Annotated in this window: 42 protein-coding genes (1 of these 42 only partly in view); 25 read left to right on the top strand and 17 right to left on the bottom strand. The window is 71.9% G+C overall.

All coding sequences use genetic code 11. The annotated features are described in order from the left end of the window. Window positions 1-411: 411 nt before the first annotated feature. From HNR40_RS57235 to HNR40_RS18970, 4 genes are read left to right on the top strand one after another with little or no spacing between them, the layout of a single operon-like run. Window positions 412-1,080, top strand: coding sequence for an amidohydrolase family protein (locus tag HNR40_RS57235; RefSeq protein WP_184962922.1), 669 nt, complete (start codon window positions 412-414; stop codon window positions 1,078-1,080). Continuing rightward, entirely contained in the window at window positions 1,077-1,796 is a 720-nt protein-coding gene (locus HNR40_RS18980) for an amidohydrolase family protein (protein ID WP_184962921.1), read from the top strand. The genes HNR40_RS57235 and HNR40_RS18980 overlap by 4 nt, the downstream gene beginning before the upstream one ends. Continuing rightward, complete coding sequence (locus HNR40_RS18975) at window positions 1,793-2,983, top strand: DegT/DnrJ/EryC1/StrS family aminotransferase (RefSeq protein ID WP_184962919.1); 1,191 nt, start codon at window positions 1,793-1,795, stop codon at window positions 2,981-2,983. Before HNR40_RS18980 ends, HNR40_RS18975 begins: the two co-directional genes overlap by 4 nt. Beyond that, a complete protein-coding gene (locus HNR40_RS18970) occupies window positions 2,980-4,962 on the top strand; it encodes a PQQ-binding-like beta-propeller repeat protein (RefSeq protein ID WP_184962918.1) in 1,983 nt (660 codons plus the stop codon). The genes HNR40_RS18975 and HNR40_RS18970 overlap by 4 nt, the downstream gene beginning before the upstream one ends. 181 nt (window positions 4,963-5,143) lie before the next feature. On the opposite strand, the gene HNR40_RS18965 is transcribed toward HNR40_RS18970, so the two are convergent. Continuing rightward, the gene (locus tag HNR40_RS18965; protein WP_184962916.1) at window positions 5,144-7,084 is read right to left on the bottom strand and encodes a PQQ-binding-like beta-propeller repeat protein; all 1,941 of its coding nucleotides are present in this window, start codon (window positions 7,082-7,084) and stop codon (window positions 5,144-5,146) included. Between the two features lie 73 nt (window positions 7,085-7,157). On the opposite strand from HNR40_RS18965, the gene HNR40_RS18960 reads away from it, so the two are divergent. The 3 genes from HNR40_RS18960 (at window position 7,158) to HNR40_RS18950 (ending at window position 9,720) form a co-directional block, all read left to right on the top strand. Then, on the top strand, window positions 7,158-7,838 hold the full coding sequence (locus HNR40_RS18960) for a histidine phosphatase family protein (RefSeq protein WP_184962914.1): 681 nt from the start codon (window positions 7,158-7,160) through the stop codon (window positions 7,836-7,838). A 62-nt stretch (window positions 7,839-7,900) separates the two neighbouring features. Further along, the gene (locus HNR40_RS18955) at window positions 7,901-9,094 is read left to right on the top strand and encodes a DUF4407 domain-containing protein (RefSeq protein WP_184962913.1); all 1,194 of its coding nucleotides are present in this window, start codon (window positions 7,901-7,903) and stop codon (window positions 9,092-9,094) included. A 29-nt stretch (window positions 9,095-9,123) separates the two neighbouring features. Further along, window positions 9,124-9,720, top strand: coding sequence for a TetR/AcrR family transcriptional regulator (locus HNR40_RS18950; RefSeq protein ID WP_184962911.1), 597 nt, complete (start codon window positions 9,124-9,126; stop codon window positions 9,718-9,720). On the opposite strand, the gene HNR40_RS18945 is transcribed toward HNR40_RS18950, so the two are convergent. Continuing rightward, window positions 9,698-10,159 (bottom strand): hypothetical protein, encoded by a 462-nt coding sequence (locus HNR40_RS18945; RefSeq protein WP_184962910.1) that lies wholly within the window; start codon window positions 10,157-10,159, stop codon window positions 9,698-9,700. The two genes, HNR40_RS18950 and HNR40_RS18945, sit on opposite strands and share 23 nt — an antisense overlap. Before the next feature lie 205 nt (window positions 10,160-10,364). Here HNR40_RS18945 and HNR40_RS18940 point away from each other — a divergent pair, with 205 nt between their 5' ends. Together HNR40_RS18940 and HNR40_RS18935 are read left to right on the top strand one after the other, a co-directional pair. Further along, window positions 10,365-10,913, top strand: a complete 549-nt coding sequence (locus HNR40_RS18940) for an RNA polymerase sigma factor (protein WP_184962908.1) — start codon at window positions 10,365-10,367, stop codon at window positions 10,911-10,913. Next, the gene (locus HNR40_RS18935) at window positions 10,906-11,175 is read left to right on the top strand and encodes a hypothetical protein (RefSeq protein WP_184962907.1); all 270 of its coding nucleotides are present in this window, start codon (window positions 10,906-10,908) and stop codon (window positions 11,173-11,175) included. The genes HNR40_RS18940 and HNR40_RS18935 overlap by 8 nt, the downstream gene beginning before the upstream one ends. On the opposite strand, the gene HNR40_RS18930 is transcribed toward HNR40_RS18935, so the two are convergent. From HNR40_RS18930 to HNR40_RS18915, 4 genes are all read right to left on the bottom strand, one after another. Further along, window positions 11,153-12,100 carry a serine hydrolase domain-containing protein gene (locus tag HNR40_RS18930; protein WP_184962906.1) on the bottom strand — a complete coding sequence of 316 codons (948 nt, stop codon included), beginning with the start codon at window positions 12,098-12,100 and terminating at the stop codon, window positions 11,153-11,155. The genes HNR40_RS18935 and HNR40_RS18930 overlap by 23 nt on opposite strands. A 124-nt stretch (window positions 12,101-12,224) precedes the next feature. Beyond that, window positions 12,225-12,707: a pyridoxamine 5'-phosphate oxidase family protein gene (locus HNR40_RS18925; protein WP_221340516.1), complete on the bottom strand. Its 483-nt coding sequence runs from the start codon at window positions 12,705-12,707 to the stop codon at window positions 12,225-12,227. A gap of 123 nt (window positions 12,708-12,830) precedes the next feature. Beyond that, window positions 12,831-13,397: a superoxide dismutase family protein gene (locus tag HNR40_RS18920; protein WP_184962904.1), complete on the bottom strand. Its 567-nt coding sequence runs from the start codon at window positions 13,395-13,397 to the stop codon at window positions 12,831-12,833. Window positions 13,398-13,588: 191 nt separating this feature from the next. Beyond that, window positions 13,589-14,119: a uridine kinase family protein gene (locus HNR40_RS18915; RefSeq protein ID WP_184962903.1), complete on the bottom strand. Its 531-nt coding sequence runs from the start codon at window positions 14,117-14,119 to the stop codon at window positions 13,589-13,591. 76 nt (window positions 14,120-14,195) lie between these two features. Here HNR40_RS18915 and HNR40_RS18910 point away from each other — a divergent pair, with 76 nt between their 5' ends. From HNR40_RS18910 to HNR40_RS18890, 5 genes are read left to right on the top strand one after another with little or no spacing between them, the layout of a single operon-like run. Continuing rightward, on the top strand, window positions 14,196-15,353 hold the full coding sequence (locus HNR40_RS18910; protein ID WP_184962901.1) for a CaiB/BaiF CoA transferase family protein: 1,158 nt from the start codon (window positions 14,196-14,198) through the stop codon (window positions 15,351-15,353). Then, window positions 15,350-16,837 (top strand): carboxyl transferase domain-containing protein, encoded by a 1,488-nt coding sequence (locus HNR40_RS18905; protein ID WP_184962900.1) that lies wholly within the window; start codon window positions 15,350-15,352, stop codon window positions 16,835-16,837. Before HNR40_RS18910 ends, HNR40_RS18905 begins: the two co-directional genes overlap by 4 nt. A gap of 60 nt (window positions 16,838-16,897) precedes the next feature. Beyond that, on the top strand, window positions 16,898-17,524 hold the full coding sequence (locus HNR40_RS18900; RefSeq protein ID WP_184962898.1) for a TetR/AcrR family transcriptional regulator: 627 nt from the start codon (window positions 16,898-16,900) through the stop codon (window positions 17,522-17,524). Then, window positions 17,521-18,411: an ABC transporter ATP-binding protein gene (locus HNR40_RS18895; protein ID WP_184962896.1), complete on the top strand. Its 891-nt coding sequence runs from the start codon at window positions 17,521-17,523 to the stop codon at window positions 18,409-18,411. The genes HNR40_RS18900 and HNR40_RS18895 overlap by 4 nt, the downstream gene beginning before the upstream one ends. Then, window positions 18,408-19,976, top strand: coding sequence for an ABC transporter permease (locus HNR40_RS18890; protein WP_184962894.1), 1,569 nt, complete (start codon window positions 18,408-18,410; stop codon window positions 19,974-19,976). Before HNR40_RS18895 ends, HNR40_RS18890 begins: the two co-directional genes overlap by 4 nt. Here HNR40_RS18890 and HNR40_RS18885 read toward each other — a convergent pair. Together HNR40_RS18885 and HNR40_RS18880 are read right to left on the bottom strand one after the other, a co-directional pair. After that, window positions 19,969-21,945, bottom strand: a complete 1,977-nt coding sequence (locus HNR40_RS18885; protein ID WP_184962892.1) for a hypothetical protein — start codon at window positions 21,943-21,945, stop codon at window positions 19,969-19,971. The genes HNR40_RS18890 and HNR40_RS18885 overlap by 8 nt on opposite strands. Continuing rightward, entirely contained in the window at window positions 21,942-22,454 is a 513-nt protein-coding gene (locus HNR40_RS18880; protein ID WP_312896418.1) for a sigma-70 family RNA polymerase sigma factor, read from the bottom strand. Before HNR40_RS18880 ends, HNR40_RS18885 begins: the two co-directional genes overlap by 4 nt. A gap of 152 nt (window positions 22,455-22,606) precedes the next feature. On the opposite strand from HNR40_RS18880, the gene HNR40_RS18875 reads away from it, so the two are divergent. After that, window positions 22,607-22,984, top strand: coding sequence for a winged helix-turn-helix transcriptional regulator (locus tag HNR40_RS18875; protein ID WP_312896417.1), 378 nt, complete (start codon window positions 22,607-22,609; stop codon window positions 22,982-22,984). Window positions 22,985-22,987: 3 nt separating this feature from the next. Here HNR40_RS18875 and HNR40_RS18870 read toward each other — a convergent pair whose 3' ends face one another. The 5 genes from HNR40_RS18870 to HNR40_RS18850 form a co-directional block, all read right to left on the bottom strand. Continuing rightward, window positions 22,988-23,374 carry a UCP033725 family protein gene (locus tag HNR40_RS18870; RefSeq protein ID WP_184962888.1) on the bottom strand — a complete coding sequence of 129 codons (387 nt, stop codon included), beginning with the start codon at window positions 23,372-23,374 and terminating at the stop codon, window positions 22,988-22,990. A gap of 67 nt (window positions 23,375-23,441) precedes the next feature. After that, entirely contained in the window at window positions 23,442-23,888 is a 447-nt protein-coding gene (locus HNR40_RS18865; RefSeq protein WP_312896416.1) for a hypothetical protein, read from the bottom strand. Between the two features lie 9 nt (window positions 23,889-23,897). Continuing rightward, the gene (locus HNR40_RS18860; RefSeq protein WP_184962886.1) at window positions 23,898-24,689 is read right to left on the bottom strand and encodes a carbon-nitrogen hydrolase family protein; all 792 of its coding nucleotides are present in this window, start codon (window positions 24,687-24,689) and stop codon (window positions 23,898-23,900) included. Further along, a complete protein-coding gene (locus HNR40_RS18855; RefSeq protein ID WP_184962884.1) occupies window positions 24,649-25,581 on the bottom strand; it encodes a DUF418 domain-containing protein in 933 nt (310 codons plus the stop codon). Before HNR40_RS18855 ends, HNR40_RS18860 begins: the two co-directional genes overlap by 41 nt. Further along, complete coding sequence (locus tag HNR40_RS18850) at window positions 25,557-27,542, bottom strand: alpha/beta fold hydrolase (RefSeq protein WP_184962883.1); 1,986 nt, start codon at window positions 27,540-27,542, stop codon at window positions 25,557-25,559. The genes HNR40_RS18855 and HNR40_RS18850 overlap by 25 nt, the downstream gene beginning before the upstream one ends. 25 nt (window positions 27,543-27,567) lie before the next feature. On the opposite strand from HNR40_RS18850, the gene HNR40_RS18845 reads away from it, so the two are divergent. Beyond that, window positions 27,568-28,731, top strand: coding sequence for a pyridoxal phosphate-dependent aminotransferase (locus HNR40_RS18845; protein ID WP_184962882.1), 1,164 nt, complete (start codon window positions 27,568-27,570; stop codon window positions 28,729-28,731). 9 nt (window positions 28,732-28,740) lie between these two features. Here HNR40_RS18845 and HNR40_RS18840 read toward each other — a convergent pair whose 3' ends face one another. Then, window positions 28,741-29,664 carry a LysR substrate-binding domain-containing protein gene (locus HNR40_RS18840; protein ID WP_312896415.1) on the bottom strand — a complete coding sequence of 308 codons (924 nt, stop codon included), beginning with the start codon at window positions 29,662-29,664 and terminating at the stop codon, window positions 28,741-28,743. A 117-nt stretch (window positions 29,665-29,781) separates the two neighbouring features. On the opposite strand from HNR40_RS18840, the gene HNR40_RS18835 reads away from it, so the two are divergent. The 4 genes from HNR40_RS18835 to HNR40_RS18820 all read left to right on the top strand — a co-directional run bounded on the left by HNR40_RS18835 (window position 29,782) and on the right by HNR40_RS18820 (window position 36,261). Continuing rightward, window positions 29,782-30,333, top strand: a complete 552-nt coding sequence (locus HNR40_RS18835) for a peroxiredoxin (protein ID WP_246509178.1) — start codon at window positions 29,782-29,784, stop codon at window positions 30,331-30,333. A gap of 62 nt (window positions 30,334-30,395) precedes the next feature. Further along, window positions 30,396-30,932: an alkylhydroperoxidase, AhpD family gene (gene ahpD / locus HNR40_RS18830; RefSeq protein WP_184962879.1), complete on the top strand. Its 537-nt coding sequence runs from the start codon at window positions 30,396-30,398 to the stop codon at window positions 30,930-30,932. Window positions 30,933-31,207: 275 nt separating this feature from the next. Next, a complete protein-coding gene (locus HNR40_RS18825; RefSeq protein WP_221340515.1) occupies window positions 31,208-35,017 on the top strand; it encodes an outer membrane protein assembly factor BamB family protein in 3,810 nt (1,269 codons plus the stop codon). After that, window positions 35,014-36,261 (top strand): hypothetical protein, encoded by a 1,248-nt coding sequence (locus HNR40_RS18820; RefSeq protein ID WP_184962878.1) that lies wholly within the window; start codon window positions 35,014-35,016, stop codon window positions 36,259-36,261. The genes HNR40_RS18825 and HNR40_RS18820 overlap by 4 nt, the downstream gene beginning before the upstream one ends. Here the strand turns inward: HNR40_RS18820 and HNR40_RS18815 are convergent. Genes HNR40_RS18815 through HNR40_RS18805 form a run of 3 tightly spaced genes read right to left on the bottom strand, consistent with a single transcriptional unit; the run spans window position 36,248 to window position 39,003 of the window. Next, entirely contained in the window at window positions 36,248-37,330 is a 1,083-nt protein-coding gene (locus HNR40_RS18815) for an FUSC family protein (protein ID WP_312896414.1), read from the bottom strand. The two genes, HNR40_RS18820 and HNR40_RS18815, sit on opposite strands and share 14 nt — an antisense overlap. Window positions 37,331-37,375: 45 nt before the next feature. Beyond that, on the bottom strand, window positions 37,376-38,326 hold the full coding sequence (locus HNR40_RS18810; protein ID WP_184962876.1) for a hydroxyacid dehydrogenase: 951 nt from the start codon (window positions 38,324-38,326) through the stop codon (window positions 37,376-37,378). 17 nt (window positions 38,327-38,343) lie between these two features. Beyond that, a complete protein-coding gene (locus tag HNR40_RS18805; protein WP_221340514.1) occupies window positions 38,344-39,003 on the bottom strand; it encodes an alpha/beta fold hydrolase in 660 nt (219 codons plus the stop codon). 232 nt (window positions 39,004-39,235) lie between these two features. On the opposite strand from HNR40_RS18805, the gene HNR40_RS18800 reads away from it, so the two are divergent. The 5 genes from HNR40_RS18800 to HNR40_RS18780 all read left to right on the top strand — a co-directional run. After that, entirely contained in the window at window positions 39,236-40,150 is a 915-nt protein-coding gene (locus HNR40_RS18800) for a carbamate kinase (protein ID WP_312896413.1), read from the top strand. Beyond that, window positions 40,151-41,242 carry a barbiturase gene (bar, locus tag HNR40_RS18795; RefSeq protein WP_184962875.1) on the top strand — a complete coding sequence of 364 codons (1,092 nt, stop codon included), beginning with the start codon at window positions 40,151-40,153 and terminating at the stop codon, window positions 41,240-41,242. Window positions 41,243-41,356: 114 nt separating this feature from the next. Beyond that, on the top strand, window positions 41,357-43,168 hold the full coding sequence (locus HNR40_RS18790; RefSeq protein ID WP_184962874.1) for an ABC transporter substrate-binding protein: 1,812 nt from the start codon (window positions 41,357-41,359) through the stop codon (window positions 43,166-43,168). Further along, on the top strand, window positions 43,161-44,117 hold the full coding sequence (locus tag HNR40_RS18785; RefSeq protein WP_184962873.1) for an ABC transporter permease: 957 nt from the start codon (window positions 43,161-43,163) through the stop codon (window positions 44,115-44,117). Before HNR40_RS18790 ends, HNR40_RS18785 begins: the two co-directional genes overlap by 8 nt. Then, window positions 44,114-44,702 carry the 5' portion of an ABC transporter permease gene (locus HNR40_RS18780; protein ID WP_184962872.1) on the top strand. Its footprint extends 233 nt past the window's final position, so only the first 589 of its 822 coding nucleotides appear in the window; it begins with the start codon at window positions 44,114-44,116; the stop codon falls past the right edge of the window. The genes HNR40_RS18785 and HNR40_RS18780 overlap by 4 nt, the downstream gene beginning before the upstream one ends.

The raw sequence follows: 44,702 nt of genomic DNA, 5'->3' as shown, positions 1-44,702 counted from the left end.
GTGTGTGACGGATGGTTTGGGAAGATCACCCGTTCTACCGGATCTCCGTTCTCATGTCCTGATCTTCTGACGGTCTTGAAATACCAGCCCCAACCCTAACTAACCGGCATTGCCCCTAACCCACCCTCCAGCCCGCCCTTGGGGCTCTCCCCGAGGGCTCCACTCCGCGTCCCCTCTCGCGCCAAGCCCTCGCGGGGGCTCACCCCGGAGCGCCAACCCCTCTCCGGGTGTTCCGTCCGCCCTGCCGTTCCTCCGACACCCGAGGACACGGCAGGCACCCGAGCACGCGGCAGGGCGTTTCCTCGGGGCCCCGGACAAGGGACCTCGGGCGCCCAAGGGTGGTGGTGCACAGGACACGGGGCCGAGGGGGTGGTCTTGACCTGGGTTGTGGGGCGCGGCTAGTTTCGGTCTGTGCCGAAATCCGTCACGGACGCCCACCGCCTGATCGGCCCCGTGCCGTTCGACGACCTGCCGGAGGACCCGCGCCCCGACATGTCCCGGCTGGGCATCCAGCGCGCCCACGTGACCCACACCCTCAGCCTGTACTCCGACGCCAGAGCGGGCAACGAAGCTCTCATGGAACTGAAGGATCCGGCCCTGCAGCCGGTCCCGGTCCTGGTGCCCGAGTCGTTCGAGCCGATTCCGGACTGGAGCGTGCCGATGGTCCGCCTGTGCCCGTCCAGGCACCGCTTCGAGCTCACCGGACCCACCACGCTCCGGTGGCTGCGCGCGATGGATGTCACGGTGGCCGTCGAGTTCGAGGAGACCTCGCCAGGCCAACTGCTAGCCCTGGCCGGGCACCTGCCACACCAGCGGATCCTGCTGCTCACCCCCGGCTACCGCCACCTGCGCACCATCGGCGAGCTCATGGCCGAGATCCCCAACCTGTGGCTGGAGATCGGCACCGTCAACACCCAGCGCGGCGTCGAGTGGCTGGCCGGACTGTACGGCCCCGAGCGCCTGGTCTTCGGCACCGGCGCCCCCGTACTCGACGACTGCGGCCCGCGCTTCCTGCTCGACCACCTCGACCTGCCCGAAAAGGACGTCGAGCTGATCGCGACGGGAGGCGGCCTGCTGTGATCCTCGACGCGCACGGCCACCTCGGCCCCTGGCCCGACTTCCTCATCCCGGACAAGACCGCCGAAGGCATGGTCGAGCTGATGGACCGCATCGGCATCGACGCGATCGGCATCAGCCACCTGCTCGGCGTCGGGCTGTCGGCCGAGGAGGGCAACCGGCTGGCGTTCGAGGCGGCCGCGCGGCATCCGGGCCGCATCGGCGTCTGGCAGGTCTACAACCCGCACCAGCGCAACCGCCTCACCACCGAAGGCGTCTGGGGCGTCAAGGTCCATCCGGACGTGCACCAGTGCCGCCTCGACGACCGCCGCTACGACCCCGTCTGGGAGCTCGGCCTGCCCGTGCTCGCCCACGGCCAGACCGACTCGCCGTGGAGCGACCCGGAGCAGTTCACGACCGTCGCGCGGCGCCATCCGCACGTCCCGCTGCTGCTCGGTCACGCGGGCCTCTGGCCGTACGGCTTCGCCCGCGCCGCCGAGCTCATCCACGGCCACCCGAACCTCTACCTGGAGATCTGCGGCTCCAAGATGACCGGCCGCTGGATCGCCAAGCTGGCCGGACTGGCCGGAGCCGACCGTGTCGTCTACGGCTCCGACTCCTGCTTCCTCGACCTGCGTGTCGGCTTCGGCCGCGTCGCCCTGGCCCCGCTCAGCGACGCCGACCGTGCCCTCATCCAGGGCGGCAACCTCGCGCGCGTGCTGAAAGGACGCCTCGCATGACCCTCGCCATCCACGGCGGCACCCCCGTCCGCACCACCCCGTGGCCCGCCTGGCCGCCACCGCTCGACGACGCGCAGCGCAAGCTCGTCACCGACGTGCTCGACAGCGGCCTGTGGGGAGCCACCCAGGGCGGCTCCGCCTGCGCGGACCTGACCGCCGCGTTCGCCCGCCTTTCCGGCGTCCGGTACGGCGTCGCCGTAGGCAACGCCACCCTGGGCCTGTTCGCCGCGCTGCGCGGCCTGGGCGTCGGGCCGGGCGACGAGGTGATCGTGCCCGCGTACACGTTCGTCGCCTCGGCCACCTCGGTGCTGCTGGCGGGAGCCGTACCGGTGATCGTGGACGTGGACCCGGTCGACCTGCACCTGACGGGCGCCGTGGTCGAGGCCGCCGTCACCGGGCGCACGGCCGCGGTCATGCCGGTGCACCTGGCAGGCAGTCCGGCGGACATGGACGACATCAACGCGGTAGCCGTACGACATGGGCTGAAGGTCGTCGAGGACGCGGCGCAGGCGCACGGCGCGAGCTACAAGGGCCGCCCGGTCGGCGGGCTCGGCGACGCCGGCGTCTACAGCTTCCAGGCCAGCAAGGCGATGACGGCGGGGGAGGGCGGGCTGATCGTCTGCCGCGACGAGGCCGATCACGAGGCGATCTGGTCGGTCTGCAACCTCGGGCGCAAGCTCGGCGGCCAGTGGTACGGCCATCCGAACGTCGGCTGGAACCTGCGCCTGACCGAGATCCAGGCGGCGCTGCTGCTGCCCTGGCTGGACCGGCTGGACTCGGAGATCGCCCGGCGCAACGCGTTCGTCGCCGAGGTGGAGCGGGGGCTGGCCGCGATCGGGCTGCCCGAAGGGTACGAGGGCGGCGCGCGGCAGCCGGTGAGCGTGGTGCCGCAGCCGCCGGGCACCACGCTCGACTCGCGCCACCTGCTGATGCTGCGCGTGCATGTGCCGTACGACCGGGCCTTCTTCCTGGAGGCCATGGCCGCGGAAGGGGTGCCGCTCGACGGCGGCTACCCGCCGCTCGGCACGATGGCCGCGCTCACCGAGGCCGGCGCGCGGCCGGAGCCGTGCCCCGCCACCGAGGCCGCCAGCCGCGAGGTGGTCTGGATGCGCCAGTCGATGCTCATGGACGATCCCGCCCACGCCTCGCACCTCGTCGAGGCCCTCACGAAGGTGCTGCACGCATGATCTTATGGAAGGGAGCGCTCGCGGCCGTCCTGGTCGCGGTCACCGCGCTCACCCCGGCCCCCGCCCCCGCTCCGGAAAACCTGGGCGTCCCGCTCCAGGACGTGCTGCTGCTCGGCGGCGCCGTCGCCCCAGGCCCGGAGGGCAAGACGGTGATCTGGAGCGCCTCCTCCGGCGTCCCCGCCCACCTCAACGCCGTGGACCCGGCGACCGGGGCGCAGACGGCCAGGTTCGACCTGCCCGGCTCCGGCGGCGCGTGGGCGGTGGCCGCCACACCCGACGGCAGCGTGTACGCCGGCACGTACGGCGACAGCAAGCTCTTCCGCTGGACGGACCAGAGCGGCGTCCAGGACCTCGGCAACCCGCTGCCGGGCGAGACGTTCGTCTGGACGCTGGCCGAGGGCGAGGGCGCGACCGTCTACGGCGGCACCTCGCCGGGCGGCAAGCTCTTCTCCTATAACCCCGCCACAGGCGTACGCGACTACGGCCGCCTGTCCGCCACCCACGCCTACATCCGCAGCGTCTCCTACGCCGGCGGCAAGATCTACGCCGGCACCGAGGCGCCCGCCAAGATCTTCGAGGTGGACGCGGCCAGCGGTGCGATCAAGGAACTGCCCGCCCCCGAGGACACCACCGGCAAGTGGGCCTACGACGTCAACACCGCCGCCGGCTACCTCTACGTACGGCTCGGCAGCGCCAGCCCGGGCCCGCTGCACGTGTGGGACATAGCCGCAGGAAAGTGGACCGACCGGCTGGACGCCGCCCACGGCCTGGACGTCTCGCCGCCGGACGACGAAGGCCAGGTCTACTTTGTAAAGGGCGGCGAGCTGGTCCGCTACGACCCCAAGACCACGACCACGACCCCAACCGGCCTGCCCGTCACCGGCCGCGTGGCCAACACCCGTGGCATCGGCTGGGCCGAACTCGGCCTGCCCGACTACCCGGGCAAAAGCCTCGTCGGCCTGCTCTGGCGTGGCCTGATGTTCCGCTACAACCCGCAGACCGGCGCCAAGGCGTTCGTCCAGAGCGGCATCAAGGGCGAGCCGATCGACGTCACGGCGCTGTCCGAGGGCCCCGACGGCCGCATGTACGCCGGTGGCTTCCTCAACGGCGGCTTCGCCGGCATCGACCCCAAGACCGGCAAGGCCGAGGAGTTCCACACGTTCTCGCAGAGCGAGGACATGACCACACACCAGGGCAAGCTGTACATCGGCGCCTACCCCGAGGCCCGCGTCTACTCCTACGACCCGCGCCTGCCGTGGAACAGCACCGAGTACTCGCCCAGCCCGGAACCCGGCCCGGCCCCGAACCCCGCCCGCCTGTTCGACGCCGCCGCCGACAAGCAGATCCGCCCGCGCGCCATGGTCTCGGCCGGCCGCTACCTCGCCGTCGGCACCATGCCCGACCTCGGCCACCTGGGCGGCGTCCTGTCCATCTGGGACCCGGAGACCGGGAGCCTGAAGTCGTCGCAGCGCAACGTCGTCAAGGACCAGTCGATCGTCGCGCTCGCCTACCGCGACGGCATCGTCTACGGCGGCACCTCCATCTACAGCGGCCAGTCAGCCACTCCGCCCACACAGCCGGAAGCCAAACTGTTCGCCTGGTCGGTGCGCGAGAACCGGCTCCTGTGGGAGATCGTCCCCGCCCCCGGCAAGCCCGCCATCCCGGCCCTGACCTTCGACGCCGTGGGCCGGTTGTGGGGGATCGCCGGTGGAGAGGTGTTCGCGGTCAACACCTGGGCCCGCAAGGTCGTCAAGCGCGTGGTGCTGTCTTCGAGCAAGAGCGCGAGCGGTCAGCTGGCCTTCAACCGCCGCGACCTTCAGTTGTACGGCGCGCATGCCGGTCAGTCGGTGTTCCGCCTGAACCCGTTGACCGGCCGCCACACCGTGCTGCGCTCCGGCCCGGTCCACCAGCTGGCTGTCCACCGCTCAGGCGACATCTACTTCGCCGAAGGCCCCACCCTCTACCGCCTCCACCCCTAACCCCACCCCTCACCCCGGCCCACCGACTCGGTTGACCCCGGCCCCGGCACCCGAGAGGGCACCGGGGCCGGGGTCACGGCGTTTCGGCACCCCTTGGGCGGGATCGGGCCTGCACCCGCCGGGGTGTGCCCGATCCCGCACCTGGAGGGGTGTGCGGGACCGGGTCGTGAGGGTGGGTGGGTCAGCAGATGCGGTAGGTGTGGAAGTTCTCGAAGCGCGACAGGTACAGGTGCCCGTCGGCCCCCTTGAGCAGGTTCGAGATCGGCCGGGCGATCAGGGTGACCGCCATCGTGGCCCGGTCGATCCGGTAGGCCTTGCCCTGCACCTTCCCCCACAACATCCCATTGTGGAACTCGAGGTTGGTGTCCAGCCACACCTGCGTGGCAGTGGCCCACGGATAGGTCTGGTGCTTGGCGGTACGGAGCGTCTGCCCGGTCACCGGGTCCATCTCGAACACCGCGTCCGGCGTGAGCCCCCACAACCGCCCCGCGTCGTCGAAGGTGATCGACCCGAGCGCGAGGTCACCTGCAACAGGCGCCGTCACCCAGCGAAGCGTGTCGGCCGCGATGTCGTAGGCGAACACCTTGGCCGCGGTGTCCTGCGGGGTGCTGATGCCGCCGAAGGCCGAGGTGGCGCCGTAGACGACGCCGTCGCGGTAGGCGAGGCCGATGACGGAGTGGCCGGGAACGAGGTTGCGCTTGATGATCTTCTGGCCGGTGTCGGGGTTGAGCAGGCCGAGGGCTCCGCCGACGGTGCCGGACTTGGGGACGGTGCCGAACGCCAGCCACTCGCCCGCGGAGATCATCGCGAACGGCCGGTCCTGCTCCTGGTCGGAGAGGCTGAGCAGCTGTGTGGGGGTGTCGCCGTCGAAGGAGTAGATGCGGGCGCCGGGGTAGACGCCGAGGTAGAGCTTGCCCTTGTGGGTGACGATGCCTTCGCTCTGGCCGACGTTCGGCCAGAACTGTGACTGGCCGGTCTTCGGGTCGTAGGCGGCCAGGCCGCCGGTGAAGAAGCCGCCCGCGTAGACGCGGCCGTCGGGGCCGTTGCCCAGGGAGCGGATGCTGACGTGCTGCCCCGTGACGGTGGACTCGAACATGCGGCCCTTGCCGGTACGCCGGTCGTAGTGCCACATGCGGCCGGTGGAGCTGGTGCCGACCAGGACGTCGCCGCGCCAGCCGAGGGGCCGGGCGGCGCCGCCGCCGAAGTCGGTGAAGCCGGTAGGCCGGACTTTTCCGGATCGGAGGTCGAGGGTGCCGAGCTGGTCGTTCTGGACCAGATACACCTGGTTCCCGTGGCGTCCGCCGCCGACGGTGAGGCTGTCGACGTCGTCCACGACACGTTCCCAGCGTCGTTCGCGCAGGTCGTAGACGCCCATCGGGTTGACGCCCGTGGAGGTGGCGAACCTGACCAGCAGCCGGTGTCCGATCACGTCGAGGTCGTAGGCGTAGCCGTTGCCCTGGATGGGCGGGTCGATCACCCGGATCGGGGTGCCGTCGGGCCGCAGGATCGCGACCTTCATCGACTGGGCGCCCGTTCCGGCGTAGACGGTGCCGTCGCGGGCGATCGCCAGGTCTCTGATGAACTGCTCGCCGGGCACCGGACTGCCGAGGTCGCTGAGCCGGCCGGTGCGCGTGTCGTACCTGATGAGCTTGCCGTTGGGCGAGGTGCCGGCGTAGACGGCGCTTCCGTCGGGGGCGGCGGCGACGGTCCAGACGAACGTCTCGCCGGGCGCCGCGATGCCGAGTTCGGTGATCTTGCCGGTGGCGGGTTCGAAGCGGAAGAGCCGGCCCATGGCGCCGGCGGTGGCGTTGTAGCTGCCGACGTAGACGGAGTGGTCGGGGGCGACGGTGACCGCCCAGGAGCCGAGGGCGAGGGGGAGCGGGTGTTCGGAGACGAGCCTCGCGTCGGCGGCGTTCCTGACCGCGAGCACGGCGGGGCCGGAGGCACTTGAGGTGACGGTGTAGACGCGGCCGCGGTCCATGGCCGCGCCGGCGGTGGTGGCGCCGGTGAGGGGCAGGGTGCCGAGGGTCTGGAACCCGCAGCCGGTGGGTGGTGCTGATTCGGCCCCGACCGGAGTGGCGAAGGCGAGGAGGAGTAAGAGGGCTGCGATGAGTGCTCGCATGGGAGGCCTCCATGGCATTGGTTAACGGTCTTGACCGTAATTAGAAGAAGGGTCTTCTGGCAACATGGCGGGCATGAGCGGACCGGTGCGGATCATCGCGGTGCGGCACGGCCAGAGCGAGGCCAACCTCGCCTACGAACGGGCGCGCGAGCGTCCCCTCGTCTACGAGCGCGGCGACCAGGAGGTCACCCTGACCGATCTCGGCAGGCGGCAGGCGGCCGCGGTGGGGCAGGTGCTGGCGGCGTTGCCCGAGGCGGAGGCGCCGGAGGTGGTGTGGTGCTCGCCGTACCTGCGGGCGCGCGACACCTGGGCGCACGCGCAACGGGCGTGGGGCGTCACGACCACGCTGCCCCTCACCGTGGACAAGCGCCTGCGCGACCGCGAGATGGGCGCCCTGGCTCCGTTCAACAGCGCGGCCGTGGCCGAGCGCTTCCCCGAGGAGGCCGCCCGCTTCGTGTCCGAGGGCGAGTACTCCTTCCGTCCGCCGGGCGGCGAGTCCTTCGGCGACGTCGTGGTACGGCTGCGCGCCTTCGTCGGCGACCTGCGCGCGACCGCCTCCGGCCGGCGGGTCCTGATCGTGGCCCACGACGCGGTCGTGCTGCTGCTGCGCCACGTCCTGGCCGGCAAGCCCGACGCCGAACTGCCCTCGGTGCACCGCTACGCACCGATCCGCAACGCGTCGGTCTCCACCTGGCACGTAGTGGACGGGCGGATGGAGGTGTTGTCGTTCAATGACGTGACGCACCTGGCCTGACACCCCGCAAGGCGGGCATTGGTTACTAAAAGGTGACACCTGTTCTGGCATTGGTGGGGTGCATGGAACAGTTGACACGGTCATACCCTCAGGCGCCGGGCACGGACTGGCCGGATTTCCCGGGACGGCGCCCGGACGTGGCGCGGCGGGTGCGCGTCCTGGCCGGGGTGGACGAGGACCTGCTCGACCGGGTGCCCGAGGAACGCCCCCGCTACACCAGCCTGGGCGGCGTGGTGCTGGGCACGGCGGCGGTGGCGTTCGTGTCGATGCTGGCCGCGCTGGTGATGGTGTTCGGCGGCGGCTGGACCCTGCTCGTCGCGGTGCCGATCGCGCTGCTCTGGTCGGCGCTGGTCGGCAACTTCGACCGATGGCTCCTGGCCAGCGGCCACGGCGTGATGACCTGGGGCAAGAAGCTCGCCGTCATGCTCCCGAGGCTGGTCGTGGCGACCCTCCTCGGAGTGATCATCGCCGAGCCGGTGGTCCTGGCCGTCTTCGACTCGGCGGTCCAGGAGCAGGTGAAGCGGAGCCGTTCCACCGCGAACCTCGCCTACGAGGACGCGCTCAAGCGCTGCAACCCGGCCCCGGACGCAGCGGGCGTCATCCCCGCGGCCCCCGCGGGCTGCCGCTCCAGGGCGTTGTCGCTGGCCGGAGCCCCCACCGAACGCCTGGCCGAACGCGCCCGCCTCCAGCGCCAGCACGACGACCTCGCCAAGAAGGTCGCGACCGACAGGAAGGAACTGGTCCGCCGCCAGGACCTGGCCCGCCGTGAGTGCAACGGCACCGGCGGCGCCGGGCTGACCGGCCGGGCGGGCGAAGGCCCGAACTGCGCCCGCAACCGCGCGGAGGCCGACGCGTTCGAGCGGGACGGCAGGCTGGCCGCGAACACCGCCACCGTCGCCGCGCTCAACGACCGGCTCACCCGGCTCAACGCCGACCTCGGCGCCGCCTCGACCACCTACGCCGGGGCGCTGTCGGCCAGAATCCAGCAGAAGGTCGCCGAACGCCGGGCGCAGCAGGGCCACATCGGCCTGCTGGAGCGGCTGGAGGCGCTGGGCGTGCTCAAGGAGCGCAGCGGGATGCTGTTCGCGTCGATCTGGCTGGTCACGATCTTCTTCATCGTCATCGACGTGATGCCGGCGCTGGTCAAGTTCCTGTCCCCGACCACCACCTACGACGTGCTGGTCACCGGGCGGCTGGAACGGCGGCGCCGTACCCAGGAGCGGGCGGAGGAGGCGGCGCTGCGGCACGGCCTGTGACCACCTCCGGCATCGCTACCGTTGGGTTCATGCCCAAGACACCCGACAGCTCCCGCCGCAGCGAGCACTCGCGCCAGGCGATCCTCGCGGCCACCCGCGCCCTGATCTCCGAGGTGGGCTACGAGAAGGTCGCCATCGAGGCCATCGCCGCGCGGGCGGGCGTCGGCAAGCAGACGATCTACCGGTGGTGGCCGTCGAAGGGCGCCGTGATCTTCGATTCGATCCTGGCGCTCAGCGAGGACGCCGACGGCCGGGACCTGGCCCTGCCCGACACCGGGGACCTGGAGGCGGACCTGAAGCGGGTCATGCGCGCGACCGTCGCCGAGTTCGCCGACCCGGACTTCGAGAAGCCGATCCGGGCGCTGACCGCCGAGGTGATCAACGACGCCGGGCTGGCCGCGCAGTACCGGGACAAGCTCGCCCGGCCCGTGGACGAGGCCAAGAAGGCCCGGCTGCGCGGCGGGCAGCGGGCCGGGCAACTCGCCGCCGACGCCGACCTCGACCTGGTGCTCGAAGTGCTCTACGCGCCGCTTTTCCAGCGGTGGCTGCAGCGCTCGGGCCCGCTCACGCCCGAGTACGCCGACGCGCTGGTCGAGGCCGCGCTCAGGGCGTTTCGGCCCGGGTGAACTCGGCGATCCAGTTGGTCTCCCAGGTCTGCTCGCCGTCCACCGAGAAGGCCTGCTCCCAGCGGCAGTGGTCGGCGTCGATCCTGATCCAGAGGAAGCGGCAGCGCACCGGCGTGCCCTCGTGCTCGTCGTCGCAGAAGAACGCGCCCCGGTCGCCGTCGAAGCGGCCCACCACGGGCGGCAGCCCGAGCACGGGGTCGGCGGCGCTGACCCAGTAGATCGACCAGAGGTCGGTGGCGGGGTCGTGCAGGCGCAGGGTCAGCCCCGAGGTCCCCTTGGTGGGGAAGGTGACCTCGTCGCAGCTGGCCGCGCCGGACAGGTGCCGCGTGGCGCGCGTGAATCCGGGGAACTCCTCCCAGTCGTCGCTGCCCGCCAGCCGCTTGGTCAGCTTGCGCTGGTGCGAGGTCCAGGTGCCCTCGAAGAAGTCGAAGTTGTTCATGGGCAGAAGCTAGGAGCGCGTCACTGACATCTCCTGTCAGTGCCTGAATCCTTTTATGGTGTTCCTGCCTCTTATGTGTGTCCCGGCGACCCCGCCGGGACCCAGACCCGGAGGTTTCCCACCATGACCATCGCCATCATCGCCGTCGCCGCCGTACTCGTCTGCACGTGTACGGTCGTCGTGCTGCGCCGCAGGAGCCGCAGCCGTGGCTGACACGACCTGGCCCGACGAGCGGCTCATCGCGGCCGCGCAGAGGGGCGACGTCGACTCCATCGCCGCGCTGGTGTCACGCTCGCAGTCGCACGTACGCCGCTTCGCCCACGCGTTGTGCACCACCCCCGAGGACGCCGAGGACGCCGCGCAGGAAGCGCTGATCATCCTGTATCGCAAGATCGGGGTGTTGCGGGCCTCGGCGGCGCTGGCGTCGTGGATGTTCCGCATCGTCCGCAACGAGTGCCTGCGCCGGGCGCGGTCGCTGACCGGGCACCACGTCCCGTTCCTGGAGACCGCCGAGCGGTCGGCCGAGGAGGAGGTGCTGCTGCGCCTGGAGGCCGGGATCGTGGCGGAGGCGATCGCCGAACTGCCCGCCGACCAGCGCAGCGTGCTGATCATGCGGGACGTCCAGGGCCACAGCGGGCGCGCGGTGGCCGCCGCGCTGGGCCTCAGCACCCCGGCCATGAAGTCGCGGCTGCACCGGGCCCGCACCACGGTCCGCGCCTCGCTGCTGAGCTCGGTGGGGGGCGACCATGGCTGACGGACGCGATTTCGCCAGCGGGTCGCTGCCCCGGCACCTGGCGCGCGGCGTGATCGGCTTCGGCGCGCTGGTCGCCGCGCTCGCGCTGCTCCCGGTGGCCGGGCCGGTCAGCCTGCTCCTGGCGCCGGTCGGCCTGCTGGCGCTGCGCGGGTGCCCGACGTGCTGGGCGATCGGGCTGATGCAGACGATCTCCAGGGGACGGCTGCAGCGTAAGTGCGTGGACGGGCGGTGCGAGCTGACTAGCTCCAGAACCCCGTCGTGAACGCCGCCCGGAGTGCCGCGTGGGCGGCGTCGTCGTACGCCGTCATGCTGAGGCTGAGCTGGCGGTCGGCGTCGGCGCTGTGGAAGGACAGGGTGCTGTAGCCGAGGATGGCGCCCCGGTGACCGTAGGCGGTGCCGCAGGGCGTGTCGGCGATCTCCAGGCCGAGGCCGTACGCGCCGCCGACGCCCGGGGTCTTCATCAGCGTCAGCTCGGCCGGTGGCAACAGGCCGCCGGTGAGGAGGGCGTGGAAGAAGGTGTTGAGGTCGGCGGCCGTGGACATCACGCCGCCCGCGGCGCCGGCGGCCGTGGGGTCGAGGCGGGTCACGTCGCGGGGCCTGCCGCCGGTCATGAGGTAGCCGTGGGCGTGCGGGCCGTTGATCGCGGTCGAGGAGGTGGGGGTGCGGGTGGCCGTCAGTTTCAGCGGCTTGATGATCCGGTCGGTGATCTCCCTGGTGTACGGCCGGCCCGTCACCTCCTCGATCACCATGCCGAGCAGGCGGTAGCCGGTGCCGGATGGGGCGTACCGGGTGCCGGGGGCGAACATGACGGTCAGGTCGGCGAGGTCGCGCGCCCGCCGGCGGGGTGCGGGGCCGGGGTGCTCGGGCAGGCCGCTGGTGTGGCCGAGCAGGTGCCGGACGGTGATGTCCGCCGCCGGGTTCGGCAGATGGGCGCCCAGCGGGTCGTCCAGCCCGAGCCTGCCCTCGGCCACGAGTTGCAGCACGACCGTGGCGGTGAAGGACTCGGTGACGCCGCCGATGCGGAAGCGGCCGTTGACGGGGGCGCGGCGCGGGCGGCCGAGCTCGATCACGCCCGAGGCCAGCCTGGTGGTGTGGCCGTCCCATCGGACCTCAGCGATCACCGCGCCCGCTCCGGCCGCCACGATCCTGTCCAGTTCCGGCTGCAGCGGGGCGGTGGTCACGCGCACGATGGGCCCTTCCGAGGGGGGACGACCCTTCGACACTCGCAGCCGGACGATCCCCCCGCCTCCCGCCTGATGCCGAGACCGTGCCTCCACCGCTGGTCGGAGCGGCACCGACCAAAGTCGGTGTTCAGGGGGTCACGGCTATCCGGTGGTCATGGGAGAGACCGTGGGGTGAGCAGGGGACGCCTGTCGCGCGGGGGCACAGGACGTGGTGGTCGTCGGCGCTCGCCACGTAGAGGCGGTAGGGGTTGGGCGCGCTCAGGTACTCAGGGCTCATCGGGCGGCCGCCGCGCGACGGGTCGCCCGGGTAGACGGCCAGGGCGGGCTCCAGGTCGGTGACCTGCCTGGCCGTGGCCGACATGTAGACCGCCTGGCCGCTGCCCGGGGTGACCCGGGAGTCGAAGACGACCATGCCCAGCCGCGGGCGGACCGCCAGGTTCCTGGAGTGGACGGTTTCTGGGGAGGAGACCCAGTAGAAGTCGCGGTAGCCGTCGTGGGCGAAGAACACCGGGTTGGCCCACGGGGTGCCGTCCTGGTCCGCGGTCGCGAGCGTCACGTACACGTTGGCGTCGATGATGGACCGGGCCATCGCTGCCAGGTCGTCGTTCATCAGAATCGTCCGCCTCTCTGCTGGATCGCGCAGGGTGTGCGCTCGCGGTCGAGGCGGCAAACCCTAGTCCCTGACCCGCCGCACGGGCCAGTGCGGCGGGCCGGGGGAGGCGGTGGCGGGCGGTTACTTGATCGGGCCGCAGGCGATCCGGCCGCCCGCGTCGCCCGTGCGCTGGGTGGCCTCGTCCGGGCCGGTGGCGCTGTAGCGCTCGGGGATGTTGGCCAGGTTGTCGGGCAGGGCGTGCACGATGACGGCGCTGCCGTCGGCGTCGGTGAGCTGGCGGACGCGGAAGCGGTCGGTGACCACCGAGGCGGTGCCGGAGCCGTCCGCGCCGACCAGCAGCGGCGGCAGGTCGCCCGAGTGGTGGGAGTGGGTGGAGCCGCCCAGGTCGAAGTGCGCGCCGGCGGTGTAGAACGGGGACACCTTGCCGGTCGCCGGGTCGATGGCGGCAGGGTCGCAGACGCCGGTCGTGTGCACGTGGAAGCCGTGGTAGCCCGGGGGCAGGCCCTTGACCGTGACCGACAGGCGCGACTTGGTGTATCCCTCCGGCCGCAGCAGAAGGGTGCCGACCGGCTTGCCCGCCACGTCGCGGATCGTGACCGGGTGCGTCTCCTGCGAGGTGGCGGTGGCCTGGGCCACGGCGCTGACGCCGATGGCCGCGACCGCGGTGAGGAGCGTGGCGCAGATCATCAGGTGAAGCTTCCGTGGCTGCGGTAACGGCGCCATCGCGAACGGCCTTTCGATGCGGGGGAGTGGACTGCCGTCGCCACCCGGGGCGCCGGCACGCGCTGCGTCGAGGGTAAAGGCGATCCGCCGCGATGTTGTATAGGATTTGGTATAGCAATGTGAGGGGTGGCCGGGGTTATGGCCACCCTTTACAGTCAGGTGGAAATGACGAGGTCGGCTCGGGATCGGGTGGCGTCGTCGGCGAACCAGCGGTCCTCCGCGGCGAACCACGCCTGCCACTCCGCCTCCAGGCCGGCGCCGTCCCTGGCCCGCACGCGGTCCCAGCGGGTCGTGTGCCCGGCCTCCAGCCAGACCCGGAAGGCCAGGAGGTGGTCGGCGTCGCGGCGGGCCGTACCCACGCCCTCGATCACCAGGACCGGAGCGGGCGGGACGTCGAGCCACGTCGTGTACTGGGCGCGGTGCCAGTCGTAGCGGCGGAAACGTCCGGTACGGCCGGCCGACAGCGGGTCCAGGACCTGCTCGCGCAGCGCCGCGAACCAGGCGCCTGGGCCCTCCGACCACGGCACGGGGAAGTCGTCGCTGTGGATCACCTGGCAGCCGAGCGCCTCGCCCAGGCGTCCGGCGAACGTGGTCTTGCCCGCTCCGGCGGGCCCGTCGACGGCCACGAGGCGGACCGGGCCGCACGACGGCGGCAGGTCGCGGACGCGCTGGGCGAGGGTTTGCACGCTGTCGAGGGTAGGGGGCGACGGAAAGGACCTGGCAAGCTGAGAATATTGACTTTCCCCGGGATGGAGGTTGATCTTGCTCGGACCCCTAGGCGACATCGTCGTGCTCGATCTGTCCAGGGCCCTCGCGGGTCCGCACGCCGCCCAGATGCTCGGTGACCTGGGCGCCAAGGTGATCAAGGTGGAGCACCCTGACGGGGGTGACGAGTCGCGGGGCTGGGGACCGCCGTTCGTCGGGCCGGAGCATGACATCTCCACGTACTTCCTGGCGGCCAACCGCAACAAGCTGTCGGTCGCCGTCGACCTCAAGAGCGCCGAGGGCAAGGCGCTGGTCGAGCGCCTGGTCCGGCAGAGCGACGTGCTCGTCGAGAACTTCCGCACCGGGGTGCTCGACCGGCTCGGGCTCGCCGTGGAACGGCTGCGCGAGCTCAACCCCCGGCTGGTGGTCCTGTCCATCACGGGGTTCGGGCACGACGGCCCGGAGGGCGGGCGGCCGGGTTACGACCAGATCGCGCAGGGCGAGGCGGGGCTGATGTCGCTGACGGGTCCCAGCGCCGAGGAGCCCTACCGCGTGGGCGCCTCGATCGCCGACCTGCTCGCGGGCATCCACGGCGCGTACGGCGTGGCCGCCGCCCTGTACGAGCGCGAGCGCACCGGCGAGGGCCGGATCGTGCGCACCTCCCTGCTGGCCGCGGTGACCGGCGTGCACTCCTACCACGGCACCACCTGGACGGTCGGCGGCCAGGTCCCGCGGGCCAACGGCAACCACCACGTCTCCATCGCCCCGTACGGCGCCTTCCACTGCGCCGGCGGCATGCTCCAGATCGCCGTCGCCAACGAGGTCCAATGGCGAAAAGTCGCCACCCTCCTCGGCATAGACCCAGATATCGCGAAATATCGCACCAATCGCGACCGCTTCCAGCACCGCGAGGACCTCATCCAGGACATGGAGAAAGCCCTGGCCGCCCACGACCGCGCCCACTGGCTGGCCGCGCTCGGCGACCTGGGCGTCCCGGCCGGCGCCATCCGCTCACTCGACGAGGTCTACGCCTGGGACCAGACCCGCTCCCAGGGCCTGCTCGTCACCGTGGAGCACCCGGTCCTGGGCCGCATCGAGCTGCCCGGCCCGCCGCTGCGTTTCGACGGCCTGCCGCCGGCCGAGCACACCGCCCCGCCCGAACTGGGCCAGGACGGCGACGCGGTCCTGGCCTGGCTGGAAGAGCGGGAGCGATGATCGACAGCCGCCCCGACGCGCACGCCCTGATCCGCGCGGTCCTGGACGAGGGCTCCTGGCGTTCCTGGGACGCGCCGCCGGTCGACCCGGTGCGCCCCGACTCCTCCTACGCCGACGAACTGGCCGCCGCCCGCGTCAAGTCCGGTTACGACGAGTCGGTCGTGACCGGCGAAGGGCTGCTCGAGGGCCGGCGGGTGGCGGTGGTGGCCAGCGAGTTCTCCTTCCTGGCCGGATCGATCGGGGTGGCCGCGGCCGAGCGGATCGCGGTGGCGGTGGAGCGGGCGACCGCCGAAGGGCTGCCGCTGCTGGCCGCGCCCGCCTCAGGCGGCACCAGGATGCAGGAGGGCGCGCTGGCGTTCGTGCAGATGGTGAAGGTCACCGCCGCGGTGCAGGCGCATCGGGCGGCGGGCCTGCCGTACCTGGTCTATCTGCGGCATCCCACGACGGGCGGGGTGTTCGCGTCGTGGGGCTCGCTCGGCCACGTGACCGCGGCCGAGCCGGGGGCGCTGATCGGCTTTCTCGGGCCGAGGGTGTTCGAGTCGCTGCACGGCTACCCGTTCCCCGAGGGCGTGCAGGTGTCGGAGAACCTCTACCGCCACGGCCTGGTCGACGCGGTCGTCTCGGCCGAGGCGGCGCGGGCGATCGCGGTGCGCGCGCTGAGCGTGCTGTGCGCGCGGGTGGAGGACCTCGACCCGGGTCAGCCGCCCGAGGAGGACCTGCGGCCGGTGGAGGCGTGGGAGGCCATCACCCGCTCCCGGCGCGACGACCGGCCGGGCGTGCGCACGCTGCTCAAGCTGGCCGCCACCGACGTCACCCCGCTCAACGGCAGCGGCGAGGGCGAGAACGAGCCCGGCCTGATCCTGGCGCTGGCCAGGTTCGGGGCGGCGCCGGCGGTCGTGCTCGGCCAGGACCGGCGCCGCCAGCGGGTCGGCGCGCCGCTGGGCCCGGCGGGGCTGCGGGTGGCCAGGCGCGGCATGCGGCTGGCCGCTGAGCTGGGGCTGCCGCTGGTCACGGTGATCGACACGGCGGGCGCGGCGCTGTCGAAGGCGGCCGAGGAGGGCGGCCTGGCCGCGGAGATCGCCCGCTGCCTGGCCGACATGGTCTCGCTGGAGGCGCCGACGGTCTGCCTGCTGATGGGGGAGGGCGCGGGCGGCGCGGCGCTGGCGCTGCTGCCGGCCGACCGCGTGCTGGCCGCCCAGCACGCCTGGCTGTCGCCGCTGCCGCCGGAGGGCTCGTCGGCGATCCTCTACCGCAGCGTCGACTTCGCCCCGGAGATCGCCCAGGCCCAGGGTGTACGCGCGACGGACCTGCGAAGGAACGGCATCGTCGACCGGGTGGTGCCGGAGCTGCCCGACGCCGCCTACGAGCCGAGGGCGTTCGCCGAGCGGGTGGGCAGGGCGCTGGAGTACGAGATCGCCACGGTGCTCCGGCTCGGCCCGCAGGAGCGTAAGGAGGCCAGGAGATCGCGCTATCGCGCGCTCTGACGCGAAAAATATGACTGAACATCTGTATGGTCGCCAATACATGCGTATAGCATGCTGGACATGCGACCAGTTTCTGATGAGGATCTGACGGCACGCGCCCGTATCCGGGACGTCGCCATGGCGCTGTTCGCCGACCAGGGCGTCAGGGCCACCACGATCCGCGGCATCGCCGAAGCGGCCGGGGTCTCTCCCGGCCTGGTCCAGCACCACTTCGGCTCCAAGGAGCAACTGCGCGAGGCGTGCGACGAGTACGTCCTGTCGTACGTGCGCGCCCAGGTGGAGGCCGGGGTCACCGACCACAACCTGGAAGACCCCGACTTCATCGAGAGCGTCCACCGCACCGCGCCGCCCTTCATGCACTACCTCGGCCGCGCCCTCGTGGACGGCTCGCCCGGCGCGGCGGCCATGTTCGACGAGCTCGTCCGCGTCACCGAGGAGCACCTGGCCAAGACCGACGGGCAGGGCGTCGACCACCGTGCCCGCGCCACCGTGCTGACCGCCATGAAGCTCGGCATGACCGTGCTGCACGAGCACGTCTCCCGCGCGCTCGGCACGCCCATGTTCAGCCCCGACGGGGCCCTGCGCGTGGGCAAGGCCCAGCTCGACCTGATCAGACCGGAATTCCTGGGCCGCGAGCTGTTCGAGCAGGCGCGGACGGGCTTGGAGAAGTTCGAGGAACGCCAATGAGCACCGCTGTACGCGCCAAGGGCCTGGTCAAGACGTTCGGCCGGGCCAGGGCCCTGGACGGCCTGAACCTCAGCGTCAAGACGGGAGAGGTGCACGGCTTCCTCGGCCCCAACGGCGCGGGGAAGACCACCACCATCCGCGTCCTTCTCGGCCAGATGCGCTCCGACGGCGGCGAGGTCGAGCTGCTCGGCGGTGACCCCTGGCGGGACGCCACCGAACTGCACCGCCGCCTGGCCTACGTGCCCGGCGACGTCACCCTCTGGCCGTCGCTGAGCGGCGGCGAGGTCATCGACCTGCTCGGCCGGGTACGCGGCGGCCTCGACCCCGGCCGCAGGGCCGAACTCCTCGACCGCTTCGAGCTCGACCCGCGCAAGCGCTGCCGCACCTACTCCAAGGGGAACCGGCAGAAGGTCGCGCTCGTGGCCGCCTTCGCCTCCGACGTCGAGCTGCTGATCCTGGACGAGCCCACCTCCGGCCTGGACCCGCTGATGGAGGCGGTCTTCAACGACTGCGTCCAGGAGGAGAAGAACCGCGGCCGCACCGTGCTGCTGTCCAGCCACATCCTGTCGGAGGTGGAGACGCTGTGCGACCGCGTGTCCATCATCCGCGCCGGCCGTACCGTCGAGTCGGGCAGTCTCGCCGACCTGCGCCACCTCACCCGCACCTCGGTCACGGCCGAGCTCGTCGGCCCGGCCGGCGGCCTCGCGCGGCTGCCCGGCGTGCACGAGCTCACCGTGGACGGCGACCGGCTGCGCTGTCAGGTCGACGGCGCCGCCCTCACCCCGGTCCTCACCGAGCTGGCCAGGGCGGGCGTGCGGTCGCTGACCAGTCAGCCGCCGACGCTGGAAGAGCTGTTCCTGCGCCACTACGAGGGATCGGCGCGATGACCGGCCTCGGTGCGCTGATCCGGCTCATCCTGCGCCGCGACCGCGTCCTGCTGCCCGTGTGGATCCTCATCAGCGCCGTGCTCCCGGCTACCATCGCCGCCAGCACCGCCCGCCTCTACACCGACCAGGCCGCCCGCGACGCCTTCACCCACGCCTCGATGAACAGCCCCGCCCAGCTGGCCACCCGCGGCGTCATCTACGACGCGAGCGTCGGCGGCCTGACCGCCTGGACGCTCGGCTCCTCCGGCGCGCTGATCGGCGGTCTGATCAGCATCCTGCTCGTCATCCGCCACACCCGCGTCGAGGAGGAGACGGGCCGGCGCGAACTGCTGTCCTCCGGCGTCGTCGGCCGCCACGCGCCCCTGGCCGCCGCCCTCGTCGTGGTGCTGGCGGCCAACCTGCTGCTGGGCCTGCTCAGCGTGCCCGGCCTGGTCGCCAACGGCCTGCCCGCCGGCTCGTCGCTGCTGTTCGGTCTCTCCAGCGCCGCCGCCGGCTGGTGCCTCGCGGCCGTGGCCGCCGTCGCCGCACAGCTCACCGCCGGATCCGGTACGGCCCGCGGCATCGCGTTCGCCACCGGCGGCGTCTTGTTCGCCATCCGCTCGGCGGCCGACTCCGGCGGCGTCGGCTGGCTCGCCTGGCTGTCGCCGTTCGGCTGGGTCCGCCTGACCCGGCCGTACGCCGGCGACCACTGGTGGGTGCTGGCCGTGGCCGTGGTGTTCGTCGCTGTGGCGGGGGCGGCGGCGTTCGCGCTGTCGGCCCGGCGCGACCTGGCCGGCGGCCTGCTGCCCACCCGCGCGGGACCGGCGGAGGGCTCGCTCGGCGGCGCGTTCGCGCTGGCCGGCCGCCTGCACCGGGGCACGCTGATCGGGTTCACGATCGGCTTCGCGGCGGTCGGCGGCATGATCGGCTTCTCGGCGCGCGGCCTGGACACCCAGCTGGACACGCGGGCGCTGCGGCAGCTCGCCGAGACCATCGGCGGGCCCGGCGCCGGCGTCGCCGACGTGTTCTTCACGTTCATCCTCTACGTCATGTGCCAGCTCGTCGCCGGGGCCGCGCTGGTCTCGGCGCTGCGCGCCCGCACCGAGGAGGCGGCCGGGCGGGCCGACCTCCTGCTCTCGACGCCGGTCGGCCGCCTGCACTGGGCGCTCGGCCACCTCTTCTACGCGGTCTTCGGACCGGCGCTGCTGCTGGCGGTGCTCGGCGGCATGGCCGGGCTCGCCTACGACGGCGGCCTGCTGCGCGTCGCGGGCGCCACGCTCGCCTACCTGCCCGCGGTCTGGACCGTGGTCGGGGTGGCGGTGCTGCTGTTCGGCGTGCTGCCGCGGCTGGCCGCCGCGGTCAGCTGGAGCGTGCTGGGCCTGATACTCGCCGTCGACCTGGTGGCGGAGTTCAAGCTGGCCGGCGGGTTCGTGCTGGAGCTGTCGCCGTTCGTGCACGTGCCCGCGCTGCTGCTGGGCCGGGGCGCGCCGGCCGCGGCGCTGCTGTGGCTGACCGCGCTGGCGGCGGCCCTGGCCGCGGCGGGGCTGGTGGTGCTGCGCCGCCGCGACCTGGCGCCCTCTAGCTGAGTCCGGCCCTGGCCCACCTCCACAGCACCTTCCCGGTGGCGTCGTAGCCGGTGAAGGCGAGGTCGGGCCAGTTCAGGCCCTTCTTGGCCACCCCTTCGGGGACCGGCGCGGCGAACATCGCCACGCCGTGTCCCCACGGGTCGGGGACGGTCTCGGCGGCGACCCGGCCGCTCTTGGACACACCCTCGACCCGGGCGGTGCCGGGAAGGGCGAAGCCGTACCAGGTGTCCTTGTGCTGGTTCCACTGCAGGGGCTGCTCGCGGCCGACGATCGCGCGCAGCTTCGTCCCGGGCAGGCGCTCGAAGGAGCCGGGCAGCATCTTGCCGTCCTTCCAGAAGTGCAGGCACATGGGGGCCTGCAGGTGTGCCGACACGCCGCCGGGCAGCGGCTGGCCGGCGCCCTCCTGCCTCGGGGTCTCCCAGCAGCTGTGGTCCCACACGTTGACGCGGTCGAGCTCGCGGCCCTTCTCCCGGTAGGAGACGGCGGCGATCTTGACGTTCGCCGGGTAGCGGACCGCCCACACCGCCGCTGGTGCGCCCTTGGCCTTCAGGATCTGGGCGTGGATGGGGGCGCCGTCGACGGTGACCGCCGTGACCGCCTCGGTGCCCGGAGGCAGGACGCCGTAGGCCAGCTCGGCGCCCGGTTCCGGCAGGTAGGAGGTGCGGGTGCTCCTGGAGGAGAAGTGGCGGTCGAGCTCGGCCGTGGAGCAGCCGCTGGACCTGCGCCCGTCCGGCTCGACGCCCCCGGAGGCGCACAGCATGGTCCCCTCGCGGTTCTTGGTGAACCACAGCTCGACCGGGCCGAAGGAGAAGTCCTCCGTGCCCGCCACGACGACCTTGTCGCTGATCCGCTCGCCGTAGTAGCCCAGCTCCTGCCTCTCCGGCGGCGGCTCGTTGCGCCAGATCTCCTTCCCCCGCGCGTCATAGGCGACCAGCGTGTGCCGGCGATCCTCCTCCCGGGCGTCCGCCGTCAGCGCGAACAGCCCCAGCTTCAGCCCCCACGGATCGGGCCGCGGGGTCAGCGTCAGCTCACGGCCGTCGAGCGTCCACACGATGCGCGCGACGTCGGGGCGGGCCGCGCCGAACACCACGCCGTCCTCGGCCTGCACGTGCACCGGCCACGGATTGTCAGCGCCGCCGTCCTTCCACAGGTAGGCGTCCTTCAGCGACATCGAGCTCACTTCCTTGCCGGTGCGCGTCCAGATCACCTCCAGGTCGGTCGCGCCGGGCTGGGTGTCGTTCGGAACCTGGTAGGGCCGTAGCGACAGACCACCCGCCATCTCGTACGGCAGGCCGGCCGGCTTGGCCTTGCGCGAGCGGCCCAGCAGCATCGACCGGGGCATCTCCCCGAGCACCTGCTGAGCCGAATCCAGGAACTCCACCTTGGTGACCTGCTCGGCGGCCGCGAAGCTCACGCTCCAGATCGCCCCAGGCGCCCCCGGCACCCGGTGCACGGTCCCGGCGATCTGCCGCCCGTCTCCCGTCACCGCCCTGACCTGGGTGGTCTCCGGCTTGGCCAGGCCGTAGTCGAGGACCGTGGCGGCGTCCTTCCCGGCCGCCGAGCCCTCGTAGGTGCCCGGTCCCATGAGGTAGACGGCGGCGCACGAGCCGACCGGCTCCCGCCCGCCGCTGGACAGCGCGCAGAACTGCGGATTGCCGAGCCTGCCCTTGGCGAACCACAACTTCAGGCCGTCGAGCCGCACCGGTTCCCCCACCGGCGTCAGCCCCGCCATCAGCTGCCGCTGAAGGGTGCCGGGATCGGCCGCCGAGTTCCTGCCCAGGCCCCCGTTGAGCAGGACAGGAACGAACAGCGCGATCACCGCGACCGGGATCGCGGCCAGCAGCCAGCGGCCTCTTCGCGGCGGCAGCGGGGTGCGGGCGCGCACGCTCAGCCAGGCGTTCTGCCCGGCCTCGTAGGTCTGGGCGCGAGCGTCCAGCGCGGCCTTCAGCCGCTCCTCCAGGGGGGTCACGCGTCCTCCTCGAGCGCCCGGCCGAGTGCGGCCAGGCCCCTGCTCGCATGCGTCTTCACCGAACCGGGCGACACGCCCATGGCCGCGGCGATCTCACGTTCGGAAAGGTCCAGCCAGTAGCGCAGCACCAGCGCCTCCCGCTGGCGGCGGGGGAGCCGGTCGAGCGCCGCCAGCAGTTCCCGGTGCTCCTCGGCGAGCAGGACCGACTGCTCGCTGCTGCGCACCGGTTCGGGCGGCTCGGGGCGGCGCAGCCGTATCAGTCGCAGGTGGCGCAGGCGGTTGCGGGTGAGGTTGCAGACGATCGCGCGCAGGTAGGCCACGGCCGCGCCGTCGTCGCGCAGCTGCCCGGTGTGCAGGCGGGCGAAGGCCTCCTGGGCGATGTCCTCGGGGTCGTCGGCGCCCAGCAGTCCGGCCAGCCGTACCAGAGGCTGGTAGTGGGCCGCGAACAGTTCGGCGAACGACGGCGGCGCCTCCCGCACCGGCGCGACCGAGGTCGTTTGTCGGTTCACGCCCCTATAGACCCACGGACAACGCATCGGTTGACAAGGAATGCGGAAATGTCATCACTTGAGGCGCGGCCGCCGTGCTCTCTTGCGGTTACTCGGGAACCATAGGAGAGTGTTGGCTGACGTGCACCTTTCATAGACTGGGGAGCCTGGTGGTGGCCAAGCAGTACAGCGGAACGGCCGACGAGGCGGACCTGAGGCGCGCCGACTCCCTCGCGCGGGAGATCTTCTCGGACGTCGCCAACAAGTGGGCGCTGCTGATCATCGAGGCCCTCGGCGAGCGCACCCTGCGCTTCAGCGAGCTGCGCGACGAGGTCGAGGGCATCAGCCACAAGATGCTCACCCAGAACCTGCGCATGCTGGAGCGCAACGGCCTGGCCGATCGCAAGGTGCACCCCACCGTGCCGCCGAAGGTCGAGTACACGCTCACCCCGCCGGGCCAGGCCCTGCGCGCGATGGTCGACCTGATGTGCGGCTGGACCCACGAGTACTTCGGCCACATCGAGACCGCCCGCCGCAGCTTCGACGCCTGACGGCTAGGGCACGGGGATGCGTTCCACCCGGATCGAGAAGACCTCCTCGCGGGGCACGACGACCTCGTAGGCGCCGTGGTCGACCATCCAATAGCCCAGGGCCTCGGCCTTCATGCCGCTGTGGCCGGTGTAGGCGATGTGCAGGCCGTCCTCGTCCTCGTCCAGCACGATGCAGGGCTCGCCGCCGAACGCCGCCACCGTGCGCACCAGCACCAGCCACTCGACGCCGGCCCGCTTGACCGTGCGCCGCCAGTAACCGGAGGCGGCCTCGAAGCCCGCCAGCTCCTCCTCGCTGAACAGCACGACCTCGTCGCTGTCCGGGCCGAGCGCGGCGGGAAAGGTGCGCTCCTCGAAGCGCGCCACGAACCCCGACGTGATGGGAACGCTCATGCGACCTCCTTCGGAAGCCGCATGAGCGTTGGACGGCTGTGTCCAATCGTTCGCTCGCTGCGCTCGCTCATGCCGCGGGCCGCCAGGTCAGCCCGTCGTAGGCGGCGAACGGACGCTCGGACTCGGGGCTGACGTGCACGATCTCGGCACCCGCCGGGATCGGCATCGGCATCGTGTGGAACTGCGGCACCACGTGCTCGCGCGAGGTGGTGAAGCCGTTGCCGGCGAACGGCGGCGTGTCGCTCCAGTCACCGCCCATGTGCGGTCCGTACGGCACGGCGTAGGTGTCGACGTCGCGCGCGTACCAGCGCATCACATACAGCTCGGGCACCTCGGCCGTCAGCTCCGATCCTTCGAACGACAGGTCGAGCCCGTGGAAGAGCTGCCTGGGCGTGCTCAGCCGCGCGCAGTCCTGCACGCGGTAGACATATCCGGAGATGACCGTGCGCTTGCCCGACAGATAGGGCACGAGCAGACGCGGCGGGACCACCTTCTGCATTTGCGTTCTGCTCACGACACCACTTTACGATCGCATGACCCCGAGCACCCGATGTTCAAGGCACGGAAGGGTCTTCCTCACCGCGGCCGTCGCCTCCGGATCGGCCTCGACAAGCTGGACTCCAGACGCACTGCCCAGATCCGCCCGGACCACGCCCAGCGGGTCGACGAGCATGCTCCGGCCGACGCCGAAACCGTCGCTCGACTCGGCCGGGTTGGGCGCCTGGCCGACGGCGGCGGTCCACATGGTGTTCTCCAGCGCGCGGGCGCGCACCAGCGTGATCCAGTGGTCCTCCTTCAGCGGCCCCGACCCCCAGGCGGCGATCACCGCGAACATCTCCGCGCCCTTGTCCACCAGCGCGCGGGTCAGCTCGGGGAAGCGCACGTCGTAGCAGGTGACGAGCCCGATCCTGAGCCCCGCCAGCTCGACCACGGTCGGTTCGGCGCCGGGCTCGACCAGCTCCGACTCCTTGGCGCCGAAGGAATCGAACAAATGGATCTTCCGGTACGCCGCCTGGATCTCGCCGCGGGCGTCCAGGGCGACGGCGGTGTTGTACACGCGGTCCCGGCCGGGCTCGAACACGCCGGCGATCACCGCGATGCCGTGGGCGCGGGCCGCCTCGGCCACGCCGGTCACGAACGGCCCGTCCAGCGGCTCGGCCAGGTCGGTGATGCGCTTGCCGTAGCGGGTGAGCGTCGCCTCCGGGAAGATGGCCAGGTCGGCGCCTTCGGCCTCGGTCAGGGCCTGCCGTACCCGCTGGAGGTTGACGGTGGGATCAGGGGACACCGGGATCTGACAGAGGGCGATTCTCGTCACGTCTCGACTCTAGACCGTTGGGCACCCGGCGGAACCAGGTCAGGCACCGCCAAATCCACTCCAGCGGCCCGTAGCGGTGACGGCTCAGCCACCACCGGCTGAAGACCGCCTGCGCGGCCACCGTCGCCCCCGCCACGACCAGCACCCACCAGCCGTCGGTCACCGGCCCGGTCAGGAAGATGACCAGCGTGCCGGAGACGTAGTTGGTCAGCGCCAGCTTGCCCATCGGCTCCAGCACCGCCGACAGCCACGGCCGCAGGACCAGCAGCAGGCCGGTCCCGTAGGCGACCGCACCGGTCACCGCGCCCAGCGTGTAGTAGGCCGGGATCTCGCTGGAGTAGTAGAAGACCGTCAGCGCCAGCGAGGCCACCGACCCGACGGCGAAGAACGGCAGCAGCAGCCGCCGGTCCGGTTTGAGCTGGATCAGCGCCATCCCGATCAGGAACATCCCCGGGATGATCAGCGTGCCGCCGCCCTGCCACACACCCCAGCCGAGCGCCGCCAGCCCGAGCACCAGCACCGGGTAGCCCGGGGCCAGGAACGAGGCGGGCAGCAGCACGGCCGCGCCGAAGGCGGCGTAGTCGGTCAGCACCTCGCCCTCGTAGAAGGTGTGCTGGACCAGCCCGAACAGCAGCAGGAAGAACAACCTGCGCAGCAGCACCATGCGCGAGCCGCTGCGCAGGAACAGCACGAAGCTGATGCCGAACAGCAGCGAGAAGATCGGGTAGAAGCGGCCCTGGAAGGCCGACTCCATGACGGAGTCCAGCGGCTGCTGGGGTGGTTCGTGCGGGGCGTGCTGCCAGGTGTTGACCAGCATGATGCCGCACACCGCGAAGCCGCGGAGCGCGTCGAGCTCTCTGATGCGCGTTACAGGAACCAGGCGAACCACCATACGAGGAACCCGCCGCCCACCACGAGTGCCACCAGGTGCGGCCACAGCCTTCGCGCCGGTTTCGCCTCGATGGCCCACACCGCCGCCGCCACGCTCAGCGCCACCGCGCCCACGGCCAGCCACCCGAACATCTCCACCGAACTCGGCACACCGACGGCCAGAGCGGTCTCGTTGGTGCTGAGCAGGCCGTACACCGCCTGCACGGTCAGGCCGACCGCCGCGAGACCGGCCAGCCCCGCGAACGCGCTCAGCCCCCGCCCCCGCACCCCGCCGCCGACCAGCTGGACCAGCGCGACCAGCGCGAACAGCACCATGGGCACGGCCAGCCACGGCGCGAGCATGATCTGGTACGGCGCGCCCGTCACCAGCATCGACCCCGGCGCGAACCGCTCAAGCGCCACCCGGCTCGGGACACACGGCTGACTCCAGGAACCCGGGGCCGCGACGAACGCCGCCATCGTCTGGCGGCCGCAGGTGGTGGCCATGGCCAGGAAGACGGCGTGCCCCACCCCCGCGAACTCCACGAACGTGACACCCGGCAGCTCGGCGGCGGCCGGCCTGCTGGTCCTGGGCGGCGTCGTGGGATCGAACTGCCCACCCAACACCAACACCGGCACCCCAACCCCCTGCCGGACACCCGTCTGCGCGGCCGTGGTGCCGGGTCGACCGGCACCCACGCCTGTGGTGCGGGATTGCCCGGCTCCCGCGTCTGTGGTGCGGGATTGCCCGGCTCCCGCGTCTGTGGTGCGGGATTGCCCGGCGCCAAGGTCGGCCCGCGTGGTCGCCGGGTCCGTCTGGCCGGAACCCTGGCCGTCCTGCCCGATACCCGAGCTGTCCTGCCCGCTACCCGTCTGCTCCGGGGTCTTGGGGCCCGTGGGCGGGGTTGGGGGAGAGGGGGGCAGGTTCCAGGCTTGGCAGACCGCCTTGTCGTTGGTCACGGTAAAAAGTCGCGAAAAATCGGGAAATTTCGTCTCATCCTGGCATTGGACGGCGTGATACAGGCCGAACTCATGCGACGTCAGCCCCCCACCCACCGCATCGGCCAGCGGGCGCAACAGCTCCTCGTGCCCCGAGGCCAGCGCGTCGATCAGCGCCGGGGCCACCGCCACCAGCTCCGACTCGTGCAGCGCCTCGGCCAGCACGGTCGCCACGTCGTCGCCGCTCATCCGGGCCGTGAACGGCTCGCCGAGCAGCGGATCGGTCGTCGGCACCAGGGCGGGAGCACGGTTGTAGCGCGACACCATCGCCTCGAACCGGTCCTTCACCCCCAGCGCCGTCACGGTGTCGATCAGGTTCCGGTCGGCCTCGCGATACCAGTCGACCTTCTCCGGCAGGTAGGAGTCGAGGATCATCGACCGCACCCCGCCCGGATCGGCCTTGGCCGCCTCCACCATGACCCGCGTGGAGTAGCTGACCCCGAACAGGTTCCAGGTGGGGTAGCCGAGTTTCTTGCGCAGGTCCACGACGTCGGCGACGATCTCGCGCGTGTTGTAGCCGCGCAGGTCGACGCCGCGCTCGGCCAGCCGCTTGCGGCACGCGACGGCCCCGGTCGCCACGGCGGCGGCTCCGGTCTCCGGGCGGCGCAGCCGGTCGAGCATGGCCTCGACGGTCTCCGGGCAGGTCAGCCGGGGCTGGGAGTATTTGCCGCCGCGCTGCTCGATCGTGACGACGTCGCGGTCGGGGAACACCTGGCTCAGGAACCCGGTCAGCTGCAACGACGACGAGGCGGGCCCGCCGCCCATGTAGACGACGGGGTCGGGCTTGCGGGCGGGATCCTGCGAGCGGTGCACGGCGTACCCGACCTTGATGGTACGGCCGGGCGCGTCCCTGCGTTCGGGAACCTCAAGGAACCCGCAGGTGGTGCCGGTGGGAACGGGGACGGGACAGGCGTCGGCGGCCCGGACGGCGGCGGCCGGAGGGGGGACGCTCAGAGCGAGCGCGATCACGACCCTGATGATCACAGGTCGAGCCTAATAGTCTGGGGCCGTGACGGAACCCCTTGTATCCAGGATGCGCGCCTTCGGCACGACGATCTTCGCCGAGATGAGCGCGCTGGCCGTGCGGACCGGCTCGATCAACCTCGGCCAGGGCTTTCCCGACACCGACGGCCCGGCGGCGATGCTCGACCGGGCGGTGGAGGCGATCGCGGCGGGCGCGAACCAGTACCCCCCGGGGCCAGGTGTGCCCGATCTGCGGCACGCGGTCAGCGAGCACCGCTCGGCCCACTACGGCCTCGACTACGACCCCGACGGCGAGGTGCTGGTGACCGTCGGAGCCACGGAGGCGATCGCGGCGAGCGTCCTGGCGCTGTGCGAGGCGGGCGACGAGGTGATCGCGTTCGAGCCCTACTACGACTCCTACGCCGCCTCGATCGCGCTGTCCGGAGCCCGGCTGGTGGCGGTCACGCTGCGCCCGGCCGACGGTCGTTTCACCTTCGACCCGGACGAGCTGCGCGCCGCCGTCACCCCGCGTACCCGCGCGATCCTGGTCAACTCCCCCCACAACCCGACCGGGACCGTGTTCACCCGCGCCGAACTGGCCGTCATCGCCGAGCTCTGCCAGGAACGCGACCTGATCGCGATCACCGACGAGGTCTACGAGCACCTGACCTTCGACGGCGTCGAGCACATCCCGCTGGCCACCTTCCCCGGCATGCGCGAACGCACCGTGATGATCTCCTCGGCGGGCAAGACGTTCTCGGTCACCGGCTGGAAGACCGGCTGGGTGTGCGCGCCGCCGCCGCTGGTCGGCGCGGTGCAGACGGTCAAGCAGTTCCTCACGTTCACGGCGAGCGCGCCGTGGCAGCTCGCCGTCACCTACGGGCTGCGGCACGAGCTCGACTGGGTGGCGGCACTGCGGTCAGGGCTCCAGGACAAGCGCGACCGGCTGATGGAGGGGCTGACCTCGGCGGGCTTCGAGGTGTTCCGGCCTTCGGGCACGTACTTCGTGCAGACCGACATCCGGCCGCTGGGCTTCACCGACGGCCTGGAGCTGACCCGCAAGCTGCCGGCGCTGGCGGGGGTGGTGGCCATTCCGACCCAGGTGTTCTACGACCATCCGGAGCGTGGTGCGCACTTCGTCCGGTTCGCGTTCTGCAAGAAGGACGAGGTCATCGACGAGGCGGTGGCCAGGCTCAAACGCCTGCCGTGACGGCGCGGGTCAGGTGACGATCTTGACGGGCAGCCGCCGCTGCCGCACCGCGCTCCTGACCGCCTTGGCGAGCTGCGCGTACTCGGCCGCCCGCGCCGACGATCCCCGGTACGCCAGGCCGATCGTGCGGCCCGGCGCGGGCGGGGCGAAGCGGCGCAGCGCCAGCCGTACCCGCTTGCCCGTCTCCACGGGCACCGCCGACTCGGGCAGCAGCGTCACGCCGAGCCCGCCCGCGACGAGCTGCACGAGCGTGGGCAGGCTGGTGGCGTAGGTGGTGGCCGTGGCGCGCGCGCCGACCTCCCTGCAGACGTCTATGGCCTGCTCGCGCAGGCAGTGGCCCTGGTTGAGCAGCACGATGTCGAGGCCCTTCAGCGCCGCGCGGCCGAGCGGTTCCTCACTCGCCGCGAGCGGATGATCCTCCGGTACGGCCAGCAGGAAGTCCTCGTCGTAGAGCGGCTCCTCGACCAGCCCGTTCACCTCGGTGGGCAGAGCGAGCAGCACCATGTCGAGCCGCCCCTCGCGCACCTCTTCCAGGATCGTCTCGGTCCTGGCCTCGTGCACGGTGAGCTTGAGGTGCGGGAAGCGCCTGGCGAACATCGGCAGCAGCGCTGGCAGCACGTACGGCGCGACGGTCGGGATGACGCCGAGGTGGGCGGGCCCGCGGAAGGGTTCGCGGTTCTGGGCCACCTCGCCCATGAGGTCGTCGACGGCGGCCAGGACACGCCGCGCGTGCTCGGTCAGGCGCTCTCCGGCGGGGGTGAGCAGCACCTTGCGGGTGGTCCGCTCCACCAGCTGCTGATCCAAAACCTCCTCCAAAGCAGCGATATTTCCGGACAAAGCGGGTTGGCTGATCCGGAGCCTGCTCGCCGCCTCCCTGAAGTGGAGATGTTCGGCCACGGCCAGGAACGCGCGCAGCTGAGCCAGGGTCGGCACGGGCTCACTGATAGGGAACACCTCTCAAATTGGTCTGACTGCTCGATTTCTCAGATCAATGCTACGTGCGGGACGCTTGGGCCCCTGACCACCACGTTCATCCAAGGAGACACGCACTTGCTCACCGTCGGTGACCACTTTCCCGAGTACGAACTCACCGCCTGCGTCGACCTCGACCCCGAGAAGGCGTTCGCGGAGATCAACCACAAGACCTACGAGGGCAAGTGGCGCGTGGTGTTCTTCTGGCCGAAGGACTTCACCTTCGTCTGCCCGACCGAGATCGCCGAGTTCGGCCGTCTCAACGAGGACTTCGCCGACCGTGACGCCCAGGTCCTGGGCGTGTCCGTGGACTCCGAGTTCGTGCACCACGCCTGGCGCAAGGACCACGACGACCTTCGCGACCTGCCGTTCCCGATGCTGAGCGACATCAAGCGCGAGCTCTCCGCCGACCTCGGCATCCTCGGCCCCGACGGCGTCGCCCAGCGCGCCACCTTCATCGTGGACCCGAATAACGAGATCCAGTTCACGATGGTGACGGCGGGTTCGGTCGGCCGCAACGTCAAGGAGGTCCTGCGGGTCCTGGACGCGCTGCAGTCCGACGAGCTGTGCCCGTGCAACTGGAACAAGGGCGAGAAGGGCCTCGACGCGAAGGCGCTGCTGGGCGCGTAGGGAGCGGAGCGACCAATGAGACACAGCCATCTGATGCTTGTGCGACCGACGAAGGAGGGCGCATGAGCATCGCCGCGCTGAAGGAAGCCCTTCCGGCCTACGCCAAGGACACCAAGCTCAACCTGGGCTCGGTCACGACCACCTCGTCGCTGACCGACCAGCAGCTCTGGGGGGCGATGCTGGCGTGCGCGCTGGCCGCCAGGTCCGGCCGGGTCATCGCCGAGGTCTCGGAAGAGGCCGCGCGGAACCTGTCGGAGGAGGCGTTCACGGCCGCCAAGGCCGCCGCCTCCATCATGGCGATGAACAACGTGTACTACCGGGCCACGCACCTCATCGGCGACGAGACCTACGGCACGCTTCCGGCCAAGCTCCGGATGACCGTCATCGGTAACCCGGGCGTGGACAAGGCCGACTTCGAGCTGTGGTGCCTGGCCGTGTCCGCGATCAACGGCTGCGGCCGCTGCCTGGAGTCGCACGAGCAGGTGCTGCGCGGCTCCGGGCTGCCCCGCGAGCAGATCCAGGAGGCCCTGCGCGTGGCCGCGGTGGTGGCCGCCACCGCCGCGACACTTGAGGCCGAGGCGGCGCTGGTCGCCGTCTGACCGCCCCGCTCCACGAGCGGGACGAGCGCCCCACTCCACGAGCGGGGACGAGCATCCCGCTCCACGAACGGGACGTCCGCGACGGGCGTCCCGTTCTCATGTGCGCCTGACCGCAGGACGGTCTGGACGATCCGCCGGACGTCAGGGTGCGGGGGAGGTGTGCGCGAGTCGCCTCGCCCGCGAGATGAACGTCCGGTGGGAGCGCGGTGAATTATCCAGGGCGGTTGGATAATGCCCCTTCTCCGCCGGAGGGGACGCTCCCTACGCTGCCGAACATGTCTAGACAATTAACGTCATTGTGGCAAGCCATCGTGCTGCTCTTGGCGGTCGCGGCAGGGGTGGCGCTGTGCGCAGGCCCGGCCTCCGCGCACCTGACCCGGCAGCACGCCGAACTCGTCGTGGCCACCTCCGAAGGGGTGACCAGTGGACGGCTGATCGTCCACCGCGACGTCGTCAGCCCGGAAGGCGCGGGCGCCTGGGCCTCCGCGCTGCTCCCCACGCCCTGCCCGGTCAGCGCCCACGGCGTCTCCGGTGACGGCGGCGGGGTGTCCGGGGGAGTGGTGGTCGAGCTGGCCTGGTCGTGCGCAGTGGACGCGCTGGATCTGGCGCCGCTGCTGGACCGGGGCGGGCTCACCGAGGTGATCGCCGAGTTCGACGGCACCGCGGCCAACGTGAACGCCGCCGCGCCGGTGATCGACGTGACCGGCGCGCACGCTCCGGTCCGCGCCGTGTGGCCGTTCGTCGTGGGTGTGCTGGCCGCTTTGGCGTTGCTGGCGCTCCTGGTGGTGGTACTGCTGCGCCGTACCGGAAGGGGCGCCGCGGCGACCACCGGACGGGGTGCCACCGGACGGCGGACGTGGCGGAGCAGGGCGGCGATCGCGGTCGCCGTGAGCGTCGCGGTGCTCGCCCCGCAGGCGGCCATCGCCGCGAGCCCCGAGCCCGCGCCGACGCCAGCCACCGGGCGGCCCGCAGCCGAGACGCCCGCCGCAGAGCCGCCCGCCGCCGAGACGACGGCCGAGCAGACGCCCGGCGGGGAGACGCCCGGCGGGGAGAAGGCGGCGCGGGACGCCACGCCGGAAGGTACGGCGGAGGCCACGCCCACGCCGAGCCCGAGCGCGGACAGTGCGGACGCGGCGGCCGGGACGCTGAAGATGACCACGACCGACCCCAAGGCCGGGCAGCCCGTCACCTTCAGCTACTCCACCGACAGGGTCAACGCCCTGAACTGGATCGGGCTCTACGGTCCGGGCGAGAAGCCGGGCGTGGTGGCCTCGCGGGTGTGGGTGCGGGCGCCGCTGGGTTCCGGCACGGTCTCGATCCCCACCACCGCGCTCGGTGAGGGCTCCTGGACCGGCTACTTCATGTTCGACGACGGCTACGAGATGCTCAGCGACCCGGCGACGTTCACGCTGGCCGGGGCCAGCGCCGACATCGTCACCATCACGGGCACGGTGTTCAAGGACCGCAACGGCAACGGCGCCAAGGACCGCGGCGAGGCGGGCTTCCCCCGCGTGTCCGTGACCGACGGCGCCAACTGGGCCACGACCGCGGCTGACGGCACCTACAGCATCCAGGTCGACCGCAACCGCCGCGAGACCGACATGGTCTACGTCGTCTCGCCCGACGGCTACCAGCCGGTGCTGCGCGAGGACTACATCCCGCGCTTCTTCCGCCAGCTCGACCAGCAGACCGGCGTCGACTTCGCCCTGGTGCCCTCCAAGGCGGCGGCCGACCCGAAGGAGAAGTGGCTGATGGTCTCCGACGTCGAGGTGGGCAACCGCACCGACGAGGAGTACCAGAGCGCGGCTCCGCGCTGGACCGGCCAGGTCAAGGCGATGTCCGAGGTGGACGGCGCCACGCTGACCATCACCACCGGCGACCTGACCGTCACCGACTACGCCGACGCCGCCCGCCGTCAGGGCGGTTACGACCTGCTCAGGAACGGCCTGCGCGACGGCAAGCTGGGACACCCGTTCTACCCGGTGATCGGCAACCACGACGTGGGCGGCACCGCGACCTCGGTCGGGTACGGCGGCAGCCTGGAGTTCTGGCGGCGCAACGTCGGCCCCGAGTGGTACAGCTTCGACCGCGACGGACGGCACATCGTCGTGCTGGAGGACAACTACGACACCCGCGGCCTGGCCCCGCAGCTCCAGTGGCTGCGCGAGGACCTGCGCAGGCACGCGGTGGGCAAGCAGGTGTTCGTGTTCGCGCACCGGTCGCTGTTCACCCGCTGGGGTCCGGGCGCCGGCATGCAGCCGACGGTGGACGAGCTGGCCAAGTACGACGTGCGGATGTTCGCCGCCGGGCACAACCAGCAGGCCGAGTACCGCCGGGGCGCGTTCGCCCGCTCGGTCGAGGTCAACAACATGGGCATGTACGGCATCGACGCCGCCCGGCCCGACTACAAGATCCTCGACTTCAGCGCGATCACCGGCAGGGACAAGGGTTACGTCACCGGCGTGCACCGCCAGTTCGGCGTCAACGACGACGTCTCGCTGGTGAGCCCCGCGACCGGCAGCGTCCACGGCAAGAAGGCCGGCGTACCGCTGGAGATCTACGCCGAGGACGACGGCCGCACCCCGTCCAGGGCCGAGCTGACCGTCCGCGCCAAGAACGGGTGGCCCGTCTGGAAGCGCGACCACCTGCGCTTCGGGGAGGAGACCCGGCCGAGGGGCATCGTCAACTGCTACAAGGGCGAGTCGTGTCCGAAGGCGCACGTGTCGTGGACGCGGGTCAGCGACCGGATCACCGGCCTGCACCCGGGCACGTACACGGCCGAGCTGACCGTCAGGGACAGCAAGGGCAAGCCGTTCCCGAAGGTGCGCACCACCTTCGAGGTCAAGCCGGACTCCCGCGTCTCGCGGCCGGAGCCCAAGGGCGACTGGCTGCGGCAGGGCGGCGACGAGCAGGGCCGCTCGGCCTCCACCGACAACCCGGGCGCCGCCCTGGATCTGCGGTGGGCGGCCAACACGGGTGAGCAGTTCCACCTCAACGGGGCCGCCGTCTCGGGTGGCAGGGTGATCGTCGCCTCGCAGGCGTTCGCCTCGCCGTACAGCATGATGCTGGCCTATGACGCGCGCACCGGACGTGAGCTGTGGCGCACCTACCTCGACGGCGACGCCGAGTCCTTCCCGGCCGTGCACGGCGGCAAGGTCTACCTGACGACCGGCGTCGGGCGCGTCTACGCGCTGGACGAGCGGACCGGCAGGGTGGCGTGGGAGACCATCGACGCCGAAGAGGTCAAGCAGGGCACCGTGCGGCGTTACGGCCGCGCCGGCGGGCCGGTCAGCGTGTTCGACCTGCCCGACGGCCGCGCGGTCGCCGTCTACCACGAGTGGGACGGGGTGCGCTGCCGCGACGCCCGTACCGGCGAGCGGCTGCCCGGCGGCTTCAACGCGCCGGTCGCGTGGGGCGAGTTCCACAGCACCGCGATCAGGAAGCCCGGCTCGACCACCGCGTGGCTGCACTCGGGCTCCAGCCAGTCGCTGATCTCGATGGACCTGGCCACGTGCAAGCAGCTGACCAGCGTGGACACCGGGGGCGACATCTTCTCGCAGTCCTCGCCGGTGTTCAGCGAGTCGGGGCTGGTGACGACGACCGCCACCGGCACCCGCGGGCACGGCGCCGACGGCGCGGTGCGCTGGCACGCCAAGGTGGGCACGGCCGCGGTCTGCGAGTACGGCCCGCCGCCCGTGACCAGCCCGGCGACCTGGGGCAACCTCGCCTATGTGGCCGGCCAGGACGGCATGGTCCGCGCCTACGACAGCGCGACCGGCAAGACGCTGTGGGAGACCCCCACCGGCTACCTGCCGGGCGAGAGCCCGATGGAGGACCCGTGGCGTTCCGGCAGCTCGTGCAAGGCCAACGGGCCAGGCTCGCCGGCGGCGCACGCGCTGGCCACCGAGACCACGGTGTACGCGGGCACCTGGGACGGCCGGGTCGTGGCCCTGGACCGGGCGACGGGACGGCGACTGGCCGCCTACGACCTGGGCGGCGGGGTCGCCTCGGCGCTGTCGGTGAGCGGGAACACGGTGTTCGCGCTGAGCGACGACGGGTCGTTGCACGCGCTGGCGGCTAGATGACCAAGGGATTGGCTCGCCTGCTCGCGGTCGCGGGCGCGGTGGCGCTGATCCTGCTGGGGGCGGCGGGTCCGGGGTGGGCACACCCCTTCGGCCCGCCGCCCGTGGCGAAGATCCGCGCCGACGGCCCGGCGGTCGAGATCACCTGGTCGGCGGCCGCCGACGACATCGCCGCGCTGACCAAGGCCGTCCCCGCCCTCGACGGATATTTCCGGCGTGGGGTGACGGTCCGGCAGGGCGCGGCCGACTGCCCGGTGACCGAGGTGCGTACCGGGGCGCTGGCCACGACCGGCGCCGTGCTGCGCTTCCACTGCCCCCAGGTGGCCGGCGAGCTGCGCGTGAGCGTGACGCTGCTGCACGACCTCAACGCCGCCTACCGCACGGTGTCGGTCACGCCGTCGGGCTCGGGCGCGCTCCACACCGCCGACGCGCCCGCCCATCCGGTACGGCTCAGCGGCACCGCGGCCACGGCCACCTCCACGTCGTTCACCACGGACCTGCCGTCGCTGATCGACCGGTTCCTGCCGCTGGCGCTGCTGGTGGCACTGGTGGCGGGGGCGGCCCACGCCTGCGCTCCCGGGCACGGCAAGACGCTGACCGCCGGTTACCTGCTCGGCGGCCAGGCTCGTCCCATGGACGCGGTGCGGCTGGGCGGCGTCGTGGCGCTCATGCACACGGTGTCGGTGGCGGTGCTGGCTGTGGTGTGGTGGCTGGCCGTGGACAACGCGCCCGACCTGGGCGCGGTGACCCGCTGGCTGCAACTGGCCGGGGCGGCGGCGGTCCTGTCGGTGGGCGGCGGCCTGGTGTACCGCCACCTGCGCGCCCAGGGCGCACTGGGCGGCCACGGGCACGGGCACGGGCACGGCCATGGGCACGGTCATGGGCATGGCCACGGACACGGACACGGTCATGGGCACGAGGGGTCGCTGCTCACCCGGCGCGGGCTGGTCACGCTGGGGGTCTCCGGCGGTCTGCTGCCCTCGCCGTCGGCCTTCCTGCTGCTGCTGACCGGCCTGCTGTCCGGCCGGGCGTTCGTCGCGCTCGTGCTGGTCGCCGCCTTCGGGGTGGGCATGGCGCTCACGCTGTCGGCGGTCGGGCTGGCCGTACTGCGTGGGAGTGATCTTCTCGGTACGGTGACCCGGCACCGCTGGACCCGCCACCTGCCCCTGGCCGGGGCGCTGCTGGTGCTGGCCGGCGGGCTGGGCAGCACGGCGCTGGCCGCGATGGAGCTGGTCAGGGCGGGGTGAAGTCCAGCGGGGGCAGCGCGGCCGTGGCCTCGTCGTTGCTGATGCCGGTGGCCTGGAGCAGGTCGACCACGATCGAGCGCAACTGGGCGAGTATCACGTCGGCGGAGAAGCCCAGCCGGTCAGGACGCTGCCGGGCGGCCACGGCGAGCAGGGCCTGCCGGGCGAGCTGGGGTTCGCGGCCCGCGCCGAGCTCCAGTTGCAGGAGCAGGGTCGCCTCGGAGACCTCGCGCAGCGAGGTGGCCAGCGTGGTCGGCGGCGGCGACGTCTCGCCGAGCGCGGCCAGCGTGCGGCGGGCCAGCACACGGGCGTTGCGCAGCGCGAGGTCCACGGGCACCGCCGCGCTCTCGTAGCGGCTCAGGCGGGCGCGGCGGTGCCAGTGCAGCGGCGAGATCGTGGCGATCTCCCGGCTGGTCTCCAGCGCCTGCTCGAACTCCTCGATCACCGCCTGGGTGCCGCGCGCCTCCTCCAGCGCCTCGGCGGCCAGGTCCGCGTCCCGCTTCTCGATCGCCTCGGCGCACTTCTCCAGCACCGTGGACAGCGCGTCGAGCACCCCGGAGGCGTGCTTGGCGGCGATGGCGAAGGGGCTGGCGGGCAGCAGCGCCACGGCCGCGATGCCGACGACGCCGCCGGTGAGCGCGTCGAGCATGCGGTCCAGGCCGCCGGTGTCGCCGGGCGGCAGCAGGGTGGCGACCAGCACGGCCGACGACCCGGCCTGCGCGACGAACAGCGCGCCGCTGTTCAGCAGCACCGCCGCCGACATGGCGAGGCCGACGACCAGCGCGATCTGCCACGGGCCCGAGCCGATCGAGGCGACGAGCAGGTCGCCCACGCCGACGCCGAGGCTGACGCCGACGACGAGCTCGATCACCCGGCGCAGCCGTTGCCCGAGCCCGACGCCGACGCAGATGAGCACGGCGATGGGCGCGAAGAACGGGCGGGCGTGGCCGAGGAGCTGGGTGGCGATCACCCAGGCCAGCGCCGCGCCGACCGAGCACTGCGCCACCGAGGGAGCCATCAGCCCGAACGTGCGCAGCCGGTCCCGCAAGTGCTCGCCGAGCTTCGTAGCCACTCTCCCTACCTTCGCGGATCTTTGTGACATTACGGTCACGCCTGGTCAGCCCATTCTGGACAGCATCTCCGCCGTGACCTCGTGCTCCAGGGGCCGGCCTGCGGCGAAGCGGGCGATCTCGTCGATCACGATGTCGCCGAGCCGCCGGTAGCACTCCACGGTGCCGGCCGCCCGGTGCGGGGTGAGCAGGACGTTCGGCAGCCGCCGGAACGGGTGATCGGTCGGCAGCGGCTCCTCGTCGAACACGTCGAGCGCCGCGTCCAGCCGCCCGGTACGCAGCTCCGCAAGCAGCGCATCCTGGTCCACCAGCCACGAGCGCGCGGTGTTGACCAGCATGGCGCCGTCCGGCATCAGCGCCAGCTCACGCGCGCCGATCATGTGCCTGGTCTCGGGCAGCACCGGCGCGTGCAGCGCCACGACCCGGCTCGTGGCCAGCAGGTCGTCCAGGCCGACCGAGCCCTCGAAGTAGGGATCGTGCACCGCCACCTCGGCGCCCAGCGCGCGTACCAGGTCGATGTAGGCCCGGCCGGTACGCGACGCGCCGACCACCCCGATCCGGCAGCCGAGGATCTCGTGCCGGGGCGGCGCCTCCGAGGCGGCGGCCCAGTCCGCGCCGGAGCGCAACGCGTGGTCGAAGCGCTGCAGCCGGTACAGCAACGCCAGCGTGAACGCCAGCGACGCCTCCGCCACCGACCTGGCCATGCCCGCGCCCGCCTGGGTCACCCGGACGCCGCGGGCCCACGACTCGCCGGTCACGAACGGCTTCACGGTCGCGCCCGTATGGGCCAGCAGCCGCAGCTCGGGTGCCAGGTCGAGCAGCTCACGTCCCAGCGCGGGCGCGCCCCAGCTGGTCACCAGCACCCGCGTGCCGGGCAACGCGGCGGGCAGATCGGCGTGGTCGTCGACGATCCGGACGTCGCCGAGTGCGAGCAACCGATCGAGGTCGGGGAAGAACTGGGCTCGAAGGGCAGGGGAAGCGCTTACCGTGATCCGCATGCCTCAGCACTCTACGATCAGGCCTCCAGGAACTCCTCGACGGCCTCCAGGAAAGCGGCGCGCGCGTCCCTGTGGATCAGGTGGCCGACGTCGATCGTGACCAGCGCGGCGCCCGGAATGAGCTCGGCCACCGGCTCGGCCCTGATCTGGCTGCTCGGCCCGCCCGACAGCACCAGCGTCGGCACGGCCAGCCGGGTGAGCCCCTCGGCCCACGCCGGATCCGGGTCCACGAACTGCCGCTCGGTCTGCAACACCATCTCCCAGTCGAACCCGGTGGAGTCGTCGCGGACCAGCGCCGCCCGCCCGGTCATGGGCAGCGGCGCGCCCGGATCCTCCAGCACGAGGCGCTCCACCAGCTCGGGACGGCGCATCGCCAGGTGGAAGGCCACCATCGCGCCCAGCGAGTGCGCCACGATCACCGCCCTGCGCCCGTCGAGCAGCCCGGCGACGTCGTCGGCCATGTCGGGGAGCGCATAGCTGCCCGGGTACGCGCTCTCGCCATGCCCGCGCAGGTCGGGAGCCAGCACGTGGTAGCGCCTGGCGAAGTGCTGGATGATGCCGTTCCAGTCGTTGTGGTTGGCGGTCCTGCCGTGGATCAGCACCATGAGGGGAGCGTCGGCCGGGCCTTCCTCCCGATAGACGATCTTCAACCCGTTCGCCGTGGTCTCACGCATCATGCGGCGACTCTACCGACGCCCGCCCTACTCCCCGCGCCCCAGCCGGATGCCCCCGCCTGCACAGCGCCAGGCGTAGCCCGGGGCCGGCTCGATGGCCCGGCCGGGCGCCTCGTGGTTCTCGCCGCGCGCGGCTGGAACGAACGAGGAATGTCCGCCATGCCGTACATCTCGTCACGACGTCGGCAGACATTGCCCATGAACGGGGCCGAGCCGCTCGGCTAGCGTCGCCTGCGTGGGGGAACGGCTACTCATCGCACTCGGCGGCAACGCCATGACCGCCCCGGACGGCAGCGCGGCGCCCGAACACCAGCGCGCGGCGGTCGAGGAGGCGATGCGGCACGTGCGCACGCTGCTGGACGCCGGCCACCGGGTGACGCTCACGCACGGCAACGGCCCCCAGGTGGGCAACCTGCTGCTGAAGAACCAGCTGGCCGCGGCCGTGGTGCCGCCCGTGCCGCTGGACTGGTGCGGCGCGCAGACCCAGGCCACGATCGGCACCCTGATCATGAACGCGCTCGGCCCCCGCGTCGCCACCGTCGTCACCAGGACGCTGGTGGACCCCGCCGACCCGGGCTTCGCCGAGCCGGTCAAGCCCATCGGCCGCTACTTCACCGAGGAGGAGGCGCGGCGCTTCGAGAAGCTCGGCCAGACGTGGCGCAGCTTCGGCCGGGGGTGGCGCCGGGTGGTGGCCTCGCCGGAGCCGCTGGAGATCCTCGACGCGGGCGCGGTGACCACGCTCATGGACGCCGGGTTCACCGTCGTGGCCGCGGGCGGCGGGGGAGTGCCGGTGGTGCGGCAGCCGGGCGGCGTCCTGACCGGCGTCGAGGCGGTGATCGACAAGGATCTGGCGGCGGCGCTGCTGGCGCGGGCCGTACGGGCGAAGGTGCTGATCATCGCGACGGACGTGCCACACGCCATGATCGGGTACGGCGGGCCCGACCCGCGCCCGATCGGCCGGATTTCCCTGCCCGAGTTGCGTGTCCTGCACGCCGCCGGGCACTTCGCCGGGGGGAGCATGGGACCGAAGGTGGAGGCGGCGCTGCGCTTCGTCGCGGCGGGCGGGGAACGAGCGGTGATCACCTCGCTCCCCGAGATCGCCGCCGCCCTGGACGGAGATGTCGGTACACAAGTGGAGAAGGGGCAATAGATGCCGGACCCGATCGAGGTACGCAAAGTGCCGATCGAGAGCGTGACGGACGCCGCCGGGCTCGAACGGCTGATAGCGGACGGGGTGATCGAGGCGTCCCGGGTGCTCGCGGTGGTCGGCAAGACCGAGGGCAACGGCGGGGTGAACGACTACACCCGGATCCTGGCCGACCGCGCCTTCCGCGAGGTGCTGGAAAGGCACGGGCACCCGGCGCCGGATTCGGTGCCGCTGGTGTGGTCGGGCGGCACCGACGGGGTGCTGAGCCCGCACGCCACGATCTTCGCCACGACCGCGGACGCGCCCGCCTCCGACGAGCCGCGCCTGTCGGTGGGCGTGGCCATGAGCGAGGTGATCCTGCCCGAGGACATCGGCCGCCCGGCCATGGTGGAGAAGGTCGCGGCCGGCGTACGCGAGGCCATGAAGATCGCCGGCATCGACGACCCGGCGGACGTGCACTACGTGCAGACCAAGACGCCGCTGCTGACGCTGGCCACGATCACCGACGCCAAGAGCCGAGGCCAGGACACCGCGATCGAGGAGACCGGCCCGTCCATGGACCTGTCGAACGCCACCACGGCCCTCGGCATCGCGGTGGCGCTCGGCGAGATCGAGATGCCCTCGGAAGAGCAGATCTTCCGCGACCTGTCGCTCTACTCCAGCGTCGCCTCCTGCTCGTCGGGGGTGGAGCTGGACCGGGCGCAGATCGTGCTCGTGGGCAACGTGCGCGGCGTCGGCGGACGCTACCGCATCGGGCACAGCGTGATGAAGGACGCCCTCGACGCCGACGGCATCTGGGCCGCCATCCGCGACAGCGGCCTCGACCTGCCCGAGCGGCCGCATCCTTCGGACCTGGGCGAGCGGCTGGTCAACGTCTTCATGAAGTGCGAGGCCGACCCGTCGGGGCGGGTGCGCGGGCGGCGCAACATCATGCTCGACGACTCCGACGTGCACTGGCACCGGCAGATCAAGGCGACCGTGGGCGGCGTGGCGGCGGCGGTGACGGGCGATCCGGCGGTGTTCGTCTCGGTGGCCGCGGTGCACCAGGGCCCCTCGGGCGGCGGCCCGGTGGCCGCCATCGCCGACCTGGGCTGATCTTCTTACCACCCACCACGTTTTCGTCGCTCAGGGACGCAAGCGTGCACGAATCTTGGGGTCGTCCCTTCATCTGGTCAGCATTCTCACACCTGACCGGAAGGAGCACCCCCCATGAGACGGATCGGCGCCGTCCTCTGCGCGCTCACCCTGGCGTTCGCCGTGCCCGCGGCTCCCGCGGGCGCGGCGGCGCCCCCTGTGCGGTCCACGGTGCTGCGCGCCGCCATGGACGGCTCGGGCGTGGACACGCTCAACCCGTTCCTGGCGTTCTTCAACGGCGCCCTGGAGACGTTCGGCATGGTCTACCCGTCGCTGAACTCCCTGGACCCCAGCGGCGCGCCCGGCCCCTACCTGGCGACGAAGTGGGAGCCGTCGGCGGACCGGCTCACCTGGACGTTCACGATCCGGGAGGGCCTGAAGTGGAGTGACGGCAAGCCCATCACCGCCGAGGACGCCGCCTGGACCCTCAACCTGATCATGACGGACGCGGTCGCCGGCACCGCCAACGGCTCCCTGGTCTCCAACTTCGAGAAGGTCACCGCCGAGGGCCCGGCGACCCTCGTGATCAAGACGAAGGCGCCGCAGGCGAGCGTGCCGTACGTGAGCCACCCGATGAGCGGCATCCCGATCGTGCCCAAGCACGTCTGGGAACCGCTCGCCAAGAACCTCAAGGACGCCAAGAACGACGTCTTCCCGCTGGTCGGCTACGGCCCGTGGACGCTGACGGAGTACAAGCAGGAGCAGTACGCCAAGTTCACCGCGAACAAGGAGTTCGTGCTCGGCCCGCCGAAGTTCGACAACCTGGTCCTGCAGAGCTTCAAGTCGGGCGACGCGGCCGTGGCGGCGCTGCGCAGCGGCCAGATCGACTACAAGGCCGGCGTCAACCCGACCCAGTTCAAGGCGCTCCAGGCGGACCCGAAGATCGCGGCGGTGCGGACGGTCGGCAACGGCTGGATGGGCCTGGAGATCAACCACAACGCCCGCACCCGGTCCGGCAAGAAGATCGGCACCGGCCACCCGGCACTCGGCGACCCCGCGCTGCGCAAGGCGATCGCGCTGGCCACCGACAAGCAGACGCTGGTCACGAAGGTGATCGACGGCGTCGGCCGGCTCGGCCACGGCTACCTGCCGCCGGCCTGGCCGCAGTGGTTCTGGACCCCGGCCCAGCCGACCCCGTACGACCCGGCGCAGGCCAACCGGGTGCTCGACGAGGCCGGCTACACCAAGGGCGCCGACGGCGTGCGCACCGACCCGAAGAGCGGCAGGCCGCTCGCCTTCCGCTTCGGCATCCACTCCGACGACGCGGCCGACGCCGCCATCTCCGGCTACGTGGTGGGCTGGATGAAGGAGATCGGGATCAAGCTGACGATCCAGTCGCTCAGCATGACCGCGCTCAACAGCGACCTGGCCAAGGGCGACTGGGACCTGCTCATGGACGCCTGGACCACCGGGCCCGACCCCACGTACCTGCTGGGCATCCAGAGCTGCGGCACCCTGCCCAAGGACGACGGCACCGGCGGCAACACCGACTCCTTCTTCTGCGACGCCGCCTTCGACGAGCTGTTCAAGAAGCAGCTGACCACGTTCGACCAGGGCGAGCGGGCCAAGGTCATCGGCGAGATGCAGGAGATCCTCTACGCCGCCAACGTCAACCAGATCTACTACTACGCCGACGGCCTGGACGTGGCGCGCAAGGACACCGTCACCGGTCTCACGCTCGGCAAGCCGGACGCCGACGGCGTCTACCCGTCGCAGACCGCCTTCTGGAGCTACCTCAACGCCGCCCCGGCCACCGCGACGACCGCGGCCAAGGCGGAGGGGTCCGGGAGCGGCATGACCTGGGTCGCCGGCGGGATCGCCCTGGTCGTGGTGCTCGGCGGCGTGCTCGTCTGGCGTCGCCGCGCCGGCGGGGCCGACCGTGAGTAGGTACCTCGGCAAGAAGGTCGCCGCGGCCCTGGTGAGCTTCCTGGTCACGCTGGTCATCGGGTTCGTGATCTTCAGCCTGATGCCCGCCGACCCGGTGCGTACCCTCACCAGGGGGCGGCCGACCAGCGAGGAGCAGCTCGCCCAGATCCGCGTCCAGCTCGGCCTGGACGAGCCGGTCTGGTACCGCTTCCTCACCTTCGCCGGCGACACGCTCCGCGGCGAGCTGGGCTTCTCCTGGCAGTTCCAGCAGTCGGTCTCCTCGCTGGTGGCCGAGCGCCTCGGGCCGACGCTGCTGCTCATGGGCGCGGCGGCGGTGATCTCCATCGCGCTCGGGCTCTGGCTGGGCGTGCACAGCGGCTGGCGGCACGGCACGCTGTTCGACAAGGTCGCCTCCGGCGCCTCGCTGACGCTGTGGTCGGTGCCCACGTTCTGGCTCGGGATGATCCTGCTCGTGCTGTTCAGCGGCTGGTTCCCCAGCGGCGGCATGAGCGACCCGTCGCTGGCCGCCACCGGCCTCGAACACGTGCTGGACGTCGCCCGCCACCTGGTGCTGCCCGCGCTGACGATGGTGCTGGTGGTCTTCGCCCAGTACGTGACGGTGATGCGCGCCTCCGTCATCGACGAGCTCGGCAGCCCGTACCTGCTGACCGCCCGCGCCAAAGGGCTGACCGACGCCGACGTGCGCAGGAAGCACGCGGTGCCGAACGCGCTGCTGCCCTCCGTGACGATGATCTTCATGCACCTCGGCACGCTCGTGACCGGGGCCATCACCGTCGAGGCCGTCTACTCCTGGCCCGGACTCGGCTACCTCACCTACGAGGCACTCAAGATCCCCGACCTGCCGCTCCTGCAGGGCACCTTCATCATCTTCAGCGCGAGCGTGATCCTCATGAACCTGCTGGCCGACCTCGCCTACCGCTTCCTCGACCCCCGGGTGCGGGTCCAATGAAGCGCTCCGGCCTGTGGGGGATCGGCGTGCTGGCCGCCTTCGCCCTGCTCGCCCTCACCGCCCCGCTGCACATCGGCGACGACCAGCTCGACGTGGTCAGGGTCGACGGCCCGCGGCTGGCCCCGCCCAGCGCCGCGTACCCGCTCGGCACCGACCTGGCCGGCCGTTCGATCCTCCACCTGGTCATCTGGGGCAGCCGCGAGTCGCTGAGCATCGGCCTCATCGCCACCGCGCTGACCGTGCTTCTCGGCACCGCCGTCGGCCTGCTCGCCGGCCACTACCAGGGCCGGATCGGGCAGGCGCTCATGCACGTCACCGACTGGTTCATCGCCCTGCCCAGCCTCCCGCTGGCCATCTCGCTGTCGGCCGTGCTCGGCCAGGGCGCCGCCTCCATCACGATCGCCATCGCCGTCACCTCCTGGACCGCCACCGCCCGCCTCGTCCGCGCCCAGACGCTCGCCGTGGAGGCCAGGCCGTTCATCGAACGCGCCAGAGCGCTCGGCGCCGGCAACCGCCAGGTGATGCTCCGGCACGTGCTGCCCAACGTGATGCCGCTCGTGCTCGTCTCCAGCACCCTGACCGTCG

Source organism: Nonomuraea endophytica (assembly GCF_014203235.1).
In the GTDB taxonomy this organism is placed as follows: domain Bacteria; phylum Actinomycetota; class Actinomycetes; order Streptosporangiales; family Streptosporangiaceae; genus Nonomuraea; species Nonomuraea endophytica.
Note: the sequence above shows the minus strand (reverse complement) of the source record. Positions and strands in the feature narration are given on the sequence as shown.

Coding starts and splice junctions, on each gene's coding strand:
- HNR40_RS18975 (WP_184962919.1), top strand. CDS start 1,793: ATGACCCTCGCCATCCACGGCGGCACCCCCGTCCGCACCACCCCGTGG.
- HNR40_RS18970 (WP_184962918.1), top strand. CDS start 2,980: ATGATCTTATGGAAGGGAGCGCTCGCGGCCGTCCTGGTCGCGGTCACC.
- HNR40_RS18965 (WP_184962916.1), bottom strand. CDS start 7,084: ATGCGAGCACTCATCGCAGCCCTCTTACTCCTCCTCGCCTTCGCCACT.
- HNR40_RS18960 (WP_184962914.1), top strand. CDS start 7,158: ATGAGCGGACCGGTGCGGATCATCGCGGTGCGGCACGGCCAGAGCGAG.
- HNR40_RS18955 (WP_184962913.1), top strand. CDS start 7,901: ATGGAACAGTTGACACGGTCATACCCTCAGGCGCCGGGCACGGACTGG.
- HNR40_RS18950 (WP_184962911.1), top strand. CDS start 9,124: ATGCCCAAGACACCCGACAGCTCCCGCCGCAGCGAGCACTCGCGCCAG.
- HNR40_RS18945 (WP_184962910.1), bottom strand. CDS start 10,159: ATGAACAACTTCGACTTCTTCGAGGGCACCTGGACCTCGCACCAGCGC.
- HNR40_RS18935 (WP_184962907.1), top strand. CDS start 10,906: ATGGCTGACGGACGCGATTTCGCCAGCGGGTCGCTGCCCCGGCACCTG.
- HNR40_RS18925 (WP_221340516.1), bottom strand. CDS start 12,707: ATGAACGACGACCTGGCAGCGATGGCCCGGTCCATCATCGACGCCAAC.
- HNR40_RS18920 (WP_184962904.1), bottom strand. CDS start 13,397: ATGATCTGCGCCACGCTCCTCACCGCGGTCGCGGCCATCGGCGTCAGC.
- HNR40_RS18905 (WP_184962900.1), top strand. CDS start 15,350: ATGATCGACAGCCGCCCCGACGCGCACGCCCTGATCCGCGCGGTCCTG.
- HNR40_RS18900 (WP_184962898.1), top strand. CDS start 16,898: ATGCGACCAGTTTCTGATGAGGATCTGACGGCACGCGCCCGTATCCGG.
- HNR40_RS18895 (WP_184962896.1), top strand. CDS start 17,521: ATGAGCACCGCTGTACGCGCCAAGGGCCTGGTCAAGACGTTCGGCCGG.
- HNR40_RS18890 (WP_184962894.1), top strand. CDS start 18,408: ATGACCGGCCTCGGTGCGCTGATCCGGCTCATCCTGCGCCGCGACCGC.
- HNR40_RS18870 (WP_184962888.1), bottom strand. CDS start 23,374: ATGAGCGTTCCCATCACGTCGGGGTTCGTGGCGCGCTTCGAGGAGCGC.
- HNR40_RS18855 (WP_184962884.1), bottom strand. CDS start 25,581: ATGGTGGTTCGCCTGGTTCCTGTAACGCGCATCAGAGAGCTCGACGCG.
- ahpD (WP_184962879.1), top strand. CDS start 30,396: ATGAGCATCGCCGCGCTGAAGGAAGCCCTTCCGGCCTACGCCAAGGAC.
- HNR40_RS18825 (WP_221340515.1), top strand. CDS start 31,208: ATGTCTAGACAATTAACGTCATTGTGGCAAGCCATCGTGCTGCTCTTG.
- HNR40_RS18820 (WP_184962878.1), top strand. CDS start 35,014: ATGACCAAGGGATTGGCTCGCCTGCTCGCGGTCGCGGGCGCGGTGGCG.
- HNR40_RS18810 (WP_184962876.1), bottom strand. CDS start 38,326: ATGCGGATCACGGTAAGCGCTTCCCCTGCCCTTCGAGCCCAGTTCTTC.
- HNR40_RS18805 (WP_221340514.1), bottom strand. CDS start 39,003: ATGATGCGTGAGACCACGGCGAACGGGTTGAAGATCGTCTATCGGGAG.
- bar (WP_184962875.1), top strand. CDS start 40,151: ATGCCGGACCCGATCGAGGTACGCAAAGTGCCGATCGAGAGCGTGACG.
- HNR40_RS18790 (WP_184962874.1), top strand. CDS start 41,357: ATGAGACGGATCGGCGCCGTCCTCTGCGCGCTCACCCTGGCGTTCGCC.